Origin of the sequence: Aeromonas sp. R5-3, from assembly GCF_040908225.1 — a bacterium.
GTDB lineage: Bacteria > Pseudomonadota > Gammaproteobacteria > Enterobacterales > Aeromonadaceae > Aeromonas > Aeromonas dhakensis.
The window spans coordinates 1-49,453 of sequence record NZ_JBFODH010000028.1 but is presented as its reverse complement, the minus strand read 5'-3'; the positions used below and the strand labels follow the sequence as shown (position 1 = coordinate 49,453).

The window sequence follows — 49,453 nt, the reverse complement described above, 5'->3', positions numbered from 1 at the left end:
GTCACTTCATCAGACATTGAAAATCAAAAATTGTTTTTGATGCTCGATGCTGTGAGTGCCCACACAGATTGCTTGATTCAAATTGTTAAAGAGCGACGCAGCTTTTGGCTGCTGCGGGAGTGGCATTCTACTCAACCGCCTTCTCGAGTCAAGCCTTATTTTCAAAGGCTTTTCGAGGCTACCGACTCGGCTGTTTGCGTTGCCGCTTGCCGTGTCGATGGAGGCGCATTATAGGGAGCCGCACCGCGATGACAAGGGGAATTTTGCAAAAACTGGCATTTTTCGTGTTTTGGTCGGTCAAGCGTCTATTTATCAAACAAAAAGCCCTGCATCCGCAGGGCTCAAGCCGCGTTCACACTGCCACGGCTATTTTTTTGACCAGAAATCGCGGGCAAAACTGCGCACTTTGTCCCAGTCGGTAAACTCGAGGTCCTTGCTGGTATCCGTGCTACCGCCGGTGATCTTCATGATCAGCTGAATGATGCGGGTCTGCCACCAGTTATAGCGGGAGTACTGCAGCGCACCGGCAAACACCCCCAGGGTTTTTGGCTTCCAGGGGGAGAGACGCAAAAACTTCTTCATGTAAGCATTCGTCTGCGGGGTCTGCTTCTCGGGCTTGCGGGCCGTCAGGTTGACGCAGAAGAAGGCAGCGTTGGCCACTTCCAGCTGTTCGTGATGAGCATGAATGAAGCTGAACAGGCTGGGGTGGAAGTTACCATAGCGAATGGAAGCGCCGATAAGCACCTTCTTGAACTTGCTGAGGTTGCACATGGGCAGGCTGTGCAGATCCTGCATCACCACCTCGCATCCCTCGATCTCAGCCAGCATGGCATCGACGATTTTTCGCGTTTGCCCGTCACGGGAAGAATAAAGCACCAGAATCTTGTCCATACCAACCTCAACTACGCCAGAATGCAGGGGTAAACAGTACCAGAAGCGTAAAGATTTCCAATCGACCAAACAACATGGCGACCACCAGTATCCATTGGGCCGTTGCCGAGATATTGCCAAAGTTGGCCGACACCTCCCCCAGCCCCGGCCCCACGTTGGTAAACGCGGCCGCCACGGCAGAGAAGGCGGTCACCTCATTCAAGCCGGTCATCAGCAACAACAGCATAAAGATGAAGAACAGAATGATATAGGTGGCAAAGTAGCCCCAGACGGCCTCCACAATCCGCTCTGGTACGGCGCGACGGCCCAGCTTGAGGGTATAGATGGCGCGTGGATGCACCAGTCGCTTCAGCTCGCGCATCCCCTGCAGGAACAGGATCATGAAGCGCATCACCTTGATGCCGCCCCCGGTGCTGCCGGCGCAGCAGCCGATGAAGGCGGAAAACATCAGCAACATGGGTAGAAAAGAGGGCCAATCCGCATAACTGGTGGTGCTGTAACCGGTAGTCGTGCCCAGCGACACCGCCTGGAACAGGCCGTGGTTGAGCGCATCCTGCCAGGTATCGTAGTGGCCGTGGAACAACAGGGAGACGAAGCAGATCAGTACCAGTACACACTGGATGCTCAGGAACACCTTGAGTTCGGAGTCCCGCAGATAACTGCTCAGGCGCACCGGCTTGTGGGCGAACACCATGAAGTGCAGGGCAAAGTTGACGCTCGCCAGCAGCAGAAACAGCACTGTGATCAGGTTGATGGCCGGGCTGTTGAAGAAACCTATGCTGGCATCGTGAGTCGAGAAGCCCCCCACTGACATGGTGGAGAAGGAGTGACAGATGGCATCGAACAGGGTCATGCCCGCCATCCAGTACGCCAGGGCGCAGAGGGAGGTGAGCAGCAGATAGATGAACCAGAGCGCCTTGGCCGTCTCGGCGATACGCGGGGTGACCTTGTTGTCCTTGACCGGCCCCGGAATTTCGGCGCGATAGAGCTGCATGCCCCCGATGCCGAGCAGCGGCAGTATGGCTACCGCCAGCACTATGATCCCCATGCCCCCCAACCACTGCAGCAGCTGGCGATAGAACAGAAACGCCTTGGGCAGGTTGTCCAGCCCGGTGAGCACGGTCGCCCCCGTGGTGGTCAGGCCGGAAAACGACTCGAAAAAGGCCTCGGACACCGTCATGCCGGGCACCTCTCCCAGCAGGAACGGCAAGGCCCCGACGCTGCCCAGTACCACCCAGAACAGCACGACGATGAGGAAGCCCTCCTTGGACCTGAGGTCCTTCTTCTGATGACGGTTGGGAAACCAGAGTGCGGCGCCGAGCAGCAGAGCGATGAAGAAGGAGTTGACGAACTCGGCACCACCACCATCACGATAGCCAAATGCAACCATCGCAGGCAGCAGCATGGTCGAACTGAACAGTGCGACCAGCAGGCCAACGATACGAATGATGCTCAGAATCTGCATTCCGGCTCCCTCTTCAGACCAAAAGAGCGATGGATTCTAGCCATCTAAGGGACGAAGGGATACCCGACCCTGGGTTCGGTCGGTCAATTCCTGTGCGATTCGGGCCCAGAGCGCAGACTCCCACGCCACCTGCAGGGTGACGCTGGCGCCATAGTCGGCCGTCAACAACTGGCCCTGATGAGCCTGGATCAGGGCCTCTACGGCCCCCATGTCGGCATAGTCGCACTGGATGAGAGAGGCCGTCTGCTGGCGCTTGATGCGGGTCTCGAGCTGCTTGAGTGCCGCCCCCACGCCACCGCCGTAGGCCTTGACCAGGCCGCCGGTGCCCAGCAGCACACCACCGTAATAACGCACCACCACGGCGGCGACTTCACCCAGGCCCGCTCCCATCAGCTGGGCCAGCATGGGTTTGCCGGCAGTGCCAGAGGGCTCACCGTCATCGCTGAAGCCATAGACCTGACTGTCCTGCGGGGCACCTGCGACGAAGGCCCAGCAGTGATGCCGGGCCCCGGGATGTTGTTGCTTTATCTCGCCAATCCAGGCCTTGGCGGCCTCGACGGTCGGTGTGTGGGCAAGATAAGTGATGAAACGGCTCTTCTTGATCTCTTCACTCACCTCCAGCGGTGCGGCCGGTATGGAATAGTCCGCCGCCATCAGAGCCCTGCTTGTCTGGTCAGGTTCTCCACCCCGTTGGCATGCAGCACCACGTTGTCTTCGATGCGGATGCCGCCATAGGGGCGCAGCGCCTCGACCTTGTTCCAGTTGACCCGCTTGCCCTGCTCACCCTGGCGCAGCGGCTCCAGCAGGCTGTCGATGAAGTAGAGGCCCGGCTCTATGGTGAACACCTGGCCCACCTCCATCACCCGGGTGCAGCGCAGATAGGGGAACTGTTCGGGAGCCGACAGGTGGGTACCGCGCTCATCCTGCATGAAGCCGCCGGCATCGTGTACCTGCAGACCGAGGAAGTGGCCGAGACCGTGGGGGAAGAAGACGTTGGTCACCCCGGTGTGGATCATCTCGTCCACCGACATGTCCACCAGCTCGGTGGCTTGCAGCAGGCGCGCCAGTCGGTGGTGCATCTGCAGATGCAGCTCGCTGTAACGGCGGCCCGGCTTGATCTCCTCAATGATCTCCTGCTGCTGGGCATCCAGCGCCGCGATCAGATCGGCAAACTCGCCGCGCCGCCAGGCCCAGGTCCGGGTGATGTCGGAGGCATAGCCGTGCACATCCACGCCGGCGTCGATGAGGAAGGAGTAGCGCTCCGCATCGGGCACCCGCAGGGTGGATAGGTGGGTGTAGTGCAGAATGGCCGCATTGCGATTGATGGCGACGATATTGCTGTAGGGCGCCTCATTGGCCCCCTGCCCGACCGCCTTCATGTAGGCCAGGTTGATCTCGAACTCGCTCGCCCCCGCCATGAAGGAGTCCTTGGCCGCAATGTGCCCGCGTACCCCGATGCGGTTGGCATCGCGCAGACACTCCAGCTCGTATGCCGTCTTGTAGGCGCGATGATAATGCAGATAGTTGAGGACCGCCTCCGGGTTGGGCTGGCCCAGCCCCAGCAGCTCGGCCACCTCCAGATGGCCACCCAGATAGGCCCACTCCTGCCTGTTGGCCGGCAGATGATCGGCAACCTGCTCCGGGCGGGTCAGGAAGCGGATATCGAAGAAGTCGACCCAGAAGGCGTTGGGCAGGTCCGCTACCTTGTGCCAGAAATCCACCGGCCGGTAGAACAGCAGCACCGGCTTGTTCACCCCATCCACCAGCAACCAGCAGTGGGGATTGTCCAGCACCGGCAACCAGGCCTTGAACTGGGGGTTCACCTTGAAGGGGTAATCCTGATCATCGAGGAAGATGCGGTGGGTCTGGCCGGAGTGGATGGCCAGACCGCCCAGTCCCTGCTGTTGCAGTATGTCGCGGGTGCGCTGCTGCAAGGTGTCGAGGTGCTGGGCAAAAAGTTGGCTGTAGCTGCTCATGGCGTCCTGCTCCGGGAGAAATGTGGTTTCAGCATAACATCAAGCGAATCAAGGCTCGAACCGTCAAGCAATCGCTTCGTGAGGTAACGCATACGTTACAAGGCTTTTGTTATGAAACAAAAACCAACCATTAACAAATAAAAAACAATTCAATACACTGCCGGTAGATACATGCAGTCAGGGACTACTCATGCACAACCTTTGCCTGTGGCAACCGGATCAGGAGCGGATGCAGCAATCCAACCTCCAGCACTTCATGGCCGAGGTCAACCGCTTCCACGGCCTGCAGCTGCACAGCTACGCCCAGCTCTACCAGTGGTCGGTGGAGAAGACAACCCGTTTCTGGCCGCTGGTGTGGCAGCACTGCGGCGTCAAGGGCGAGCTCGGCAACATAGTGGCGGAGAACCGCCAGGAGATGCAGCACACCCGCTGGTTCCCCGACAGCCGGCTCAACTTCGCCGAAAACCTGCTGCGCCGCCAGGATGACACGCCGGCCATCATCTCCCGCATCGAGGGTAGCCCCAGCCAGACCCTAAGCTGGCGCGAGCTGGCGGATCAAGTCGCAAGGCTAGCCCAGTGGCTGCGTGGCCAAGGAATCGGCCGGGGCGACGTAGTGGCAGCCTATCTGCCCAATATCCCGGAAACCGTGGTAGCCATGCTGGCGACCACCAGTCTGGGAGCAATCTGGACCTCCACCAGCCCGGATTTTGGCGAAGCCAGCGTGGTGGAGCGCTTCGGCCAGACCCGGCCGCGGGTGCTGTTTGCGGTGGATGGCTATCGCTACAACGGCAAGGCCATCGACATTCAGGACAAGGTGGCGGGGGTCGTCGGCCAGATCGACAGCATAGAGCAGACGGTCATGATCCCTCTGCTCGGCCACTCCCTGCAGCTGGGTCACGACTGGCGTCAGATCCTGGCCGACCAGCCGGATGCCAGCCTGCAGTTCGAGCCGATGGCCTTCAATGACCCGCTCTACATCCTCTACTCGTCCGGCACCACCGGCAAGCCCAAGTGCATCGTGCACGGCATCGGCGGCACCCTGCTGCAGCATCTCAAAGAGCACCAGCTGCACTGCGACATCAAGCCGGGGGAGCGTATCTTCTACTTCACCACCTGCGGCTGGATGATGTGGAACTGGCTGGTGAGCGCGCTCGCCTCCGGCGCCACCCTGGTGCTCTACGACGGCTCCCCCTTCTACCCGGACGGCAACGTACTGTGGGATCTCGCCCGCGACGAAGAGGTCGCCCTGTTTGGCACCTCGGCCAAATACCTGGATGCGCTGCACAAGCAGAGTTATGCCCCGATCAAGACCCACAGCCTGCCGCACCTGCGGCTGATCTGCAGCACCGGCTCCGTGCTCTCTCCCGAAGGGTTCGACTACGTCTATCAGCAGATCAAGCAGGATGTGCAGCTCAGCTCCATCTCAGGTGGCACCGACATCTGCTCCTGTTTTGTCATCGGCAACCCGCTCAGCCCCGTTTACCGCGGCGAGAGTCAGGGGCGCGGCCTCGGCCTCGCGGTGCAGGTATTCAACGAAGCGGGCCAGCCGGTACAGGGTGAAAAGGGCGAGCTGGTCTGCACCAAGCCGTTCCCGGCCCAGCCCATCGGTTTCTGGGGAGACGACAGCGGCGACAAGTACCACGCCGCCTATTTCGAGCGGTTCGACAACATCTGGTGCCACGGCGACTGGATCGAGCTGACCCCGACCGGTGGCATCCTGTTCTACGGCCGCTCCGACGCCACCCTCAACCCGGGGGGCGTGCGCATCGGCACCAGCGAGATTTACCGCTACGTCGAGCAACTGGAGGAAGTAGAAGAGAGCATCGTCATCGGCCAGCAGTGGCAGCAAGACGAGCGGGTTGTGCTGTTCGTCAAGCTCAAGCCTGGTCTCAAGCTGGACGAAGCACTGCGCGAGCGCATCCGCCAGCAGGTGCGCCAGCACTGCACCGCCCGCCACGTGCCGGCCCGCATCCTGCAGGTGGACGCCATTCCGCGCACCAAGTCCGGCAAGATCGTGGAGCTGGCGGTGCGGGAAGTGGTGCACAACCGGCCCGTCAACAACACTCATGCCCTCGCCGATCCCGAGGTGCTGAGCCAGTATCGCGACAGGCCCGAACTGGCCAGCTGAGGCCACACAAGGTTAATAAAGGCGTCATCAGACGCCTTTATTTTGGTTGTTAATCTGAGGCGAGCTTTTACTCGAGATCTGTTAAACGAATGTTTTAAATAGGTGTTGAAATTGTCTTCTTTTGGATCAATAGTGAGCCTCGCCCCCTGCTGGGGATAAAGGAGCACCACCCCCCACCATGTGGGAACAAGGAGACACTCTCATGATCTACCAAGGCGAAACCCTGACGGTCAGCTACCTCGAAGACGGCATTGCCGAGCTGAGGTTCGATGCTCCGGGTTCAGTCAACAAGCTGGATCGCGCTACCCTGCTCTCCCTGAGCGAAGCGATCGCCGCATTACAACAAGAACGTGAACTAAAAGGTCTGATCCTCACCTCCGGCAAAGACGCCTTTATCGTCGGCGCCGACATCACCGAATTCCTGGAACTGTTCGATCTGCCGCAGGAAGATCTGCTCGGCTGGCTGAAAAAGGCCAACGACATCTTCAACGCCATCGAAGATCTGCCGGTGCCGACCCTCAGCGCCATCAAGGGCCACGCCCTGGGCGGCGGCTGCGAGACCATTCTCTCCACCGACTTCCGGCTGGCCGACACCACGGCCAAGATCGGCCTGCCCGAGACCAAACTCGGCATCATGCCGGGCTTTGGCGGCACCGTCCGTCTGCCGCGAGTGATCGGCGCCGACAACGCGCTGGAGTGGATCACCACCGGCAAGGATTACCGTGCCGATGACGCTCTCAAAGTGGGTGCCATCGATGCCGTGGTCGCCCCGGATGCGCTGCAGGGCGCCGCCGTGCAGATGATCAAGGACGCGATCAAGGGCAAGCTGGACTGGCAGAGCCGCCGCGCCGCCAAGAAGGCCCCGCTGCGCCTCTCCAAACTGGAAGCCATGATGAGCTTCACCACCGCCGCCGGCATGGTCGCCGCCGTGGCGGGCAAACACTATCCGGCCCCCATGGCCGCCGTGAAGACGGTGGAAGCCGCCGCCGGCATGGGTCGTGACGAAGCGCTGGCCGCCGAAGCCGCCACCTTCATCAAGCTGGCGAAAACCGACGTGGCCAAGGCGCTGGTCGGCATCTTCCTCAACGATCAGCACATCAAGGCGCTGGCCAAGAAGGCCGCCAAGCAGGCAAACAAGGCCACCGGCCATGCCGCCGTACTGGGTGCCGGCATCATGGGGGGCGGCATCGCCTACCAGTCCGCCAGCAAGGGCATCCCGGCGGTGATGAAGGACATCAACGAGAAGGCGCTGGCACTTGGCATGGGCGAAGCCACCAAGCTGCTCAACGGCCAGCTCGAGCGCGGTCGCATCGACGGCATCAAGATGGGTCAGGTGCTCTCCGCCATCACCCCGACCCTCAGCTATGACAACGTCAAGCATGTGGACGTGGTGGTCGAGGCCGTGGTCGAGAACCCGAAAGTGAAGGCGGCCGTGCTGAGTGAAGTGGAAGGCGTGATCGGCGAAGACGCCGTGCTCGCCAGCAACACCTCCACCATCCCCATCTCCCTGCTGGCCAAGAGCCTGAAGCGCCCCGAGAACTTCTGCGGCATGCACTTCTTCAACCCGGTGCACCGCATGCCGCTGGTGGAGATCATCCGCGGCGAGCAAACCTCGGACGACACCATCAACCGCGTGGTGGCCTACGCCGCCGCCATGGGCAAGTCCCCGGTGGTGGTCAACGACTGCCCTGGCTTCTTCGTCAACCGCGTGCTGTTCCCCTACTTCTTCGGCTTCAACAAGCTGGTTGCCGATGGTGCCGACTTCGCCGCCGTCGACAAGGTGATGGAGAAGGAGTTCGGCTGGCCCATGGGCCCCGCCTACCTGCTGGACGTGGTCGGCATCGACACCGGCCACCATGCCGGTGATGTGATGGCGCAGGGCTTCCCGGCGCGCATGAGCAAGGAAGGCCGTACCGCCATCGACGTGATGTACGAGGCGAGCCGCTTCGGTCAGAAGAATGGCAAGGGCTTCTACGCCTACGAGGCCGACAAGAAGGGTAAACCGAAGAAGGTGGCCGACGCCGCCAGCTACGAGCTGCTGACCCCGATTGCCAAGCCGAAACAGGATTTCGACAAGGACGCCATCATCGCCCGCATGATGATCCCCATGATCAACGAGGTGGTGCTCTGTCTGGAAGAGGGCATAGTCGCCACCCCAGCCGAAGCCGATATCGCGCTGGTCTACGGTCTGGGCTTCCCTCCCTTCCGCGGCGGCGTGTTCCGCTATCTGGACACTATCGGTCTGGATCGCTATGTCGCCATGGCCGACCAGTATGCCGACCTAGGCCCGCTCTACCGCGTCAGCGACAAGCTGCGTGAGATGGCCGCCCAGGGCAAAACCTTCTACTGATTGCGGAAAGGAGATCCATTCATGAAAGACGTAGTCATTGTCGACTGTATCCGGACCCCGATGGGCCGGTCCAAGGGCGGCGCCTTCCGCAACGTGCGTGCAGAAGACTTGTCCGCGCACCTGATGAAATCCATCCTGCTGCGCAACCCCAACCTCGACCCGAACGAGATCGAGGACATCTACTGGGGCTGCGTGCAGCAGACCCTGGAGCAGGGCTTCAACATCGCCCGCAACGCCGCCCTGCTGGCTGGCATCCCGAAACAGGTGGGGGCGGTCACCGTCAACCGCCTGTGCGGTTCCTCCATGCAGGCGCTGCACGACGCCTCCCGCGCCATCCAGGTGGGTGACGGCGACATCTTCATCATCGGCGGCGTCGAGCACATGGGTCACGTGCCCATGAGCCATGGGGTGGACTTCCACCCCGGCATGGCCAAGTCGGTGGCCAAAGCCTCCGGCATGATGGGGCTGACCGCCGAGATGCTCGGCAAGCTGCACGGCATCAGCCGTCAGCAGCAGGACGAGTTTGCCGCCCGCTCCCATCGCCGCGCTCACGCCGCCACCGTGGAAGGGCGTTTTGCCAAGGAGATCGTCGGGCTGGAAGGCCATGACGCCAACGGCGCCCGCTTCTTCTACGACTACGACGAGGTGATCCGCCCCGAGACCACGGTCGACACCCTGAGCCAGCTGCGCCCGGTGTTCGACCCGGTCAACGGCACCGTCACCGCCGGCACCTCTTCGGCCCTGTCCGATGGCGCTGCCGCCATGCTGGTGATGAGTGCGGATCGCGCCAAGGCGCTCGGCCTCACCCCGCGCGCCAAGGTACGTGCCATGGCCATCGCCGGTTGCGACGCCGCCATCATGGGTTACGGCCCGGTGCCGGCCACCCAGAAGGCGCTCAAGCGGGCCGGTCTGACCGTCGGTGACATCGATCTGTTCGAGTTGAACGAGGCGTTTGCCGCCCAGTCCCTCCCCTGCGTGAAGGATCTGGGTCTGCAAGACGTGGTGGACGAGAAGGTGAACCTGAACGGCGGCGCCATCGCCCTGGGTCACCCGCTCGGCTGCTCCGGCGCCCGCATCTCCACCACCCTGATCAATCTGATGGAAGAGAAGGACGCGACCCTGGGCGTGGCCACCATGTGCATCGGCCTGGGTCAGGGCATCGCCACCGTGTTCGAGCGAGTGTAACTGTATCTCCCGGACCGGTACGCCGGTCCGGGAAGTGCCCCGCCAGGGGCTGAATTTTACAATATGGGCCCGCTTCTGCTTCTCGGCGAGGCGGCCCGTATCGCAGGTTTTGGGGCCGGTCAGACTGCCCCGTCATCGAGTCTGTGGAGTGCGCCACACGGGGTGCACTTCTGTCGTCAGCATCTGCGTCTTGGCCGGCCCGTTTGGGTCGGCCTTTTTTATTTGCACGGCAGGATATGGGAGGATATTGCCCATAACCTCACATTAGATGGGGGGCTTGCTTGCTTTTTGCTCCCCCGACAGGTTCAATCTGCACAAAAAAATGGGTGGATGCACATACATATGTCAACGAGCAAACAACTGCTGATCGTCGACGACGACCAAGAGATCCGCGAGCTGCTCAATGAATACCTGACCAGGGCTGGTTTCGAGGTATTGACCGCAGCGGAGGGCAACGAGATGCGCCAGCAGCTCGCCCAGCACAGCCCGGACCTCATCATTCTCGATATCATGATGCCTGGCGACGACGGTTTTACCCTCTGCCAGCAGATCCGTCGCGACTCTCAGGTTCCCATCATCATGCTGACCGCGGCCTCCGACGAAGCGGATCGAGTGATCGGGCTGGAACTCGGCGCCGACGACTACATCGCCAAGCCGTTCAGCCCGCGCGAGCTGCAGGCCCGCATCAAGGCGCTGCTGCGCCGCGCCGAATTTCGCCAGCCGGAGAAAGAGAAGGAGCCGAGCCGTCGGCTGCGCTTCGCCGAATGGACCCTGGATACCCTGAGCCACCAGCTGACTCACGAGGATGGCAGCCTGCTGGATCTCTCCGGCAGCGATGCCATGCTGCTCGGCATGTTCCTGCAGCAGCCCGGCGTGGTGCTGGACCGGGATACCATCTCGGACGCCACTCGCGGTCGCGAGAGCCTGCCGATGGAGCGCGGCATCGACGTACAGATCAGCCGACTGCGCCAGAAGCTGGGTGACAACGGCAAGAGCCCGCGCATCATCAAGACCATTCGCGGCAGTGGCTACATGCTGATTGCCGAGGTGCACGAGATCCCATGATGGCCCGGCAAGGTAGCGACGGCATGCTGATCGACACAAGGCGAGAGATCCCATGAATAGCAGGTGGTTCTGGCGGGTTCTGGTACCCCGCTCCCTGCTGTCGCGGATGCTGCTGCTGTTGCTGCTGGCGATCCTGCTCTCCCAGACCATCCTCACCGGCATCTGGATGCAGCAGATCCAGAAGCGGGAGCTGGAGGGCATGCTCAGCACCACCCGCAACCTGGCGCTGTCGGCCGCCTCCACCGTCAACTTCTTCAAATCCTTGCCGCTGCAGTATCGCCACATCGCGCTGGACCAGCTGCGCAACATGGGCGGCAGCCGCTTCTTCGTCTCCCTGAACGAGGAGGAGATCCACATCAGCGCCATCCCCGACAGCGAGCGCAAGACGCTGGTGCTCAAGGAGGTGCAGGGGGTGCTGACCCGCAAGCTCTCCGACGCCATGGCGATCAAGGTGGACTTCTCGCGGCCAGAGGATCTGCACGTCTTCAACAACGACACCCTGCTGGCGGATCTGCCCTCCTCCTGGGCCCGCTACACCCTGTCGCTGGAGCCGCTCAACCCGCCGGTACTGGTGACCCAGATCGAGATAGAGCCGGGGGAGTGGCTCTATCTGGCGGCCCTGTTGCCCGCCCCCTACATGACGCTGGATGATACCGTCATGCCCAGCAACCAGGTGCGCTTCATCGCCCTGATGACGGTGTTCCTCTGCTTCTTCACCTTCCTGCTGGTGCGCTGGCAGACCCGGCCGCTGCGCCGGCTGGCCAAGGCGGCAGTCAACCTCGGCAAGGACATCGACCAGCCCTCGCTCAAGGAGGAGGGGGCCTCCGAGATAGTGGCGGCCACCCGCGCCTTCAACATCATGCAGCACCGCATCCGCCGCTATATCGACGATAGAGAGCGGTTGTTCAGCTCCATTTCCCACGACCTCAAGACCCCCATCACCCGGCTGCGGCTGCGGGTCGAGCTGCTCGACGACGAGCAGCAGATCGCCAAGTTCAACAAGGATCTGGACGAGCTGGAGCTGATGGTGAAGGGGGCGCTGCAGACGGTGAAGGATACCGACATCCACGAGAACATCGAGCAGCTCGACATCGACGCCATGCTGGAACAGATGGCGGAGGCCATGAACCTGCACGACGAGCGGCTGACCATCGAAGGCCACTGCAAGCAGCCCTACCGCGGCAAACCGCTGGCCCTCAAGCGCTGCATCGGCAACCTGGTGGACAACGGCATCAAATACGGCCAGAAAGTGCGCATCATCATCATGGACGACGAAGAGATGCTGATCCTGTTCATCATGGACGAGGGCCCCGGCCTGCCGGAAGATCAGTTCGAACGCATCTTCGAGCCCTACTACCGGCTCAGCACGGATCTGGCCGGCACCGGCCTGGGTCTGGGCATTGCCCGCAACATAGCCCACGCCCACGGCGGCGACCTGGTGCTGGAAAATCGTCCGCAGGGCGGCCTGCAGGCCACCCTCTCCCTACCAAGGCAGTAACCTTATGAAGTGGTTGTCTTTTTCTGTCATCACCCTGCTCTCCCTGCCTGTAAGCGCCTCCCAGGTGGAGGTGCTGCACTGGTGGACGTCCGGCGGCGAGGCCAAGGCGGTGGAGGTGCTCAAGTCAGAATGGACCGAGCAGGGCAATCAGTGGAACGACTTCGCGGTGCAAGGGGGCGGCGGCAAGAGCGCCATGACGGTGCTGAAAAGCCGGGCGCTGGCGGCCAACCCGCCGGAGGCAGCCCACCTCAAGGGGTTCGAGTTGCGGGAGTGGGCCGGACTCGGCTTCCTGCGCGATCTCAGCCCCATGGCCGAACACCTCGGCTGGTACCCCCAGCTGCCGCCCATGGTGCGGGAGACCCTCAGCCAGAACGGCGCCCTGATGGCGGTACCCACCGGTATCCACAGGGTCAACTGGCTGTGGCTCAACCGCAAGATCTTCGAGCGCAACAAGCTGACCCCCCCCACCAGCTGGGCCCAGTTCGTGACCGTGGCCGACCGGCTCAAGGAGAAAGGGATCACCCCGCTCGCTATCGGCAACGAACCCTGGCAGCTGGCAGTGCTGTTCGAAACGGTGGCGCTCGGCGAGGGCGGCAAAGCGTTCTACCGCAAGGCGTTCGTGGAACAGGACAGCGCCACCCTGACCGGTCCCGACATGGTGCGGGTGCTGACCCGCTTCCAGCAGCTGCGCGGCTATGTGCCGGAGAAATACGCCGGCCTGAAGTGGCACCAGGCCACCAACCTGCTGGAGAGCGGCGGCGCAGCCATGCAGGTGATGGGGGACTGGGTAAAGGGCGAGCTGAGCGCCGGCAACTATCGGCCAGGCGAGGATATCGAGTGCCTGCCGAGCCCCGGCAGCCAGGGGCTGTTCAGCTACAACCTCGACTCCATCGCCATGTTCAAGCAGCGGGATCCCGCCCAGCTGCAGGCCCAGGGCGAACTGGCCCAGCTGCTGATGACGCCGCGCTTCCAGCAGGAGTTCAACCGGGTGAAGGGTTCTATCCCGGCGCTGGTCAAACCGGACATGAGCAAGTTCGACCGCTGCGCCGTGCGCTCCTACCAGGATTTCCTGCAGGCGGAGCGAGAGGGCAACCTGCTGCCCAGCATGGCGGAGGGGATGGCGACGCCGACCAACATGCGCCAGGCGATCATGGATGTGTTGAGCAACTTCTTCAACGACCCCAGAGCCAACCCGCAACAGACCGCCCTGCATCTGGAGCGGGCCATGCGCTCGACCCGCTGACGCTTTTCACTGCGGCCAGAAACGACAAAGGCGGATGAGATATCCGCCTTTGTCATCGTGAGAGTCTTGGGGTCAGGATTGATCGTTTTCGTCCTCATCCTCGTCGTAGTAATCGCTGAGCTCGATCCAGAGCCCCAGTCCGATCATCACCATGGAACCGAACCAGGTGCCGGTGTTACCGATCGGGCTGCCCATCACTATCATGGCGAAAGACAAGAACCCCATGCCTGCGTAGGCTTGTAATCTGCCGTAGGAGACCTGCATATTCACACCTCCTTGTTGAATATGGTTCAATTTTTATATTACTCATACGGCGGGGTGTGGGTAGGGCCGGATAACACTTTGGTTACATATGCTGTTGACAGCCCAGGTCGTTTGATTATTTTTTCGCCGTGAGTATCATTGGCAGCTGATTTGGTTGAAGGTTGATTATTGATGAGTGCTTTATTCTGCGACGCGACTCACGAGTTGGACGCAATCGGGCTTCGTTGTCCCGAACCTGTCATGATGGTGCGTAAAAAAGTGCGGCTGATGGCTGATGGGGAGACCCTGCTGGTCAGTGCCGACGATCCCTCAACCACCCGCGACATTCCCAGTTTCTGCCGCTTCATGGATCACACCCTGGTCGCCAGCGAGACAGAGCAGGCCCCTTACCGCTATCTGATCCGCAAGGGCCAGTAAGCCACACTACCGGAGCAATCCATGCCAGCTATTACCCGAATCGGCACCACCCAGCGTTGGTCTGACGTGGTCATTCACAACGGTACCCTCTACGTGGTGGAAGTGCCCGCCACCGACACCGCCGATATTCACCAGCAGACCCGCGAAGTGTTGACCAGCCTGCAGCGCCTGCTGGAAGCCAATGGCTCCGGCGTCGACAAGATCCTGATGGCCAACATCTATCTCAAGGACATTGCAGACATCGCCGCCTTCAACGAGCAGTGGGATGCCTGGATTCCGGCGGGCACCGCACCGGTGAGAGCCTGCGTTCAGGCCCGTCTCGCCCACGAAGGCTACAAGGTGGAAGTGCAGCTGACAGCAGCCCTCTAAGCCGGGTGGGATGCCTGGCTCCCCTGACGCCAACACCGCCCCCGTGTGCGCCTGTGTACAAGCCCGTCTCGCCCACGAAGGCTACAAGGTAGAAGTGCAGCTGACTGCCGCCGTCTAAGCCGGGCGGGATGCCTGGCTCCCCTGATGCCGACACAGCCCCCGTGCGCGCCTGTGTTCAGGCCCGTCTGGCCCACGAAGGCTACAAGGTAGAAGTGCAGCTGACTGCCGCCGTCTAAGCCGGGTGGGATGCCTGGCTCCCCTGACGCCAACACCGTCCCTTCTCCCGCAAGGGGAGAAGAGGGCAAAAAACAAGGCGCCATTGCTCGCAACGGCCCCAATAAAAAGGCCCCGCCATCGCTGGCGGGGCCTTTTTCATGGCTGCGAACCGGGCCGCTTAGGCGGTCGGGGTCAGGGTGATGGTCACCCGACGGTTCTGGGCCTTGCCTTCGGCTGTGCTGTTGGTGGCGACCGGCTGATCCGGGCCCACGCCACTGGTGGCGATGCGGCTGCCGGTCACACCCTGGCCGATCAGCTGGGCGGCGACGGCATCGGCGCGCTGGGCGGAGAGCTTCATGTTCAGCTCGCGGGAGCCGGTGCTGTCGGTGTGACCAACCACGTTCAGGCGGGTCTTGTCGAACTCGGCGACCACCATGGCCACGCCGGACAGGGTGTTGGCACCGGCGGCCTTCAGCTGGGCGCTGGAGCTGTCGAAGGTGACGTTGTTCGGCATGTTGAGGATCAGCTGATCACCGTTGCGGGTCACGCTGACGCCGGTGCCTTGCAGCTTCTCGCGCAGCTTGGCTTCCTGCACGTCCATGTAGTAGCCGATACCACCACCCAACGCGGCACCGGCGGCCACGCCGGTCAGGATCCCTTTCTTGCGGTCACCCTTGCTGGAGGAGAGCGCACCCACGGCGGCACCCGCAGCGGCGCCCGCCAGTGCGCCCCAGGCGCCCTTGGAGGTTTGGGACTCGCCGGTATAGGGGTTGGTGGTACAGCCGCTCAGGGCGACGGCCAGAGCAACGGCGGGAACGATTGTCTTGAAATGCATGAAAAACCTCTAAAAAAACCGACTCAAATCCAAAGAGGGCGCATTCTACCCCAGAGGTGTGCCAAGGTGTGACGTTATCAGCGTCACGCCCCTCTCTGCCCACGTCCCAGTATCCGCACGCTGGCTGGATGCCGACTGAACCGGCAGCCGGAACCAGGCCACCACCTTGACCTATCCCCTTGTTCAACGGACCAAATACGTCTCTATTGGCTACTATTGAATGCACCATCAATAGTGCTCAGGGGTCTCTCATGTCCGCACTGCTTCGCAACGTATCGATCCGGCACCTGCTGTTGAGTGCCAGCCTCATCATTCTGCTCACCATGGCGCTGGGCGGGCTCTGGCGCAGCAGCCTGACTGCCCGCCTCGGTGAGCTTCCCAACCAGCTCATCCTCAGCGCCAACGAGCAGATCACCCTGCAGGAGCTGCGGTATCACACCACCCAGGTTCAGCAGTTCCTGACCGATGCCGCCGTCTCCGGCGAGATGGACTCCATCGGCGAGGCCGAGCAGCACGCCCAGGCGGCTCGCCAGCTGCTGGAGCGGCTGCCACAATTGCAGGCGCCACTCACCCCGCTGCTGACCCGTCAGCTGGAGATCGGCAAGCGGATGGTGGACATCTATCTGAAAGAGGGGCGCGAGGCTGGCAACCAGCTGATGAAGCAGCCGAACGAAGGCTTCGATGCCCTCACCGACAACATCGCCAGCCAGGTCGCGGCCGTGCTGGAACAGCAACAGCAAGGGTTCAAGCAGCGGGAACAGGATATCCATGCCCAGAGCCAGACCCTGCAGCGTCAGGACATGCTGCAGCTGGCCGTCAGCCTGACCGTCATCCTGCTGATGTTGCTGCTCATCTACCGCAAGACCGTCGGCCCGCTGCAGCATCTGATGGGCCAGCTGGTCGAGCTGGCCAACCACAGCCACAACCTCACCTTCCGGCTGCACAGCCAGGGCAAGGACGAGTTCGCCTATCTGGCGGAAGTGTTCAACCGCTTCCTCGGCAATATCGACAACCTGATCGGCACGGTACAACTGGTGTCGCGCAAGACCCACGACAAGATGGCGCTGCTGATGGCCCACTCCGGCAGCACCCTCAGCAGCATGCAGCAGGCCCAGCAGAATACCGACATGCTGGCGACCGCCATCAACGAGATGACAGCCACCGTCCACAACATCGAGCACAACACCGAGCAGGCCAGCCAGGATACCCTGCTGACCCAGCAGCAGGCCCACGACGGCCAGCGTCAGGTAAGCCAGACCATCACCCTGATCCGGCAGGTGGCCGACCACATCGAGCAATCCGCCGGGGAAGTGACCCAGCTGGATCAGGAGAGCACCCAGATCGGCAACATACTTCAGGTGATCCGCACCATCTCGGAGCAGACCAACCTGCTGGCCCTCAACGCCGCCATCGAAGCGGCCCGGGCCGGCGAGCAGGGGCGCGGCTTCGCGGTGGTGGCCGACGAGGTGCGCCAGCTGGCGACCCGCACCCAGGCCGCCACCGTCGACATCCAGCAGCGCATCGAGGCGCTGCAGCACAACACCCGCCATGCGGTGACCACCATGCACACCACCCGCAACGTGAGCGAACAGGCGGTCAGCCAGGCGGCGGGCACCGGCGAGACCCTGACCGCCATCGTCGAAGCCATCACCCGGGTCAACGACATGAACGGCCACATCGCCACCGCCGCCGGCCAGCAGGCCCAGGTCACCGAAGAGACCAACCGCAATGTGATGGAGGTCGCCAGCATTGCCCGCGAATGCCTGGAGCTGGCGCGCCAGAGCCGCAGCCACACCCGGGACATGAACCAGGCCAACGAGGAGATCGGCCTCATCAGCGATCAGTTCGACGTCAGCAAGGCTGGCTCAGCCACCCAGGATCAGGAGCTCTTGCACTGGAACGAGGCCTTCATGGTGCAGGTGCCCAGCATGGACAACCAGCATCTGGGCTTGTTCGAGGCGATGAACCGGCTCTACCAGGCAGTCATCGACAAGAGTCCGGCTCAGCTTCGCAAGCAGCGGCTCGACGAGCTGCTCAAGCTCGCCACCCGGCACTTCGCCGACGAGGAGCAGGTGATGGAGCAGGCGGGCTACCCCGAGCTGCGCCGCCACAAAGAGGAACACGCCCGGCTGCTGGCGGAGCTCGATACCCTGATGCAGCGCAACGGCACGGACGACGAGGAGTTCAACATGGAGCTGCTGGTGTTTCTCAAGAATTGGCTGCTCAACCACATCTCCAAGGTCGACAAACAGTACTCAGGCACGCTCCGTCAGGCCGGGATCGCCTGACGGCCCATGGCTGGCGCCATGCCGATATGCAGAAGGGAGGCATCAGCCTCCCTTCTCTTTTACCTTGCACCCGGTTTATTGGCGCGCAGGCCCCTGCTGGCATTCGGCGTGGCAGGGGCAGGTGACGAGATGATCGTTCACCATCCCCACCGCCTGCATGAAGGCGTAGCAGATGGTGCTGCCGACGAAGGTGAAGCCGCGCTTCTTGAGCGCCTTGGACATGGCATCCGACTCCGCTGAGGTCGCCGGAATGTCGCCGTTGCCCTGGCGCTGGTTGACGATGGGGGCGCCACCCACGAAGCCCCACAGATAATCGACAAAGTCGATGCCTTCCGCTTCCAGCGCCAGATAGGCGCGGGCGTTTTTGATGATCGACTGCACCTTGAGCCGGTTGCGGATGATGCCGGTATCCTGCATCAGCCGCTCCACGTCCTGCTCGTCGAACTGCGCGATGCGCACCGGATCAAAATCCACATAGGCACGATGGTAGCTCTCGGTGCGCTTCAGGATGGTGATCCAAGACAGCCCCGCCTGCTGACCGTCGAGGCAGAGCTTGGCAAACAGCTCGCGCGAGTCATGAACCGGCCTCCCCCACTGTTTGTCATGGTATTCGATGTATTCCGGGTCCTTGGTCACCCAGGCGCAACGCAACTCCATTCCCTCTCTCCTGTCATTTCATCCAATCCCCGGGGTCGATGCCAACCTGGGCGTGGGAGTGCCGACAACCCCTCCCGCCCAGGCCCCGCGCAGCGCCATCACATTAATCCGCTGTAATTTCGCCTATTATCCGACCATGCCAGACGGTATACTCCTTCGGTTCACATTCAGCAAATCTTGCTCTGATTTCATTTCGCGCGAAAAAAATTATGCAAAAATTCGATGTCAAAACCTTTCAGGGCCTGATCCTGCAGCTGCAGGACTATTGGTCCCGCCAGGGCTGTACCATCATTCAGCCGCTGGATATGGAAGTGGGTGCCGGTACTTCTCACCCCATGACCTGCCTGCGCGCCCTGGGCCCCGAGCCCATCGCCTGCGCCTACGTGCAACCGTCCCGCCGTCCGACTGACGGCCGCTACGGTGAAAACCCGAACCGCCTGCAGCACTACTACCAGTTCCAGGTGATCATCAAGCCTTCCCCCGACAACATTCAGGAACTCTATCTGGGCTCCCTGAAAGAGCTGGGCATGGATCCCGAGATCCACGACATCCGTTTCGTGGAAGACAACTGGGAAAACCCGACCTTAGGGGCCTGGGGTCTGGGTTGGGAAGTGTGGCTGAACGGCATGGAAGTGACCCAGTTCACCTACTTCCAGCAGGTTGGCGGCCTCGAGTGCAAGCCGGTGACCGGCGAGATCACCTACGGTCTCGAGCGTCTGGCCATGTACATCCAGGGCGTCGACAGCGTCTACGACCTGGTCTGGTCTGACGGCCCGCTGGGCAAGACCACCTACGGCGACGTGTTCCACCAGAACGAAGTGGAGCAATCCACCTACAACTTCGAACACGCCGATGTGGAGTTCCTGTTCCACTGCTTCGAGCAGTACGAGAAGGAAGCCCAGAATCTGCTGGCACTGGAAAAACCGCTGCCGCTGCCTGCCTACGAGCGCATCCTCAAAGCCGCTCACTCCTTCAACCTGCTGGATGCCCGCAAGGCCATCTCGGTCACCGAGCGTCAGCGCTACATCCTGCGCATTCGCACCCTGACCAAGGCCGTGGCGGAAGCCTACTACGCCTCCCGCGAAGCGCTGGGCTTCCCGATGTGTCAGCGCAGTGAGAACAAGCAAGGTTAAGGAACGGACATGGCACAACATACATTTCTGGTAGAGATCGGTACTGCTGAGCTGCCGCCCAAAGCCCTGCGCTCCCTGGCCGAAGCCTTTGCCGACAACTTCAAAGCCGAACTGACCAAGGCCGATCTGGCCTTTGGCGACGTCGAGTGGTTTGCCTCCCCGCGCCGTCTGGCGCTGAAGGTGCACGCACTGGCTGGCGAACAGCCGAGCAAGAGCGTCGAGAAGCGCGGCCCGGCCGTAGCTCAGGCGTTCGATGCGGACGGTAAGCCGACCAAGGCCGCCGAAGGCTGGGCCCGTGGCAACGGCATCACCGTTGAGCAGGCCGAGCGTCTGGTCACCGACAAGGGCGAGTGGCTGGTTCACACCGCCAAGGTCGAAGGCCGTCCGGCCAAAGAGTTGTTGGGCGAACTGGTCGCCTCCGCGCTGGCCAAGCTGCCGATCCCGAAAATGATGCGCTGGGGCGACAAGACCATCCAGTTCGTGCGTCCGGTCTTCACCGTGACCCTGCTGCTGGATGGGGATCTGGTGCCCGCCCACATTCTGGGTACCGACTCTGCCCGCACCATCCGCGGCCACCGCTTTATGGGCGAGAGCGAATTCACCATCGACAACGCCAGCCAGTACCCGCAGATCCTGCAGGAGCGCGGCATGGTGATTGCCGACTTCATGGCGCGCAAGGCCAAGATCAAGGCTGACGCCGAAGCGGCCGCTGCCGCCTTCGGTGGCGTGGCCGATCTGGACGACGACCTGCTGGAAGAAGTGACCGCCCTGGTCGAGTGGCCTGTGGTGCTGACCGCCAACTTCGAAGAGAAGTTCCTGGCTGTGCCGGCCGAGGCACTGGTGCACACCATGAAGGGTGACCAGAAGTACTTCCCGGTATACGACAAGAACGGCAAGCTGCTGCCGAAGTTCATCTTCGTCACCAACATCGAGTCCAAAGACCCGAGCCAGATCATCAGCGGCAACGAGAAGGTGGTTCGCCCTCGTCTCTCAGACGCCGAGTTCTTCTTCAAGACCGACCTCAAGCAGACTCTGGCCTCCCGCCTGCCGCGCCTCGAGACCGTGCTGTTCCAGCAACAGCTGGGCACCGTCAAGGCCAAGGTCGAGCGTATCGAGACCGTCGCCGGCTTTATCGCCGAGCGTATCGGCGCCGACGTGGCTCAGGCCAAGCGTGCCGGTCTGCTCTCCAAGTGTGATCTGATGACCAACATGGTCGGCGAGTTCACCGACACCCAGGGTGTCATGGGGATGCACTACGCCCGTCACGATGGCGAAGACGAAGCGGTTGCCGTGGCCCTCAACGAGCAGTACATGCCGCGCTTTGCCGGCGATGCCCTGCCGTCCGGTCTGGTTGCCTGCGCCGTCGCGCTGGCCGACAAGTTCGACACCCTGGCCGGTATCTTCGGCATCGGCATGCTGCCGAAGGGTGACAAGGATCCGTTCGCCCTGCGTCGCGCCGCCATCGGTGCCCTGCGCATCATGACCGAGAAGCAGCTGGATCTGGATCTGGTTGAACTGGTTGAAGAAGCGGTACGCGTCTACGGCGACAAGCTGACCAACAAAACCGTCGTCACCGACGTGGTCGACTTTATGCTAGGCCGCTTCCGTGCCGCCTATCAGGACGAAGGCATCGGTGCCGATGTGGTGCTGGCCGTGCTGGCCCGCCGCCCGACCCGTCCGCTCGACTTCGATCGTCGCGTCAAGGCCGTCAGCCACTTCCGCACTCTGGATGCCGCACTGGCACTGGCCGCCGCCAACAAGCGCGTGAGCAACATTCTGGCCAAGGTCGAAGGCGAGTTGCCGACTGCCGTCAAACCGGAACTGCTGGTCGATGCCGCCGAGAAGGCGCTGGCCACCCAGGTTGCCGCACTGCAGGCCGAACTGGCCCCGCTGTTCGCCGCCGGTGACTACCAGGCTGCCCTCACCCGTCTGGCCGCCCTGCGCGAGCCGGTCGATACCTTCTTCAACGAGGTGATGGTGATGGCCGACGACGAGGCCCTCAAGGCCAACCGTCTGGCGCTGCTGAACAACCTGCGCAACCTGTTCCTGCAAGTGGCGGATATCTCCCTGCTACAGTGATTGAGGTTTGTTGGCTAGATCAAAAAACGGCGCCTTTCGGCGCCGTTTTTATTAAAAATAGATTAATCTATTACCTTCGTTTGCACACGATAGGTAACACTAAAATGTTCTTTCATGTGGATGAATCAGGTAATACAGGCAATCAACTTTTTGATAAAAATCAACCTATATTAACTTATGGTGTTCTATCCAGCACATTGAACGTAGATGCATTAGGAAAACAGTGGTTCAAAGATATAACAAAGAAGCTCGACATTGATTGCCTTCACGCAAATCATCTCGGAGTCAATAAACTAACTGAGATATCACGAGAGCTTTATCTATTACAGGATAAATTCAAATTTTCATTCGATTATTATTTCATTGAAAAAAGAGCCCTAGCTGTTGTTTGTCTTTTTGACGCTATATTTGATGCTGGTATCAACCCTGCTGTTAGATGGGATACATATTGGACCCCTATGCGCTATCTTATAATACTTAAGTTGGCTGCTATTTTAGATGATGACATTTTAAAGAAAACATGGGCACTATGCACATGTAAATACATAGAAAATAAAGAATCAGACATCATTCAGACCTTAGAAGAAATAAGAAGCATTACAAACAAATCATGCTTGGATGCTCGTTCAAAAGAAATAATAATTAATGCGCTTGGGTTCGCAATAAAAAACCCTCTAGCAATGGACTTTGGTCAACCTGATGAAAAAGCAATATCACCAAATGCAGTTGGATTTCAATTCGTTGCTTCAAGTATTTCTAGACGATTAAAATTAAAAAACAGAAAAAAAGCTCTATCAATAACAGTTGATATGCAAACACAATTTAATAAAGCACAAATTGAGACCTATCGAAATGCTAGTTTGATTTCTGATGGAATGAAAAGGGCAACACAGGAAGATAGAAATAAATACCTTAATCATCCATTGTTTGCATCAATAGGAAAAGCAGACCTGATAAATAAAAACTTAATTAACAGTAATATTGAGATATCAAAAAGCCAAGAGTCTATTGGTTTACAAATTGTGGATATATACCTTTGGATAACAAACCGGATTTTATTAAAGAAAGAACTATCAACTGAGTTACATGTTATAGGGTCTCTTTTTTTAAAACAGTCTTTTGTAGATGGAATTTCCTTTTCTGGTATGGAAGGAAGATTTAAACGATTTGAATCAATACTTCCAGACTTGGAAAATATCACAAAAGAACAGGCAGATATGGCCAGGAAATTCATGGATGCACATCGTTCCACACTGAACGATTTGGGGTTGTAACTCGTAGGTTCGATTAGCCGTCAGGCGTAATCGGACATTCGCGTAAATAGATTCTCCCGCCATCAAGGCCAGCCGAATTTTCCCCTCCTGCGGGCCGCCGCAGACTCACAGGAACAACCGAAACAAAAGCATCTCGATCGTCCGATTACGCAGCGCTAATCGAACCTACATGAGGCGGTGAGATATGGTGCATGCCGGTCGGTGCCGAACATCGAGAAGCCCAACATTGACCTTGGGCTGGCATAATTCCCCCTCATCCCCAACCCTTCTCCCGCAAGGGGAGAAGGGGGCAATTTCATCCCCGACACCTGCCAGATCGCCCGTAGGTTCGATTAGCCGTCAGGCGTAATCGGACGTTCGCGTAAATCAACTCTCCCGCCATAACCACCACCCGAATTCCCCCCTCCGGCTGGCCGATCCTGTTTCACGGCAACAACTGCGGCAAAAGCATCTCGTTCGTCCGATGACGCTGCGCTAATCGAACCTACGATTCCTGTGCCAACGCAGCGACAATCTTCTCCACGCTCTGGGTAACCGACAGGGTGGCGCTATCCAGTACCAGGCGCTCACTGTCCCAGGGTTGATAGTCGCGATCGATCACCGCCTGCCAATCCGGCAATGCCAACCCCTCGATATCCACCGTCCGGTTCTCGACCCGTTCGCGGTGCAGGCTTGGGTTGGAGCAGACCACCTCGACATCGAGACAGGGCACCCCGACCGCGCGGGCGATATCGTGGTAAGCATCCCGGGTGAGCTGGATGGGGTTAACGGAATCCGTGATGACGGTCGAGCCAAGTGCCAGGTTCTCTCTGGCCAGCCCATAGGCAACGAAATAACCGGCGGGCCCCATCTCGTGATCCGCCTGCTCGGCGGCACGAATGGCCTGCTCTATGGTATCGATGCGCAGGTAGACGGCCCCCAGTCGCCGGGCCAGGGCCCGTGCTATGGTGCTTTTCCCGCTGCCCGGCAAACCACTGAAGATGATCAGCATGTCCCATTCCCGTGATAAAAGAAGAACCCGAGCCATAGGGTACCGGATTGTCATCGCACCCACAGCGTCTTGTTCAAGGCTGCATGGGATATGCCCGTCAGCGGACTACCTTGAGCGATAGCCGTCATCGAATACGCGCGCATATAAGCCAGCCTCTCTACCGATCATCCAAATGCATATGCAGGCTGGCTGATGGATAGCAATAACCACAAAAGATATTTTGTACGCCCCATTTCTTCTTGTTGTGCCTCATCAATCAAGCTGTAATCTTTGCCAATACATACCTAAAAATAAACAACGCAGCATTAAAAATGCTTTGTTTTATATATCCAACCATCTTTCATATCACCGTAACGATGAAAAATGGTGACATCCACATTCGAAAACAAACCGTTTAAAATCAATGATTTATTTTCAAGTAAAAATAGAAAGTCCAAACAATGCACTTGCAAAGCAATATATAAAATCAATATCAGACTTATCTAAATTAAATAGCCATGGCCTTTTCCATCTCTCCATTTTAATTTCCGCCATTCACCTGAAACACACAGATGGAGATGTGTAGAATGATCATAAAAAAGAAGTTCGTGATGTTGGCAGCCTTGTCCGCCCTGATGTGCTCTACCAGTGCCTTGGCCACTTACCGGGTCGATGTGCAGTGTCTTGACCAGGTCATGTTGACCGATGTGCATGCCGGTTATATCAAATCGGCCAGTGGCGGCCCCGACGCGGGCAATGCGGTGGTCATTTCATGGGAAAAGAATTATGAGCAGGGCAGCACGAGCTTCCATGTCTTCAAGAACCTGAATGATTATCCCGGCAGGGGCATGTTCGAGATGGCCTTGCTGGCGCTGGAGCGCGGCCTGCCTGTCAGCGCCTGGGGCAATGATGCCCAGTGCTCCGGCGGGATTCATCAGCTGAAGATCACCCGCAGCTTCAACCCCTAATCCTGCCCGCGCACTGATTCGTGCGATAAAGGGAGTGAACACCAAGCCGGGCCAATCAGCTGTGCCCGGCTTTAACAACCCGCGCGACCGTCGCTTGCCTTGCGCTGCAACATGCGAGGATAGGGTCGCCAGGTATCTCCCCCGTTCGCACCACATCTGCCCCATCGACACATCTGACCCGACCACCACCCGGATAGCCAGTCCACCGATTTAGTCATATCTTGTCAGGGCGGCTCTGCCAAGGTGACAGGGCCCCTTCACGAGGTGCAACGATGAAACGAGCAATTCAGGCCGCCCTGCTGGCCGTCACCATGGCCGCCGCCGGTGCGCAGGCCGCCGACAAGATCACCACGGTCCCGGTGCAGTTTGCCAAGGGGGCCCACAGCGCCCAGCTCAAGGGCAGCTTCGCGGGTTACGACACCATCCACTACACACTGGTGGCCAAGGCGGGCCAGACCATGACGGTCAAGATCGGCGGCAGCAGCAACGCCAACTTCAACGTCTTCGCCCCCGGTGCCCAACCCGGTCAGGCCGAGGCGCTGGGCCGCAACGATGGCGATGGCCAGTGGCAAGGTGCCCTGCCCGCCTCCGGCAAGTACCTGATCCAGGTCTATCAGATGCGCGCCTCCGCCCGCCGTGGCGAGCAGGTGCCCCACACCCTCTCGGTCAGCATCCAGTAAGCCCCGCCAACGCGATGCCCGAGCAACCACCGTCATGCCCCCCTCCCGGGCTGGGCATGACGGCGGCCTGCTGGTAGGGTGGAGCCATCAATTAATCAACGACCGAGACACTATGCAACGCAAGACCCTGACCCTGCTGCTGGCCAGCCATCTGCTGGTGGGCGCCGCCGGCTTTGCGGCCGGCATCTATGCCCTGCCGATCCTGATCGCCCCGCCCGCCCCCGCCAACGAGCAGGTTGCCGCCCGGCAGGCTCAGGCCAGCTTTCACGGCACCTTTCGCCGGGATCTGCAAGACAGCGACCGGCTGCACTGGGGTGAGGGGCAGGTCAGCATAGGGCCCGATGCCATCAGCCTGATGGGCAGGCTGGCGCCGGGCCCCGACTACCAGCTCTACCTGTCGCCCACCTTCGTCGAGACCGAGGCCGACTTTGCCCGCCTGAAGGAGAAGATGGTGAAGATCGGGCCGGTGAAGACTTTCGACAACTTTATCGTCCCCCTGCCTGCCGATGTAAACCCGGCCGACTACGACAGCGTGATCATCTGGTGCGAGACCTTCGGCCAGTTCATCACTGCCGCCCGCTACCGGCCGTAACTTTACAACCGGCTCATTCTCCATAAAAAAACGGACACCAGAAGGTGTCCGTTTTAACGCCATGACTCTTGCCTTACGGGTAACGAGCAAGCTTGTTACAGATAGTCGGCCCCGACACCGATATGGGCCAGAGCCGCCAGCTCCAGCGGAGTCAGCTGGCTGACGGAGTCGATCATGGTCGGCTCACCGCGTGCTGACTCGGGCAGCTGAAGGCGTGCCTTGAGTTCGTCGGTCAGACTGCCCACCAGATTGCCCATACGGGTCAAGCGGGAGACCAATACGGCTTCCGGGCTGCTCTCGCTGTCGGCAAAGGTAGAGACCTGTGCCACCGCGAAATCACAGACAGCCTTGGCTCGATCACCAAAATCCCCCTCCAGCTGTTGCAGTACCTGCCGAGCCGCACTGTCATCAAGGCGGGCCAGTTCAGCCTTCATGTGGCCGGTGTCAAAGCGCAGTCGCGCCCCTGCATCGAGTCGATCTTCCGGCTTGCCGGCGGTCTGGTCTGCCCATGCCTGGTCGGTCTGACCTGCAAACTGCATCAGACCGCCCAGCACCAACCGCTGGTTGGGACGCGCCGAGGCGAGACTCTCGAGTGCATTGCCCAGAGAAGCGCCATTGGCATCGCTGCCGCTCGCAAGAGAGAGCGCCAATGTACGCAGGATCTGCAGATCACCTCGGGTTTGCAGCTTGGCCATATGGGAGCCATTGATGGAGCCATCGGCAATGTGTTGGTGCAAGGCGTTGAGGTCATCACTGCTCAGGGTAACTTCGGTCGAAGCCTGATCCCGCAGCAGATAGCTGGCCTGGTAGCTGATGAGCTCCAGCGCCTGCTTGTAACCGGTGACCTCGGTCTGGCGCGCCATGGCGACGGTTTCACGGGCGGCAGGCTTGGCCTCACCATGTGGGGCCGCCACAACCTCGGCACTGGAGGCAGCTGGCAATGGTTCACCGGCAACCTCGGCCTTGACCGCGCGTTGCAGGTCGGCCACTTCCGCCATCACTGCGTGCAGCTGGCTCATTGCCTCTTGTAACTGCTCCGGAGTCGCGTTGGCGATCAACTCCGTCACCTTGCCACCCACAGTCCCCCATTGCTGGAGCGGGATGCCAGCGATGGGACGTTCAAGCAACCCGGCCGCCAAGGTTTGGCTCTCCTGCCGCATGGAACCATCCTTGATCCCGTTCAGTGAGGTTGCCAGCGAGCGCAGGGCGCCATTGCCGGTCGCCAGCCGGGCATGTTCCTGCCCCAACTGCTGTGCATCTATGTTATTGAGCTCGTTCGCCTTATCGAGGCCGCCCAGGGTAAAGGGCAATGCCTTTTGCAGAAGCAGACGCTTTTGATCGGCCAGGGAGAGGCTGTCTGCCGGTGGGGCTGAGTGGGCGGGTGCCTCGGTACGGGCCCCCAGCAGATTGCCGATCCACTCTTTCAGCGCCACAAACGGACGGGCCAACTGGGCTCCCAAACGGGACAGCAGCCCCTGTCCTTTTTGCGGTTCACTGCGGTTGCCCAGCTGAAGGGCATCATGACTGGTAGCAACCTGATGAGCCTCCAGCTGGCCCAGTCGGCCAACCTCCGCTGTAACGTCATTGTGCTGGGCCACGGCCTGCAAGCCGCTGGTATGTGTTTGAATCTGCATGGCGTTTATCTTCTCGTGATGTGTCGTGGCCAGTCTAGGAGAGGCGGTGGGTGCGGACTATCGCGAGTGGTCGGGATTTTTGCACTGAACGCGGCACACCACCCCGCCAGCCGGAAAGCTAAAAAAACAGAGCCACCATTAACAGTGTCGTCACCGGTGAGCTGCTCTAATTGCCCCATCACCAACTTGGAGCCCTCGATGAACCCTCTTTATCACGCAGCCCTCCATCAGCTGTTTCTTTCCCTCTCTCTCCCCATGCCAGCACAGGAAGAGAGCGTCACCAGCCTGCAGATCGGCGAGCATACCTACCACCTGACCGAACACCCGGCCAACTACCTGCTGATGTTTACCCGCCTGGAAGCCGCCACCAGCGCACAAGCCGCAGCCCAGAACCTGTTTAGCCAGGACCCCTGCAAACCGGTTCTGGCATTCGATCCGGATAGCCTGACCCCGGTACTCTGGAGTCGTCAGCCACTACAACAACTCGATCGCGGCCAGATCCATCATCAGCTGGAGCAGTTGGTACATGCCGCCCGCGAGATTGGCCAGATCTGACTCGCCCACAGCAATGCCGCATGACCCACTGCTGACCACGCCACCCACAGCCCGGCTGTGCGGCGGCTGAAAGCCAATAAAAAAGGCGCCATCGGGCGCCTTTTTGCACTCAACCAGACCACTCAGCCCGGCGGAAAATGGCCGCCAATGCTGATTACGCTGACCTGCTGCAGGGTGCTGTTGATGGTAAAGGCGACCCTGTGCTCCTGACTGAGGCGGATCGTGTAGATCCCCTTGTGCTTGCCGCCCAGTTGTTCGTAGTGCATGTCGCCCACCTTGTCGGCGGCGTTCTTGGGGTCCGTGCCTCGCACTATCTCCCGCCGCCACTCGTGGTACTTGCTCATGGCCGACGCCGTTACGGCTACGTGCTTGTCCTTGTTGTAGAGGATGCGGGGTTGCGAATCATCGATAGTCCATGCCATAGCCAGCTCCTATTTTTGGCTCCAAAAAGAACCAAACTATAGTGCACACCAGCCAGCCGGCCAGCCCGCCCAACCCCAACCTGTCTGTCTGAGTCACAATCTGGCATGCAAAACGGCGCCATCAGGCGCCGTTTTTTGTCGCAGCCTGCCGCAGCAGACCGGAGGGATTCAGCCACTTCAGCCGGTATAGACCGGCAGCAGGCCCGCCATATTGAGCAGGTGGAAGGCGGCGGTCAGCACCCCGAACAGGAAGACGCCGACGATCATCGGCATGCCACCCGGTGCGCGGAACCCCTCGTCCTTGCCCTCCTGCTTGCCGGCGCGCACCTTCCAGGCCAGCAGGGCCGGGATGATGCAGGTCCACAGGGTGGCCACGGCGCCCGCGTAGCCGATGGCCATCAGGAAGCCGAACGGGAACAGCAGGGAGAGCAGCAGCGGCGGCAGGAAGGTGGCGGCCCACGACTTGGCGCGGCCCTGGCGGCTGTTGTCGAACTTGAACAGATCCGCCAGATAGTCGAACACCCCCAGCCCCACTCCGATGAAGGAGGAGAGGATGGCGGCCATGGAGAAGGCATTGAGGGCGCTGGCGACCGCCTCGGATTCGATCACCGAGGCCAGCGCCTTGAGCAGCACGTCGACGTTGCCGCCCTGCGCCACCACGGGCCCGAACTCGCTGCGCGGCAGGTTGCCGAACACGCTCACCAGCCAGATGAGGTAGAACAGCAGCGCGATGGCAGTGCCGCCGAGGATGGCGTAGCGGGCGCGGCGCTCTTCACCGTAGTAGGCGCGCATGGAAGAGACTGAGTGGTGATAGCCGAACGAGGTGAGCGCCACCGGCAACATGGCCAGCGCATAGGGAGCATAACTGGCGTGCTGGCTCAGGGTGTCGAACAGCAGGGTCGGCTTGATGTTGATGGAGAGCCCGGAGATGCCAAACACGAAGCTGAGCCCCATGGCGATGACCAGCACCACGGAGATGCGATCCACCGCCCGGGTGGAGTGCCACACCAGGCCGGAGAAGCCCAGGGTAAACAGGATGGAAGCCCACTGGCTGCCGATGCCGGTCATGCCGTCTATGATGAGGCCGGCCGAGGTGATGTAGGCGTAGAGCAGGATGCCGCCGACGAAATAGACGGTGAGGTTGTTGAAGGCGTTGACCTTCTCCCCCAGCAGCTCACGGGTGACGGTATCGAACGACACGCGCAGCGGATAACCCTGATAGGACTCCAGCAGCATCCAGCCGGAGACTGTCATCACTATCATGGTCAGGGTGATGGCCAGTACCGACCAGAGGGTCCAGGCACCCGCCCCCGCACTCGGCAAACCCAGCATGCCAGCCCCGACACAGACGCCGGCAATGATGCATGCCCCGCCCACCAACGATGGTTTCTGTCCCATTTACTTCTCCAAAGACGATTGTGGATCTGATCGCGACCGCGGACCGTTGCATTTGCTACGCCGGTTGTCATGGTAGATCGCGCTCATCTAGGTGCCGGCGCCCGGCGCTGGCTGCTTCGAAGGGGAAGCGAGGTGCGCTCAGGGCTGACTGCCGGTCCGGCACGGCTGCAGAGCCGCCATGTCGGGGAAGGGACTTTACCCTGCTCCCCCTCAGGTATCAAATTCGGGTGCATTTTTCAGGCAGCCCAGCCCCCCTGGGTAGGCCGCCTTTGACCGGCGTGTCGGTATTCAATGGGTCAACTGCGGCAGCAGTTGCAGCAACTGGGCCCGCACCTCGAGCGGTGTCTGGCTGACCCAGATCCCCAGCAGGCCATAACAAAGTAGTGGCAACACCAGCAGCAACAGGCAGAGCAGCCCCAGCAAACGTGGAGGGCTGAGCCGACGCCGTGGCGTGCCAAGATGCAGCGCATCGGCCCGCTTGGGGCAGGCGGCCACGCAGCTCAGGCAACTGGTGCACTCGAGGCTGCGCACCGCGATCAGCTGGTGCACCTGGATGCGCGACGGGCAGGCCCGGCTGCACTTGTCGCAATCGTGGCCCGCGCTGCGCAGGCAGCGAGCCGGGTCGCGGCGGATGCGCAGTGGGGTCAGCAGGCCGAGCAGGGCGAGCCAGGCGCCATAGGGGCAGAGGTAGCGGCAGAACCCTTGCCGGAAGGTGGCGGTGAGCAGCAGCACCCAGCCAAGGCAGAGGCCCGAGATCAGGGTCAGGTTGAAGAAGAAGGCCCCCATCTTCATGTCCGCCGCCTGATGGTAGGGGCTGGTGAAGTAGCCGGGCAGGGCGGCGCCTGGCACCGCGATCAGCACGATAAACAGCAAAAAGGCGAGCACCAGAAACGTCTGGCCGCGCAGCACGACATCGAGCCAGCGTGGCGGCGTCCACTCCCCCACCAGCCATCGGCTGCGCAAGCCGTGCAGCCACTCCCCCACCAGCCCGAGCGGGCAGAACCAGGCACAGAACGCCCGCCCCAGCAGCAGAGCCGACAGCGAGAGCACCAGCACGGTGACGGTGGCCGCCGGATGGTGCGGATCCACCAGCCCCTGCCCGAGCCAGGCCCGCAGCCCGAGCCCGCCGGCTATGGGCAGGAAACCGTCCACCACGTCAGGGCGCACCAGCCAGGGGCTAATCCCCTGCCCCAGCTGCCAGACATGCAGTCCGTACTGCAGCGTCACCAGCCCCCAGCAGATCAACAGCAACTGGCGTGTGCGTGCCCGCAGCCACTGGCCGTCGAGCGCCTCGAGGGCGGGCAGCGGCTGCCGTTGGTGCCAGAGGGCAAGCGCGGCGGCCACCAGCCCCAGGCCGAGCCAGAGCAGGCTGTCAGCCGCCAGCAACCAGAGCATGAGCAACAGGCCGAGGGCAAGACGCCACTGCCAGCCCGATCGCGCCTGCCACGCCAGCAGCACCAGATAGGCCAGGCCGGCGGCCATGGTCACGGCTTCGATCACGCTCATGTTTCCCTCACTGCCTCATCCACCACTGGCGGCAAGGATAACAGACATCTGAGTTGACTGTTTTGATCTGCGTGGGTAGAGAGGGACATTTGCGCCCAATGCCCCTCCCCATGGTTGAACCTTATGCCTTGCGGCTGTTGAACAGCGGCTGGTCGGACTCGAACTGATGTGCCAACCCCAGACCCATCAAACAAAAACCCCCTCGCTGGCGAGGGGGTTTGCATACGCAACAAGATGGGGGCAGGCTAGCCGCGGGCACGGCGCAGGTGGTAGTCGACGTGATAGTCGTTGGCATTGCGGAACATGATGGAGTAGTTGAGAAACTCGCCGTTCTCACCATATGAGAGCGAGGTGAGCCGCAGAATGGGCGCCCCCTGCTCGATGTGCAGCAGCTCGGCCATGCGCCGGTCGGCCAGCACGGCGCTGAAGCTCTCGTAGTTGCCGGCGATGGGGAGCTGGCACTCGTTCTCGATGTAGGCGAACTTGGATCCCTCCAGATGGGCCACCGAGAGGGTGCGAAACAGCCGCACCGGCATGTAGCTCTCCTCCACCAGCAGGGCCCGGCCGTCCACCGAGCGCACCCGGTTGGAGAAGTAGACCGGCTCGTTCACCTTGATCCTGAGCTGGCTGGCGATGGCGGGCGGGGCCGGCATGGTGCGAAACTCCAGCACCTCGCTGGTCAGGGTACGGCCCTGTTCACGCATCAACTCGGTGAAACCGCTCAGCCCCTTGGTCTCGTGCTGCACGTCCTTCTTGGTCACGTAGGTGCCGCTGCCGTGGCGCCGCTCCACCAGCCCCCACTCGATCAGCATGTCCACCGCCTTGCGCACCGTCATCCGCGATACCCCGAACTGACTTGCCAGGGTTGTCTCGCTCGGCAGGACATCCCCCACTCGGCAATCTGCCCCGTTGACCCGGATACGCAATCGATCCGCCACCGATTTGTAGATCACTGCTAGACCTCTCTTTACCCAGCCGGGGTGGCGGCCCATTCGCTCGCCTTTATTTCAACCAGCTGAAAATAAACAATTTTAAATTCAAATAACTCGATAAAAACGTCACAAAAACAAGACGTACAACAATATCGCAAAATTTAGATCTCTTTGTCTAAATAAGTGCATGCGCCGGATCACATAACCACCACATATTTCATGAGGGCCTGATCGCTTGTTGTTAGGTTCAATTCAGCAACACGACAACAGCAGTCAGACAATTCTCTAATAAAAAGGGACGCTATATGCTCAGTCAAATTCAACGTTTTGGCGGGGCAATGTTTACGCCTGTATTACTGTTTCCATTCGCAGGTATGGTGGTAGGCATTGCAATCATGCTGAAAAATCCCATGTTCGTGGGAGAGACACTGGCCGATCCTCAGGGACTGTTTTTTCAAATAGTTCATATTATTGAAGAGGGTGGCTGGACGGTATTTCGAAATATGCCGCTGATATTTGCCATCGGCCTGCCGATCGGTCTGGCAAACAAGGCTCAGGCCCGCGCCTGCCTCTCCGTGCTGGTCAGCTTCATGACCTGGAACTACTTCATCAATGCCATGGGGATGACCTGGGGCGACTATTTCGGGGTCGACTTCAACCAGGCGGTCGGTGGCGAGAGCGGGCTGGCCATGGTGGCCGGCATCAAGACTCTGGACACCAGCATCATAGGTGCCATCGCCATCTCCGGCATCGTCACCGCCCTGCACAACCGGCTGTTCGACCGGCAACTGCCGGTCTTTCTCGGCATCTTCCAGGGCAGCTCGTTCGTCACCATAGTCGCCTTCTTCGTGATGATCCCCTGCGCCTGGTTGACCCTGCTGGGCTGGCCCAAGGTGCAGATGGGCATCGCCTCCCTGCAGGAGTTCATGCTGGTCTCCGGCCCGCTCGGCGTCTGGGTTTACACCTTCCTCGAGCGGATCCTGATCCCGACCGGCCTGCACCACTTCATCTACGGCCCCTTCATCTTCGGCCCGGCCGCGGTGGAAGGCGGCATCCAGCTCTACTGGGCCCAGCATATGCTGGAGTTCAGCCAGAGCACCCGGCCGCTGATCGAGCAGTTCCCCCAGGGCGGCTTCGCCCTGCACGGCAACTCCAAGATCTTCGGGGCCATGGGGATTGCACTCGCCATCTACGCCACCGCCGCCAGGGAGAACAAGGCCAAGGTGGCCGGCCTGCTGATCCCGGCCACCCTGACCGCCATGCTGGTGGGGATCACCGAGCCGCTCGAGTTCACCTTCCTCTTCATCTCGCCCCTGCTGTTCGCCATCCATGCCCTGCTGGCTGCCACCATGGCGACCGTGATGTACCTGTTCGGGGTCGTCGGCAACATGGGCGGCGGTCTGCTCGACCAGTTCCTGCCGCAGAACTGGATCCCCATGTTCCACAATCACGCCGGCATGATGTTTACCCAGATTGCCATCGGGCTGACCTTTACCGGGATCTGGTTCCTGATATTCCGCACGCTCATTCTGAAATTCAATTTGAAAACCCCGGGGCGGGATGAAAGCGAAATAAAACTGTATTCCAAGGCCGATTATCAGGCCGCCAAAAAACAGCGTGGCCATGATATTGCCGGCCATATTCTGGCGGCGCTCGGTGGCGCTGAAAATATCAACAGTCTGAACAACTGCGCCACCCGGCTGCGCATATCGCTGCGCGATGCGGGTCTGGCGGCAGCGGATGGTGCTTTCAAACAATTGGGTGCCCACGGCGTGGTCCGCCACGGTGACAGCATCCAGATCATTATCGGTCTGCATGTCCCCCAGCTGAGGGAAAACATGGAGAGCCTGATGAACAACCCCTCCTCCTCTTCTTTCGTAACGGAGTCATGATCATGAAAAAATTCTCTGTCGTCATTGCCGGCGGTGGCAGCACCTTTACCCCGGGCATCGTTCTCATGCTGCTGGAGAACCAGCACCGCTTCCCGCTGCACGAGATCAAGTTCTACGACAACGATGGTGCCCGCCAGGAGGTGATCGCCGAGGCCTGCCGCGTCCTGCTCAAAGAGAGGGCCCCGGACATTGCCTTCAGCTACGGCACCGACCCCAAGGCGGCCTTCAGCGGGGTGGACTTCGTGATGGCCCACATTCGGGTCGGCAAATACCCCATGCGCGAGCTGGACGAGAAGATCCCGCTGCGCTATGGCGTGGTCGGCCAGGAGACCTGCGGCCCGGGCGGCATCGCCTACGGCATGCGCTCCATCGGCGGCGTGCTGGAGCTGGTCGACTACATGGAGCAGTACTCGCCGGATGCCTGGATGCTGAACTACTCCAACCCGGCCGCCATCGTGGCCGAGGCGACCCGTCGCCTGCGTCCCCACGCCAGGATCCTCAACATCTGCGACATGCCCATCGGCATCGAGGGACGGATGGCCCAGATCGCCGGCCTGCCGTCACGCAAGGAGATGCGGGTGCGCTACTACGGCCTCAACCACTTCGGCTGGTGGACCCGCATCGAGGATCTGGCAGGCAACGACCTGATGCCGGCCATCAAGGCCCACGTGGCCAAACACGGCTATGTGCCCAAGCAGGCCGGCCACGCCGAGGCCAGCTGGAACGACACCTTCGCCAAGGCCAGGGACGTGTGGGCCCTTGATCCGGACACCCTGCCCAACACCTATCTGAAGTACTACCTCTACCCGGACTATGTGGTGGCCCACTCCAATCCTGAGCACACCCGCGCCAACGAGGTGATGGAGCACCGCGAGAAGCAGGTGTTCAGCGCCTGCCGCGCCATCGTGGCAGCCGGCAATGCCGCAGCCGGCGAGCTGGAGATCGACGAGCACGCCTCCTACATAGTGGATCTGGCCACCGCCATCGCCTTCAACACCCAGGAGCGGATGCTGCTGATCGTGCCGAACCGGGGGGCCATCCCCAACTTCGACCCGGAGGCCATGGTCGAGATCCCCTGCCTGGTGGGCAGCAGCGGCCCCGAACCGCTGCAGGTGGGCAACATCCCGCTGTTCCAGAAGGGCATGATGGGTCAGCAGGTGGCCGTCGAGAAGCTGGTGGTGGAGGCGTGGATCGAACGCTCCTATCAGAAGCTGTGGCAGGCGATCACCCTCTCCAAGACGGTGCCGAGCGCCTCGGTGGCCAAAGCCATCCTGGACGACCTGATCGCCGCCAACCAGGAGTACTGGCCGCCGCTGCAATAAACGCGGGCCAAACAAAAACCCCCTCGCTGGCGAGGGGGTTTTCTTGTTGCTGGCGCTGCCGTGGCGCGATCAGCGCAGGGACTTGACCGAGCGGCGGACGATGAGCTCGGGCTGCACCGTCATCGACTCGACTTCCAGCTCCTTGTTGCGGATCCGGCTCACCAGCTGCTGCACCGCCAGCAGGCCGAGCTCGGCCTTGGGGTGGCGGATGGTGGTGAGCGGCGGGCTGGAGAAGCGCGCCATCTCCACGTCGTCATAACCGATCATGGAGATATCGTCCGGCACCTTGACTCCGGCTTCCCAGGCGGCGCAGATGGCGCCGATGGCCATGGGATCGTCGAAGGCGAACACCGCGGTCGGCCGCGGCTTGAGGGCCAGGATCCGCTGCATGGCATCGAAGCCGCTCTGGCTCTCGTAATCCCCTTCGAAGATCTGCTCGTCTTTCAGGGTCAGACCCTGCTCGGCCAGGGCATCGCGCACCCCGTCCAGCCGCTGCTGGGTGGTCGGCTTGGCCAGCTGACCCGTGATGCAGACGATGTCGCGGTGACCCTGCTCCAGCAAATGACGCACCGCCAGGCGTGCCCCGATGCGGGCGTTGTCATTGATGACGTTGGCAAAATCGCACTCGGTACCCCAGTCCAGCACCACTTGCGGCACGTTCTTGTGGATGCGCAGCATGTCGCGCAGCGGGGTATCGATGTCGGTTCCCAACACCAGCAGACCGTCGACCCGCTTCTCCATCAGCATGCGCAGGTAGTGCTGCTGACGGGGCGGCTGGTTCTCGGTGTTGCAGAGGATCAGGCTGTAGCCCTGCTCGAAGCAGTACGCCTCCACCCCTTGCACCACTTCCGCAAAGAAGGGGTTGGCACTGGTGGTCACCAGCATGCCGATGGTCTTGGTCGAGTTTATCTTGAGGCTGCGCGCTACCGAGTTGGGCGCGTAGTTGAGTTCTGCCACCGCCTCAAGCACTTTTTGGGTTGCGTCTTCGCTGACCCGACGGGTGTGATTGAGTACATGTGAGACGGTGGAGATGGATACGCCTGCGCGGGAGGCGACATCCTTGATAGTGGCCATCTCTGTCTCCTGAAGATCAAAGGCGGAACATTAGCAGATTTCCCGAATAAAGGCTTGGTTTTAACGAGTGCTGCCAATGAATTGTCAATGCTGGCTAATCTAGGCGGTCATTTCTATTTGCGCAAACGGATTTTGGTCAAAATGGGAGCAGCGTCAGAGTAAAATATCGTCAGTTTTTTCATCTATCATTTATCAAAAGCGCGCCTTGTTGAGAAGATGTTAATTGCCATCATCAGCATCAACTTCTAAGTAGACAACTGTAATTAGATATTTGTTTCAAAAAAGCACTATTACCCCCTCTCTGGTTAGTATCTTTAACAGCTTGTTATTGCCCAGCGAGGAATGATAGAACCATACCTATTGCCGGACTGGCGGGATCACGGTTCGGAATGGCACACGGAAAATGAAACAATCCACTGATTAAGGGACGAATCGATGAATAAGTTGAGCAAAATGGCAGTCAGGGCAGCGGTTTCTATGGCCCTGTTCGGATCGGTCTCACTGGTCCACGCGGCGGATACCATCAAGATCGGCATCGCCGGTCCGGTCACTGGCCCGGTCGCCCAGTACGGCGACATGCAGTTCACCGGCGGCAAGATGGCGGTCGAGCAGATCAACAAGGCCGGCGGCATCAAGGGCAAGCAGATCGAAGCCGTCATCTATGACGATGCCTGTGACCCGAAACAGGCCGTGGCGGTCGCCAACAAGGTGATCAACGACGGCGTCAAGTTCGTGGTCGGCCATCTCTGCTCCGACAACACCCTGCCCGCCTCCGACATCTATGAAGATGAAGGCGTGCTGATGGTCACCCCGGCCTCCACCAACCCCAAGATCACCGAGCGTGGCTATCAGCTGGTGCTGCGTACCATCGGCCTGGACAGCGACCAGGGCCCGACTGCCGCCAAATACATCATCGAGCAGGTCAAACCCCAGCGCGTGGCCGTCATCCACGACAAGAAACAGTACGGTGAAGGCATCGCCTCCAGCGTGAAAGCGGCGCTGGACAAGGCCGGCGTCAAGGTGGTGGCGTTTGAAGGCATCACCGCCGGCGACAAGGACTTCTCCGCCCTGATCGCCAAGCTGCAGAAAGAGAACGTCGATTTCGTCTACTACGGCGGCTACCACCCGGAGCTGGGTCTGATCCTGCGTCAGGCCGGCGAGAAGGGCCTCAAGGCCAAGTTCATGGGTCCGGAAGGGGTGGGTAACAAGGACATCTCCGCCATCGGCGGCCCGGCTTCCGAAGGCCTGCTGGTCACCCTGCCGAACAAATACGACCTGGTGCCGGCCAACGCCCCGCTGGTTGCCGCGTTCAAGGCCAAGGGTCAGGACTCCTCCGGTCCGTTCGTGTGGACCACCTATGCCGCGGTGCAAACCCTGGCTGCCGGTATCGCCAAGGCGGGTGAGGATGACCCGGCTGCCGTTGCCGCCGCCATCAAGGCCGCGCCGGTCGATACCGTGATGGGCCCCCTCAGCTGGGCTCCCAACGGCGACCTGAAAGGGTTTGAATTCGGTGTGTTCCAGTGGCACGCCGACGGTACCTCTACCCAACTCAAGTAATCTGCCGGTCGGGGTGACGTGAGTCACCCCTCCTTTCTTTGCGGGCAAGTACAGGGAACGCAGTATGTCCGAACACTTCCTTTACCTGGTTCAGCAGTTGCTGAACGGGTTAACCATAGGCAGCACCTATGCGTTGATCGCCATCGGCTACACCATGGTCTATGGCATCATCGGCATGATCAACTTTGCCCACGGCGAGGTCTACATGATCGGCTCCTATGTCGCTTTCATGGTGATGGCGGGGCTCATGATGATGGGCATCGACAGCACCTTTCTGCTGCTGGGGGGCGCCTTCCTGGTCAGCATCATCATCACCGGCAGCTATGGCTGGACCATAGAGCGGGTCGCCTATCGCCCGCTGCGGGGCGGCAACCGGCTGATCCCCCTCATCTCCGCCATCGGCATGTCGATCTTCCTGCAGAACATGATGCGGATGGCCCAGGGCTCGCGCGACATCGCCATGCCCACCCTGATCTCCGGCGGCTGGACCCTGGGTGAGGCCGACGGCTTCCAGGCCAGCCTCTCCTGGATGCAGCTCATCATCTTCGTGGTGACCTTCATCACCATGCTGGCGCTGACCCAGTTCATCGGCCGCTCCCGCATGGGCCGCGCCTGTCGCGCCTGCTCGGAAGACATCAAGATGGCCAACCTGCTGGGGATCGACACCCACGTGGTCATCTCCATCACCTTCGTGCTGGGGGCCACCCTGGCCGCCGTCGCCGGCGTGCTGCTCGGCATGTATTACGGCGTCATCAACCCCTACCTCGGCTTTATGGCCGGTTTGAAGGCCTTTACGGCAGCAGTGCTTGGCGGCATCGGCAGCATTCCCGGTGCCGTGCTGGGCGGCCTGCTGCTCGGTGTGGTGGAGGCGCTCACCGCCGGCTACCTCAGCACCGAGTACAAGGATGTGATGGCGTTCGCCCTGCTCATCTTCGTACTGCTCTTTATGCCCACTGGCATCCTGGGCCGCCCGGAAGTGGAGAAAGTATGATGAAACGCCAATTCATTCATGCCTGCATCGCCAGCCTGGTACTGCTGGTGCTCTCCTTCTGGCTGCTCGGCTTCAAGCTGGAGACCGACGGCACCCGCCTGCTGGTGGTGAGCCGGCTCGACGTGTCGCTGGCCTGGCTGTTGGGCGGCGCCACCCTGGTGTTCTGGTTCCAGATGCTGCGCGGCCAGATAAGCCGCCTGTTCCAGGCCTCCATCAGCGGCTTCTCGGTCGGCTTCACCAAGCTGGTGCTGCCAAGCCCGGAAGAGGCGCCCAAGCTCTATAACCTGACCGCCGTGCTGGTGCTGCTGTTTGCGGTGAGCTGGCCCTTCATGGCCTCCCGCGGCGCCATCGATCTGGCCACCCTCACCCTGATTTACATCATGCTGGGACTGGGCCTGAACGTGGTGGTGGGCCTCGCCGGCCTGCTCGATCTCGGCTACGTCGGCTTCTACGCGGTCGGCGCCTACAGCTATGCCCTGCTCAACAGCTACTTCGGGCTCAGTTTCTGGGAGTGCCTGCCCATCGCCGGCCTGATGGCGGCCACCTTCGGCTTCCTGCTCGGCTTCCCGGTACTGCGGCTGCGGGGGGATTACCTGGCCATCGTCACCCTGGGCTTTGGCGAGATCATCCGCATCCTGCTCAACAACATGACCAGCCTGACCGGCGGCCCGAACGGCATCTCCGGCATTCCCAAACCGACCCTGGGGGGGCTGGAGTTCAACCGCACCGTCAAGGACGGCGGCTTCGAGACCTTCCACGAATTCTTCGGCATCGCCTACAACGCCAACCACAAGGTGATCTTCCTCTACCTGATGGCGCTGGTGCTGGTGGTGGCGACCCTGTTCGTCATCAACCGCCTGCTGCGCATGCCGCTCGGCCGCGCCTGGGAGGCGCTGCGGGAAGACGAGATCGCCTGCAAGTCGCTGGGGCTCAACCCCACCATCATCAAGCTGACCGCCTTCACCATAGGCGCCTGCTTCGCGGGGTTTGCCGGCAGCTTCTTCGCCTCGCGCCAGGGCTTCATCAGCCCGGAGTCCTTCGTCTTCATCGAGTCGGCCATCGTGCTCGCCATAGTGGTGCTGGGCGGCATGGGCTCCCAGATCGGGGTGGTGCTGGCCGCCATCGTGATGACGGTGCTGCCGGAGCTGGCGCGCGAGTTCAACGAGTACCGCATGCTGATGTTCGGCCTCTTGATGGTGTTCATGATGATCTGGCGGCCACAGGGATTGCTGCCGATGACCCGCCCGCATCTGGAGTTGAAAAAATGAGTGCAAATCAGAAGTTAATGGAAGTCTCTGATCTGTCGATGCGCTTCGGCGGCCTGCTGGCCGTCAACGGGGTCAAGCTGGATGTGGAAAAGGGGGAGGTGATCTCCATCATAGGTCCCAACGGGGCCGGCAAAACCACCATCTTCAACTGCCTGACCGGCTTCTACCGCCCGAGCGGCGGCATCATTCGCTACAAGGGCGAGGAGATCCAGGGGCTGCCCGGCCACCTCATCGCCCGCAAGGGAATCGTGCGCACCTTTCAGCACGTGCGGCTGTTCAAGGACATGACGGCGGTGGAAAACCTGCTGGTGGCCCAGCACAGGCACCTCAACACCGGTTTTCTGGCCGGGCTGTTCAAGACCCCGGCCTTTCGCCGCGCCGAACGGGAGGGGCTGGAGCAGTCCGCCTTCTGGCTGGAGAAGGTGGGGCTCAAGGATCTCGCCAACCGCGCCGCCGGCAACCTGGCCTATGGCCAGCAGCGCCGGCTCGAGATCGCCCGCTGCATGGCGACCCGGCCTGAGCTGCTGATGCTGGACGAGCCGGCCGCCGGCCTCAACCCCCACGAGACCGACGAGCTGAACGAGCTTATCTCCAACCTGCGGGACGAGTTCGAGGTCTCGGTGCTGCTGATCGAGCACGACATGAAGCTGGTGATGGAGATCTCCAACCGCATCTTCGTGGTCAACCAGGGCACCCCGCTGGCCCACGGCAAGCCGGATGAAATCCGCAGCAATCCGGCAGTGATCAAGGCCTATCTGGGCGAGTCGTAAGGATAAAAAGATGTTAGAACTTCGCAACGTATCGACCCACTACGGCAAGATTCAGGCGCTGCACGACGTCAGCGTCGAGGTGAAAGAGGGGGAAATCGTCACTCTGATCGGCGCCAACGGCGCCGGCAAGACCACCCTGCTGATGACCCTGTGCGGCGAGCCCAAGCCCAGCAGCGGCTCCATCTGGTTCGAGGGGGAGCAGATAGACTCGCTCTCCACCGCCCGCATCATGCGCAAGGACATCGCCGTGGTGCCGGAGGGGCGCCGCATCTTCGCTCGCCTGACGGTGGAGGAGAACCTGCTGATGGGGGCCTTCTTCGTCGACAAGGCCGAGCAGCGCGGCCTGCTGGATCAGATTTTCACCCTGTTCCCGCGCCTGCACGAGCGACTGGAGCAGCGGGCCGGCACCATGTCCGGCGGTGAGCAGCAGATGCTGGCCATCGGCCGCGCCCTGATGAGCAAGCCGCGCCTGCTGCTGCTGGATGAACCATCGCTGGGGCTGGCCCCCATCGTCATCCAGCAGATCTTCGACACCATAGAGCAGCTGCGCCGCGACGGCATGACCATCTTCCTGGTGGAGCAGAACGCCAACCAGGCGCTCAAGCTGGCCGATCGCGGCTATGTGCTGGAGAACGGCCACGTGGTACTGCAGGACACGGGGGCTGCCCTGTTGGCCAACCCGGCCGTCCGCCAGGCCTATCTCGGCGGCTGACCCATGAGCAGGGCCGACACGGCGCCGGATCACCACAGCTTCTGGCACGATCCGGCCCTGCCTTTCATCGAGGCGCGGGCGGTGCAGGATGGCCGCCGTGTCTGCTACGACAAGCACAGCCACCCCCACTTCTCCATCGGCGCCATCACCGGCGGCCACAGCCACTATCTCAACCAGCGCAGCCGGCAGGAGGTCGGCCGCGGCCACCTGGTGCTGATGAACCCGGAAGAGGTGCACGCCTGCAACCCGGTAGCCGATGAACCCTGGTCCTATCTGATGTTCTACCTCGATACCGGCTGGCTGCAACGCCAGCAGGAAGAGGCTGGGCTGGGCGATGCCTTTCGTCCCTTCGACATGACCGCCAGCCGGGATCCCCTGCTCTATCAGGGGCTGTGCCGGCTCCACCGGCAGCTGTGGCAGGAGCCGGAGCCGCTGGCGCGCGAGGTGGCCTGCCACCAATTCAGCCGTCAGCTGCTGGCCAGACTCACCCCGGCCAGCTGGGACGATCGGCCGCCGCAGCACCTGCAGCGGGCCGCCGAGCTGATGCAGGACGACTGCAGCAGCGCCCTCACCCTCGCGCAATTGAGCGCGGTGGCCGGGCTCACCCCCTCCCACTTCGTGCGCAGCTTCAGCCGCCACTACGGCATGACGCCCCACGCCTACCTGCTCGATCAGCGCATCCGCCACGCCCGCACCCTGCTCAGGCGGGGAGAGCCGCTGGCAGAGGTGGCGCTGGCCAGCGGTTTTGCCGATCAGGCCCACTTCCAGCGCCAGTTCAAACGGCGGGTGGCCGCCACCCCGGGCCACTACCGCAACCAGCTGACCCGGCCGAGCTAGCGCACCAGATAGGCGGCGCAGAGCAGCAACAACAGCGCCATCGCCCGGTTGAACCAGCGCAGCCGCTGCGGTACCAGCAGCAACCCCTGCAGGCGACTGCCGGCATAGGCCCAGCAAGCGATGGAGCACAGACAGATGACCAGATAGAGGCCGCTGAACAGGGCCACCTGCCCCACCCCGCCCGCACTGCCATAGGCCCCCATCCCCATGCTGGCGGCGAGCCAGGCCTTGGGATTGAGCCACTGCATCAGCGCCCCGTACCAGAAGGAGGGCGCCACCCCGTCGACCCCTTCCACCCGGCCGCTGTCCACCAGCAATTGCCAGGCCATCCAGCCGAGGAAGATTACCCCGCTCCAGCGCAGCAGCTCGGCCGCCGCCGGCCATTGCAGCAGGGTGGCGTCCAGCCCCAATCCCATCAGCAACAACAGCAGGATAAACCCCAGGGTGGCCCCGACCACGTGGCGCAGGCTGGCCGCAAAGCCGTGCCTGGCACCGCTGCCGAGGGCGACCAGATTGACCGGCCCCGGGGTGATGGACATGGCCAGGGCAAACCCGGCCATGGATAACAGCAGACTCGTCTCCATGAATAACGCTCGTAGCAGCAAAAGGAGCCCCCAGCCTAGCCGGCGCCCCGCCCCGGGTATTGAAGGAAATTGCGATCGGTCACGGCAATAACCGGACACATTGCGGGCTTAGCGCCGGCCTCCGCTTGCGGTAAACTGGCCCTCAATCACCTATTCGCAGGACATGTTAATGGACCAGTTTGCCCATATCAGTGCCCATGATGCCCACCAGAAGCTCAGCGCCGGTGAAGCCCGCCTCGTGGATATTCGCGACCCCCAGTCGTTCGAGACAGCCCACGCGGTCGGCGCCTTCCACCTCACCAACGGCACTCTGGTGCGTTTCATGAACGAGGTGGACTTCGACACCCCGGTGATCGTGATGTGCTACCACGGCAACAGCAGCCAGGGCGCCGCCCAGTACCTGCTGCAACAGGGGTACGATGAGGTCTACAGCCTGGACGGCGGCTTCGAGGCGTGGCGCAGGGAGTTCCCGATCCAGGCGGGCGACGCATGATCCAGCTGCTGGTGCTCGACAACGCCCGCATGGCCCAGGCACTGGTGGACTACCTCTCCACCCTCGGCATCTCGTGCGAGCTGACCCAGTCGGAGTTGGGGGTCACCATCTGGCTGGCGGACGAGCAGCGCCTCGCCCAGGCCCAGCAGGAGGTGAAGCGCTTCCTGGCCGAGCCGAGCCACCCCCGCTACATGGAGGCCTCCTGGCAGTCCGGCCGGGCCGATGCCCGCATCGACTACAGCAAGGGGATGAGCGACCCGGTCACCGACTTCCTGCATCAGGCGGGGCCGCTGACCCTGGTGGTGATCATCGCCTGTCTGGCCATCTACGGACTCGATGCCATCGGCCTGCCGATCTTCGACGAGCTGGCCTTTCACCCGACCCTGGCCCAGTTCACCGACTGGCAGGCATGGCGCTACTTCACCCCTGCCTTCATCCACTTCTCGGTGCTGCATCTGGTGTTCAACCTGCTGTGGTGGTGGTATCTGGGGGGCCAGATTGAACAGCGACTCGGCAGCGGCAAGCTGCTGATCCTGCTGCTGGTAGGCGCCGCCCTGCCCAACCTGGCCGAGTTTTTCGCCAGCGGCCCGCTGTTTGGCGGCCTCTCCGGGGTGGTCTATGCCCTGCTCGGCTACTGCTGGCTGCGCAGCAAGTTGCAGCCGGCCTGTGGCCTCACCCTGCCACCGGCACTGATGGGCTTCATGCTGTTCTGGCTGGCACTCGGTTTCTTCGATCTGCTCGGCACCCGCACTGCCAACATGGCCCACCTGGTCGGCCTGCTGGTCGGCCTGCTGCAGGGCTGGCTGGACAGACAGCACCAGCCTGCCTGAGTTGCTGCGATCGGCTCGGCAGCCAACACGTCTGCTGATCTGACCCACCCGGCTACGAGTGCTATACACGAAAAAAAACGCCGCCCCGAGGGGCGGCGTTTTTATTGGCCGACTGGCTTACTGCTTGAGCAGGGTGGGATCGGTCACCTTGACCGCAGTGCCGCCGCTCATGAAGAAGCTGGCGAACTCTGACTGCATCTCGGTGGTCACGTCGCCGCTCGGATCGAAGTTCTCGTCCGGTGCCAGCAGCGAGCTGTGGCCACCGGCCACGAAGCGGGCCGCGTTGTGGCTGGCCGCACCGGTGGCGGTCAGCGGTTGCAGCGCCAGCACCTTGAACAGCGGCTCGGTGCCGCCCAGCGGGGCGGAGGCGATGCTGTTCGGGATCACCTGATCCGACAGGCTCAACGCGCCATCGCCAACGATCTCGGTGGCGAACAGCGGGAAGTCGCTCTTGATGCCGCTGCCGAGGTTGATCGGGTCAGCCGAATCCAGCACCGACTGGGCCGCGAAGCTGTAGCTCTGCAGCGTGCTGGCCGCAGCGGCCTGCTGGGTGGCACTCAGGCTCGGCAGGAACTCGTTGACGAAGCAGGTCGGCACCTCGGTCTTGCAGCTGGGGGCGTAGGCGGTGAAGCCCGCTTTCAGCTCGGCACTGCCGCTGGTCAGCACGCCCATCTTGATGGTCGGGCCGAAGGTCGGCGAGTTCAGCAGCAGCGGTGCTATGCCGCCACCCGGCATGGCCAGGCCACCGGTATCGAACTTGAACAGGGCATCCGCCTGGGCATTGCCGATGGACTGGTTGGCGACCGCCAGCAAGTTGGTGCCGGAGATGGCGCCCAGGGAGTGGCCCAGGAAGTGCACCTTGAGGCTGCCGGCGCTGCCGATGGCACCCTTGGCATTGGCCAGACCGACCGCCAGACGCAGGCCCAGCAGATCCGCCACGCTCTGTTTCAGGTTGTCGCGGGCCACGGTCAGATAGCTCAGGTTCAGGTAGGGGGTCGGATTGTCGGAGGTGGTGACGGTGTCCATGCTGCCGCTCAGGGCGAAGCCGCGCTCACCGTGCAGCGGGTGATCGATCACCACCAGCGCCACCTTCTTGCCTGCCTGCATGCCGGCATAGATCTGACCCAATGCCAGCGCATAGGCGTTCTCTTTCACCGAGGTGACGCCGTGCTGATAGATGATCACGTCGGTGATGGTGTTGAGGTCATCCTTGGCAAAGATGCGCATCGGCACCGACTGCACCTCTTCCAGCTTGGGCAGCGGGTTGAAACGGCCGATGTTCTGCTCGGCATCCAGCGGCTTGCCGCCGGAGGTGAGGGTCACCCCGATCAGCTTGCTCGCCTCGGCCAGCAACTCGGCCTGACGGGTCGGATCGGCAATCAGCGTCGCCAGCAGGGCCGGGTCTACGCCCGCGCCCACCAGCCCGGCGATCACTTCGCTGTCAGAGGCTTTCAGGGCATTGGCGATGGCGTAAAGGCTGGGGATGGCGCCGTGCCAGGACTGGGTCTTGGCCTTGTCCCAGGAGCCGGCGGTGGCCGGCGAGGAGAGGAAGTAAGGCAGCTTGACGGTACCGGTATAGACAGTGGTCAGCTGGGCCAGCCCGTTGAGCTGGGCGCCGGGGCCGAAGGCGGTGGCCAGCGCATCTTTCTGCTCCTGCGGCAGGAACTGTTCGGCATCCAGCTGGGTCAGGAAGGGGTTGCTGCCGGCCACGGCCAGGGTATAGGTACCCGGCAGGCTGGTGTTGCCCTTGGCATCCTGCTTCCACAGGGCGGCCGCGTCCAGGGTCGGGCTCTTCAGCACGGATGCCGCAGCCCCTTTCACCGCCACCAGCACGTCGGCACCGGACTGGGTACCGAACCAGTCGGAGAAGATGACGTGATCGGTGGAGACGCCGGTGGCGGCCTTGAACAGGCCCTCCTGCAGGGCGATCAGACCGTTGATGGTCTGCTCCTGAGCATTGCTGCCGACGTTGTTCTTGTAGTTGCCGTAGTCGCTGCCGGCCTTGACCGCGTTGCCGTTGCTGTCCTTGAGGGAGTCGGTGGCCACGATCATGTAGTAGGAGGAGGGGTTCAGCGGTTTCATCGGCACCAGGTTCAGCTTGCCAGCCGAGGCGGCCACCACGAAGTCCGTCCCGTAGGTCAGCACCTTCTTCACGCCGCTCGGGCGCAGGGCTGTGCTGTCAAAACTCAGTTCCAGCAGGTAGAGCGGGGCCACCGAAGCGGCAAACTCGGCAGCAGCCGGTGCCTGCACAGTGATGCCGGACGAGGTGACGGGCACGATCTGGATGGCCTGGGTCGTGGACCAGCCATCCAGGGTCGACATGGCCGACACCGGGTTGGAGAGATCCGCCGTTTCGGTGGAGAATTTCAGGGTGCCATCGCTGGCGCGGGCCGCCAGGGCACTGGGGCGCACGGCGTTGGAACCGGTCAACAGATAGTCGAGATAGCTGGAGGTGTCGCCTTTGTTATCGTCACTGCCACCACAGCCGGCCAGCATAGCACTGACGACTGCGGCATAAATTAGCTTCTTTTTCATATCCTTATCTCTTTTTAGTTGTTATCCATGAAATGCTGACGGCGTTGGGTAAAAACCCGACCGGTACATCTTAACAGCAACGCAACAATTATTAAGTAGCTGGTCGGTCATCTGATCTGCTTTTTTTGTGTACAGCATCAAGGAATTGGAATAGAAACGGGACTCGATAGGTTAACAGCTTCATCACGGATACCAGACCCGACCAGCGGTCACTTGTACGCCAGATGGCAAAAAGCGACCCCCGATCTCGGCAAAGCGGATCAATTGCCGGTAGAATGGCGCATTGCTTAAGGAGAACCACATGATCGACCCGAAGAAACTGGAAGAGATCGCCAAACAGGTGCACAACTCCCTGCCGCCCGGCATTCGCAGCATGGGTGAAGAGGTAGAGAAGAAGATCCGTCAGGTGCTGCAGTCCCAGCTCGGCAAGCTGGATCTGGTCAGTCGCGAAGAGTTTGACGTGCAGACCAAGGTGCTGCTGCGCACCCGCGAGAAGCTGACCGCCCTCGAGGCCAAGCTGGCCCAGCTCGAGCAGCAGCTCGGCGCCAAGGGCGAATAACGCAGGTCGCCCATAAAGCAAACCCCAGCCAGGCTGGGGTTTGTTGTTTCTGGCCTGCCGCAAAGCAAGCTGCGGCAGGCAGATCTAGCGAGGCACTCCCGGCCAACCCATGGGGGCCCGGCCTCATGCCGAACTCAGATAAACTCGTAGGCGTCGCCGAAGATGCGCTCCGGCTCGGCACCCAGGATCTTGAACTCTTCCCGCGCCGCACCCGCCATCTCGAAGCGGCCTGCCACATAGATGTCGTAGTCATGCAGGCTGACGAAGTCATCCATGATGGCCTTGTGCACCAGCCCGGTCTTGCCGGTCCAGTCGCTCTCCGGCTCCTGCACCACAGGGATGTAGGTGAGCGGGGCGTAGTCGCGCTCCCACTGCTGCATCTGCTCCTGCTCGTAGAGCCAGTGCGCCTGGCGCACGCCCCAGTAGAAGAACACCGGGCGCTTGCTGCCGCTGTCGATCAGGTATTCCAGAATGGCGCGGGCGTAGGAGAAACCGGTGCCGCCTGCCATCAGGATCAGCGGCCGGGGTGACTCTTCCCGCAGGAAGGCCTTGCCCGCCGCCAGTTCAATCTCGATCTCCCCCTGCTCGCGCATGCGGGCCAGCACCTGGCCGGCATAGGCGTTCTCCGGGGTGGCGCCGATCTGCAGCTCCAGCACGCCGGGGCGGGTCGGCGAGTTGGCGATGGAGAAGGGACGCTTGTCCGAATCACTCATCACCACCAGCAGATACTGGCCCGGCTTGAAGCTGACCTCTTGCAGCGGCGTCAGGGCCACGTGCCAGATGGTGTCGACATATTCGCGCAGTTCCTCTACGCGGCACTTGATACGTTGCATTCTTATCCTTGTGACGGGCTCGTTCGGCCCGCTTTCGCTCTTGATTCACTGTGGACTGGCGACCAGCAAAGTGGTCAGGTCAGTCGAGCATACCCAATTCAGCTCAAATGGTCGTTCTGCTTGAGCTGGGCCTGCTTGATCTTGAGCTGGGCGCGGCGGCTGGCGAGATCCGCCTCGGCGGTCTTGAGGTTGTTCTGGGCGATCAG

The 49,453-nt window shown here is 61.3% G+C and carries 45 protein-coding genes and 2 pseudogenes; 30 read left to right on the top strand and 17 right to left on the bottom strand.

Annotated features, from left to right (window positions below; genetic code table 11):
* A partial coding sequence (locus tag AB5Y95_RS19305; RefSeq protein WP_368161844.1) for a hypothetical protein occupies positions 1–234 on the top strand: 234 nt, incomplete at its 5' end.
* Between the two features lie 132 nt (positions 235–366).
* On the opposite strand, the gene hemG is transcribed toward AB5Y95_RS19305, so the two are convergent.
* The 4 genes from hemG to pepQ are packed head-to-tail and all read right to left on the bottom strand — an operon-like array spanning position 367 to position 4,332.
* Positions 367–891, bottom strand: coding sequence for a menaquinone-dependent protoporphyrinogen IX dehydrogenase (gene hemG, locus AB5Y95_RS19300; RefSeq protein WP_005307448.1), 525 nt, complete (start codon positions 889–891; stop codon positions 367–369).
* Between the two features lie 7 nt (positions 892–898).
* Positions 899–2,356, bottom strand: coding sequence for a TrkH family potassium uptake protein (locus AB5Y95_RS19295; RefSeq protein WP_010635534.1), 1,458 nt, complete (start codon positions 2,354–2,356; stop codon positions 899–901).
* Positions 2,357–2,392: 36 nt separating this feature from the next.
* Complete coding sequence (locus tag AB5Y95_RS19290; RefSeq protein ID WP_042051286.1) at positions 2,393–3,010, bottom strand: YigZ family protein; 618 nt, start codon at positions 3,008–3,010, stop codon at positions 2,393–2,395.
* Positions 3,010–4,332, bottom strand: a complete 1,323-nt coding sequence (pepQ, locus tag AB5Y95_RS19285; protein ID WP_139753620.1) for a Xaa-Pro dipeptidase — start codon at positions 4,330–4,332, stop codon at positions 3,010–3,012. The genes AB5Y95_RS19290 and pepQ overlap by 1 nt, the downstream gene beginning before the upstream one ends.
* Before the next feature lie 190 nt (positions 4,333–4,522).
* Between pepQ and AB5Y95_RS19280 the strand changes: the two genes are divergently transcribed.
* From AB5Y95_RS19280 to AB5Y95_RS19255, 6 genes are all read left to right on the top strand, one after another.
* Complete coding sequence (locus tag AB5Y95_RS19280; RefSeq protein ID WP_368161843.1) at positions 4,523–6,460, top strand: acetoacetate--CoA ligase; 1,938 nt, start codon at positions 4,523–4,525, stop codon at positions 6,458–6,460.
* 202 nt (positions 6,461–6,662) lie between these two features.
* Positions 6,663–8,810, top strand: a complete 2,148-nt coding sequence (fadB, locus tag AB5Y95_RS19275) for a fatty acid oxidation complex subunit alpha FadB (protein ID WP_124250766.1) — start codon at positions 6,663–6,665, stop codon at positions 8,808–8,810.
* Positions 8,811–9,995 carry an acetyl-CoA C-acyltransferase FadA gene (fadA, locus tag AB5Y95_RS19270; RefSeq protein WP_319870930.1) on the top strand — a complete coding sequence of 395 codons (1,185 nt, stop codon included), beginning with the start codon at positions 8,811–8,813 and terminating at the stop codon, positions 9,993–9,995.
* Positions 9,996–10,337: 342 nt separating this feature from the next.
* A complete protein-coding gene (locus AB5Y95_RS19265) occupies positions 10,338–11,060 on the top strand; it encodes a response regulator (protein ID WP_010635539.1) in 723 nt (240 codons plus the stop codon).
* Between the two features lie 52 nt (positions 11,061–11,112).
* Entirely contained in the window at positions 11,113–12,558 is a 1,446-nt protein-coding gene (locus tag AB5Y95_RS19260) for an ATP-binding protein (protein ID WP_005307426.1), read from the top strand.
* Between the two features lie 4 nt (positions 12,559–12,562).
* The gene (locus AB5Y95_RS19255; protein ID WP_368161842.1) at positions 12,563–13,801 is read left to right on the top strand and encodes an ABC transporter substrate-binding protein; all 1,239 of its coding nucleotides are present in this window, start codon (positions 12,563–12,565) and stop codon (positions 13,799–13,801) included.
* Between the two features lie 72 nt (positions 13,802–13,873).
* Here the strand turns inward: AB5Y95_RS19255 and AB5Y95_RS19250 are convergent, their stop codons facing one another.
* Positions 13,874–14,065, bottom strand: coding sequence for a hypothetical protein (locus AB5Y95_RS19250; RefSeq protein WP_005307420.1), 192 nt, complete (start codon positions 14,063–14,065; stop codon positions 13,874–13,876).
* A 171-nt stretch (positions 14,066–14,236) separates the two neighbouring features.
* Between AB5Y95_RS19250 and tusA the strand changes: the two genes are divergently transcribed.
* The 4 genes and pseudogenes from tusA to AB5Y95_RS19230 form a co-directional block, all read left to right on the top strand.
* Entirely contained in the window at positions 14,237–14,482 is a 246-nt protein-coding gene (gene tusA / locus AB5Y95_RS19245) for a sulfurtransferase TusA (protein ID WP_005307416.1), read from the top strand.
* Positions 14,483–14,503: 21 nt separating this feature from the next.
* The gene (locus AB5Y95_RS19240; protein WP_270832293.1) at positions 14,504–14,851 is read left to right on the top strand and encodes a RidA family protein; all 348 of its coding nucleotides are present in this window, start codon (positions 14,504–14,506) and stop codon (positions 14,849–14,851) included.
* A 28-nt stretch (positions 14,852–14,879) separates the two neighbouring features.
* A pseudogene (locus AB5Y95_RS19235) lies at positions 14,880–14,969 on the top strand (endoribonuclease L-PSP); the annotation flags it as partial.
* A 28-nt stretch (positions 14,970–14,997) separates the two neighbouring features.
* Positions 14,998–15,087 (top strand): annotated as a pseudogene (locus AB5Y95_RS19230) (endoribonuclease L-PSP); the annotation flags it as partial.
* A gap of 158 nt (positions 15,088–15,245) precedes the next feature.
* Here AB5Y95_RS19230 and AB5Y95_RS19225 read toward each other — a convergent pair.
* Positions 15,246–15,902, bottom strand: a complete 657-nt coding sequence (locus tag AB5Y95_RS19225; RefSeq protein WP_005307410.1) for an OmpA family lipoprotein — start codon at positions 15,900–15,902, stop codon at positions 15,246–15,248.
* A 251-nt stretch (positions 15,903–16,153) separates the two neighbouring features.
* Between AB5Y95_RS19225 and AB5Y95_RS19220 the strand changes: the two genes are divergently transcribed.
* Entirely contained in the window at positions 16,154–18,190 is a 2,037-nt protein-coding gene (locus tag AB5Y95_RS19220; protein ID WP_368161841.1) for a bacteriohemerythrin, read from the top strand.
* A gap of 75 nt (positions 18,191–18,265) precedes the next feature.
* On the opposite strand, the gene AB5Y95_RS19215 is transcribed toward AB5Y95_RS19220, so the two are convergent.
* Positions 18,266–18,847: a DNA-3-methyladenine glycosylase I gene (locus AB5Y95_RS19215; protein ID WP_368161840.1), complete on the bottom strand. Its 582-nt coding sequence runs from the start codon at positions 18,845–18,847 to the stop codon at positions 18,266–18,268.
* Between the two features lie 209 nt (positions 18,848–19,056).
* On the opposite strand from AB5Y95_RS19215, the gene glyQ reads away from it, so the two are divergent.
* The 3 genes from glyQ (at position 19,057) to AB5Y95_RS19200 (ending at position 23,333) form a co-directional block, all read left to right on the top strand.
* Positions 19,057–19,980: a glycine--tRNA ligase subunit alpha gene (gene glyQ / locus AB5Y95_RS19210; RefSeq protein ID WP_005339464.1), complete on the top strand. Its 924-nt coding sequence runs from the start codon at positions 19,057–19,059 to the stop codon at positions 19,978–19,980.
* A gap of 9 nt (positions 19,981–19,989) precedes the next feature.
* Entirely contained in the window at positions 19,990–22,059 is a 2,070-nt protein-coding gene (gene glyS, locus AB5Y95_RS19205) for a glycine--tRNA ligase subunit beta (RefSeq protein ID WP_368161839.1), read from the top strand.
* 116 nt (positions 22,060–22,175) lie between these two features.
* The gene (locus AB5Y95_RS19200; RefSeq protein ID WP_368161838.1) at positions 22,176–23,333 is read left to right on the top strand and encodes a DUF3800 domain-containing protein; all 1,158 of its coding nucleotides are present in this window, start codon (positions 22,176–22,178) and stop codon (positions 23,331–23,333) included.
* A gap of 484 nt (positions 23,334–23,817) precedes the next feature.
* Here AB5Y95_RS19200 and AB5Y95_RS19195 read toward each other — a convergent pair whose 3' ends face one another.
* Entirely contained in the window at positions 23,818–24,324 is a 507-nt protein-coding gene (locus tag AB5Y95_RS19195; protein ID WP_368161837.1) for an AAA family ATPase, read from the bottom strand.
* A gap of 566 nt (positions 24,325–24,890) precedes the next feature.
* Here AB5Y95_RS19195 and AB5Y95_RS19190 point away from each other — a divergent pair.
* From AB5Y95_RS19190 to AB5Y95_RS19180, 3 genes are all read left to right on the top strand, one after another.
* The gene (locus tag AB5Y95_RS19190) at positions 24,891–25,271 is read left to right on the top strand and encodes a hypothetical protein (protein WP_017784672.1); all 381 of its coding nucleotides are present in this window, start codon (positions 24,891–24,893) and stop codon (positions 25,269–25,271) included.
* A gap of 272 nt (positions 25,272–25,543) precedes the next feature.
* Complete coding sequence (locus AB5Y95_RS19185; RefSeq protein ID WP_005307387.1) at positions 25,544–25,951, top strand: hypothetical protein; 408 nt, start codon at positions 25,544–25,546, stop codon at positions 25,949–25,951.
* Positions 25,952–26,063: 112 nt separating this feature from the next.
* Positions 26,064–26,543 (top strand): DM13 domain-containing protein, encoded by a 480-nt coding sequence (locus tag AB5Y95_RS19180; RefSeq protein WP_368161836.1) that lies wholly within the window; start codon positions 26,064–26,066, stop codon positions 26,541–26,543.
* Between the two features lie 95 nt (positions 26,544–26,638).
* On the opposite strand, the gene AB5Y95_RS19175 is transcribed toward AB5Y95_RS19180, so the two are convergent.
* On the bottom strand, positions 26,639–28,177 hold the full coding sequence (locus AB5Y95_RS19175) for an AexT-like T3SS ADP-ribosyltransferase toxin (protein WP_368161835.1): 1,539 nt from the start codon (positions 28,175–28,177) through the stop codon (positions 26,639–26,641).
* Positions 28,178–28,375: 198 nt separating this feature from the next.
* Here AB5Y95_RS19175 and AB5Y95_RS19170 point away from each other — a divergent pair, with 198 nt between their 5' ends.
* Positions 28,376–28,732 carry a CesT family type III secretion system chaperone gene (locus tag AB5Y95_RS19170; protein WP_005307376.1) on the top strand — a complete coding sequence of 119 codons (357 nt, stop codon included), beginning with the start codon at positions 28,376–28,378 and terminating at the stop codon, positions 28,730–28,732.
* Positions 28,733–28,854: 122 nt separating this feature from the next.
* On the opposite strand, the gene AB5Y95_RS19165 is transcribed toward AB5Y95_RS19170, so the two are convergent.
* The 4 genes from AB5Y95_RS19165 to AB5Y95_RS19150 all read right to left on the bottom strand — a co-directional run bounded on the left by AB5Y95_RS19165 (position 28,855) and on the right by AB5Y95_RS19150 (position 33,011).
* Positions 28,855–29,154, bottom strand: a complete 300-nt coding sequence (locus AB5Y95_RS19165; protein ID WP_005307369.1) for a hypothetical protein — start codon at positions 29,152–29,154, stop codon at positions 28,855–28,857.
* Positions 29,155–29,331: 177 nt separating this feature from the next.
* Complete coding sequence (locus AB5Y95_RS19160; protein WP_005307366.1) at positions 29,332–30,552, bottom strand: aromatic amino acid transporter; 1,221 nt, start codon at positions 30,550–30,552, stop codon at positions 29,332–29,334.
* 288 nt (positions 30,553–30,840) lie between these two features.
* Positions 30,841–32,058, bottom strand: a complete 1,218-nt coding sequence (locus AB5Y95_RS19155) for a 4Fe-4S binding protein (RefSeq protein WP_368161834.1) — start codon at positions 32,056–32,058, stop codon at positions 30,841–30,843.
* A 245-nt stretch (positions 32,059–32,303) separates the two neighbouring features.
* Positions 32,304–33,011, bottom strand: a complete 708-nt coding sequence (locus tag AB5Y95_RS19150; RefSeq protein ID WP_368161833.1) for a GntR family transcriptional regulator — start codon at positions 33,009–33,011, stop codon at positions 32,304–32,306.
* Positions 33,012–33,295: 284 nt separating this feature from the next.
* On the opposite strand from AB5Y95_RS19150, the gene AB5Y95_RS19145 reads away from it, so the two are divergent.
* Both AB5Y95_RS19145 and AB5Y95_RS19140 read left to right on the top strand, forming a co-directional pair.
* Positions 33,296–34,882, top strand: a complete 1,587-nt coding sequence (locus tag AB5Y95_RS19145; RefSeq protein WP_268027790.1) for an alpha-glucoside-specific PTS transporter subunit IIBC — start codon at positions 33,296–33,298, stop codon at positions 34,880–34,882.
* Between the two features lie 2 nt (positions 34,883–34,884).
* Positions 34,885–36,204, top strand: coding sequence for a 6-phospho-alpha-glucosidase (locus tag AB5Y95_RS19140; protein WP_326492435.1), 1,320 nt, complete (start codon positions 34,885–34,887; stop codon positions 36,202–36,204).
* Positions 36,205–36,273: 69 nt separating this feature from the next.
* On the opposite strand, the gene AB5Y95_RS19135 is transcribed toward AB5Y95_RS19140, so the two are convergent.
* Positions 36,274–37,278 carry a substrate-binding domain-containing protein gene (locus tag AB5Y95_RS19135; protein ID WP_024942236.1) on the bottom strand — a complete coding sequence of 335 codons (1,005 nt, stop codon included), beginning with the start codon at positions 37,276–37,278 and terminating at the stop codon, positions 36,274–36,276.
* A gap of 435 nt (positions 37,279–37,713) precedes the next feature.
* Here AB5Y95_RS19135 and AB5Y95_RS19130 point away from each other — a divergent pair, with 435 nt between their 5' ends.
* From AB5Y95_RS19130 to AB5Y95_RS19105, 6 genes are all read left to right on the top strand, one after another.
* Positions 37,714–38,835, top strand: coding sequence for a branched-chain amino acid ABC transporter substrate-binding protein (locus AB5Y95_RS19130; protein ID WP_005307334.1), 1,122 nt, complete (start codon positions 37,714–37,716; stop codon positions 38,833–38,835).
* 64 nt (positions 38,836–38,899) lie between these two features.
* A complete protein-coding gene (gene livH / locus AB5Y95_RS19125) occupies positions 38,900–39,826 on the top strand; it encodes a high-affinity branched-chain amino acid ABC transporter permease LivH (RefSeq protein ID WP_005307331.1) in 927 nt (308 codons plus the stop codon).
* Complete coding sequence (locus tag AB5Y95_RS19120) at positions 39,826–41,094, top strand: high-affinity branched-chain amino acid ABC transporter permease LivM (protein ID WP_019841062.1); 1,269 nt, start codon at positions 39,826–39,828, stop codon at positions 41,092–41,094. Before livH ends, AB5Y95_RS19120 begins: the two co-directional genes overlap by 1 nt.
* Positions 41,091–41,864, top strand: coding sequence for a high-affinity branched-chain amino acid ABC transporter ATP-binding protein LivG (livG, locus tag AB5Y95_RS19115; protein WP_368161832.1), 774 nt, complete (start codon positions 41,091–41,093; stop codon positions 41,862–41,864). The genes AB5Y95_RS19120 and livG overlap by 4 nt, the downstream gene beginning before the upstream one ends.
* A 10-nt stretch (positions 41,865–41,874) precedes the next feature.
* The gene (locus tag AB5Y95_RS19110; RefSeq protein WP_005307325.1) at positions 41,875–42,576 is read left to right on the top strand and encodes an ABC transporter ATP-binding protein; all 702 of its coding nucleotides are present in this window, start codon (positions 41,875–41,877) and stop codon (positions 42,574–42,576) included.
* A gap of 3 nt (positions 42,577–42,579) precedes the next feature.
* Positions 42,580–43,413 carry a helix-turn-helix domain-containing protein gene (locus AB5Y95_RS19105; RefSeq protein WP_368161831.1) on the top strand — a complete coding sequence of 278 codons (834 nt, stop codon included), beginning with the start codon at positions 42,580–42,582 and terminating at the stop codon, positions 43,411–43,413.
* Here the strand turns inward: AB5Y95_RS19105 and AB5Y95_RS19100 are convergent.
* The gene (locus AB5Y95_RS19100) at positions 43,410–44,096 is read right to left on the bottom strand and encodes a LysE family translocator (protein ID WP_368161830.1); all 687 of its coding nucleotides are present in this window, start codon (positions 44,094–44,096) and stop codon (positions 43,410–43,412) included. The genes AB5Y95_RS19105 and AB5Y95_RS19100 overlap by 4 nt on opposite strands.
* Before the next feature lie 70 nt (positions 44,097–44,166).
* Here AB5Y95_RS19100 and glpE point away from each other — a divergent pair, with 70 nt between their 5' ends.
* Positions 44,167–44,490 (top strand): thiosulfate sulfurtransferase GlpE, encoded by a 324-nt coding sequence (glpE, locus tag AB5Y95_RS19095; RefSeq protein WP_005307320.1) that lies wholly within the window; start codon positions 44,167–44,169, stop codon positions 44,488–44,490.
* On the top strand, positions 44,487–45,320 hold the full coding sequence (glpG, locus tag AB5Y95_RS19090; RefSeq protein WP_368161829.1) for a rhomboid family intramembrane serine protease GlpG: 834 nt from the start codon (positions 44,487–44,489) through the stop codon (positions 45,318–45,320). Before glpE ends, glpG begins: the two co-directional genes overlap by 4 nt.
* A 117-nt stretch (positions 45,321–45,437) precedes the next feature.
* Here glpG and AB5Y95_RS19085 read toward each other — a convergent pair whose 3' ends face one another.
* Entirely contained in the window at positions 45,438–47,855 is a 2,418-nt protein-coding gene (locus AB5Y95_RS19085) for a VolA/Pla-1 family phospholipase (RefSeq protein ID WP_368161828.1), read from the bottom strand.
* Between the two features lie 301 nt (positions 47,856–48,156).
* Here AB5Y95_RS19085 and AB5Y95_RS19080 point away from each other — a divergent pair, with 301 nt between their 5' ends.
* The gene (locus AB5Y95_RS19080; protein WP_005307315.1) at positions 48,157–48,414 is read left to right on the top strand and encodes an accessory factor UbiK family protein; all 258 of its coding nucleotides are present in this window, start codon (positions 48,157–48,159) and stop codon (positions 48,412–48,414) included.
* A gap of 134 nt (positions 48,415–48,548) precedes the next feature.
* On the opposite strand, the gene fre is transcribed toward AB5Y95_RS19080, so the two are convergent.
* On the bottom strand, positions 48,549–49,247 hold the full coding sequence (gene fre, locus AB5Y95_RS19075) for an NAD(P)H-flavin reductase (RefSeq protein WP_017780576.1): 699 nt from the start codon (positions 49,245–49,247) through the stop codon (positions 48,549–48,551).
* Between the last annotated feature and the right edge of the window lie 206 nt (positions 49,248–49,453).

Bases quoted from the DNA above. Each gene is read 5' to 3' on its own strand.
- hemG (WP_005307448.1), bottom strand. From the start codon at position 891: ATGGACAAGATTCTGGTGCTTTATTCTTCCCGTGACGGGCAAACGCGA.
- AB5Y95_RS19295 (WP_010635534.1), bottom strand. From the start codon at position 2,356: ATGCAGATTCTGAGCATCATTCGTATCGTTGGCCTGCTGGTCGCACTG.
- AB5Y95_RS19290 (WP_042051286.1), bottom strand. From the start codon at position 3,010: ATGGCGGCGGACTATTCCATACCGGCCGCACCGCTGGAGGTGAGTGAA.
- pepQ (WP_139753620.1), bottom strand. From the start codon at position 4,332: ATGAGCAGCTACAGCCAACTTTTTGCCCAGCACCTCGACACCTTGCAG.
- AB5Y95_RS19280 (WP_368161843.1), top strand. From the start codon at position 4,523: ATGCACAACCTTTGCCTGTGGCAACCGGATCAGGAGCGGATGCAGCAA.
- fadB (WP_124250766.1), top strand. From the start codon at position 6,663: ATGATCTACCAAGGCGAAACCCTGACGGTCAGCTACCTCGAAGACGGC.
- AB5Y95_RS19265 (WP_010635539.1), top strand. From the start codon at position 10,338: ATGTCAACGAGCAAACAACTGCTGATCGTCGACGACGACCAAGAGATC.
- AB5Y95_RS19260 (WP_005307426.1), top strand. From the start codon at position 11,113: ATGAATAGCAGGTGGTTCTGGCGGGTTCTGGTACCCCGCTCCCTGCTG.
- AB5Y95_RS19255 (WP_368161842.1), top strand. From the start codon at position 12,563: ATGAAGTGGTTGTCTTTTTCTGTCATCACCCTGCTCTCCCTGCCTGTA.
- AB5Y95_RS19250 (WP_005307420.1), bottom strand. From the start codon at position 14,065: ATGCAGGTCTCCTACGGCAGATTACAAGCCTACGCAGGCATGGGGTTC.
- tusA (WP_005307416.1), top strand. From the start codon at position 14,237: ATGAGTGCTTTATTCTGCGACGCGACTCACGAGTTGGACGCAATCGGG.
- AB5Y95_RS19240 (WP_270832293.1), top strand. From the start codon at position 14,504: ATGCCAGCTATTACCCGAATCGGCACCACCCAGCGTTGGTCTGACGTG.
- AB5Y95_RS19225 (WP_005307410.1), bottom strand. From the start codon at position 15,902: ATGCATTTCAAGACAATCGTTCCCGCCGTTGCTCTGGCCGTCGCCCTG.
- AB5Y95_RS19220 (WP_368161841.1), top strand. From the start codon at position 16,154: ATGTCCGCACTGCTTCGCAACGTATCGATCCGGCACCTGCTGTTGAGT.
- AB5Y95_RS19215 (WP_368161840.1), bottom strand. From the start codon at position 18,847: ATGGAGTTGCGTTGCGCCTGGGTGACCAAGGACCCGGAATACATCGAA.
- glyQ (WP_005339464.1), top strand. From the start codon at position 19,057: ATGCAAAAATTCGATGTCAAAACCTTTCAGGGCCTGATCCTGCAGCTG.
- glyS (WP_368161839.1), top strand. From the start codon at position 19,990: ATGGCACAACATACATTTCTGGTAGAGATCGGTACTGCTGAGCTGCCG.
- AB5Y95_RS19195 (WP_368161837.1), bottom strand. From the start codon at position 24,324: ATGCTGATCATCTTCAGTGGTTTGCCGGGCAGCGGGAAAAGCACCATA.
- AB5Y95_RS19190 (WP_017784672.1), top strand. From the start codon at position 24,891: ATGATCATAAAAAAGAAGTTCGTGATGTTGGCAGCCTTGTCCGCCCTG.
- AB5Y95_RS19185 (WP_005307387.1), top strand. From the start codon at position 25,544: ATGAAACGAGCAATTCAGGCCGCCCTGCTGGCCGTCACCATGGCCGCC.
- AB5Y95_RS19180 (WP_368161836.1), top strand. From the start codon at position 26,064: ATGCAACGCAAGACCCTGACCCTGCTGCTGGCCAGCCATCTGCTGGTG.
- AB5Y95_RS19175 (WP_368161835.1), bottom strand. From the start codon at position 28,177: ATGCAGATTCAAACACATACCAGCGGCTTGCAGGCCGTGGCCCAGCAC.
- AB5Y95_RS19170 (WP_005307376.1), top strand. From the start codon at position 28,376: ATGAACCCTCTTTATCACGCAGCCCTCCATCAGCTGTTTCTTTCCCTC.
- AB5Y95_RS19165 (WP_005307369.1), bottom strand. From the start codon at position 29,154: ATGGCATGGACTATCGATGATTCGCAACCCCGCATCCTCTACAACAAG.
- AB5Y95_RS19160 (WP_005307366.1), bottom strand. From the start codon at position 30,552: ATGGGACAGAAACCATCGTTGGTGGGCGGGGCATGCATCATTGCCGGC.
- AB5Y95_RS19155 (WP_368161834.1), bottom strand. From the start codon at position 32,058: ATGAGCGTGATCGAAGCCGTGACCATGGCCGCCGGCCTGGCCTATCTG.
- AB5Y95_RS19145 (WP_268027790.1), top strand. From the start codon at position 33,296: ATGCTCAGTCAAATTCAACGTTTTGGCGGGGCAATGTTTACGCCTGTA.
- AB5Y95_RS19140 (WP_326492435.1), top strand. From the start codon at position 34,885: ATGAAAAAATTCTCTGTCGTCATTGCCGGCGGTGGCAGCACCTTTACC.
- AB5Y95_RS19135 (WP_024942236.1), bottom strand. From the start codon at position 37,278: ATGGCCACTATCAAGGATGTCGCCTCCCGCGCAGGCGTATCCATCTCC.
- AB5Y95_RS19130 (WP_005307334.1), top strand. From the start codon at position 37,714: ATGAATAAGTTGAGCAAAATGGCAGTCAGGGCAGCGGTTTCTATGGCC.
- livH (WP_005307331.1), top strand. From the start codon at position 38,900: ATGTCCGAACACTTCCTTTACCTGGTTCAGCAGTTGCTGAACGGGTTA.
- AB5Y95_RS19120 (WP_019841062.1), top strand. From the start codon at position 39,826: ATGAAACGCCAATTCATTCATGCCTGCATCGCCAGCCTGGTACTGCTG.
- livG (WP_368161832.1), top strand. From the start codon at position 41,091: ATGAGTGCAAATCAGAAGTTAATGGAAGTCTCTGATCTGTCGATGCGC.
- AB5Y95_RS19110 (WP_005307325.1), top strand. From the start codon at position 41,875: ATGTTAGAACTTCGCAACGTATCGACCCACTACGGCAAGATTCAGGCG.
- AB5Y95_RS19105 (WP_368161831.1), top strand. From the start codon at position 42,580: ATGAGCAGGGCCGACACGGCGCCGGATCACCACAGCTTCTGGCACGAT.
- glpE (WP_005307320.1), top strand. From the start codon at position 44,167: ATGGACCAGTTTGCCCATATCAGTGCCCATGATGCCCACCAGAAGCTC.
- glpG (WP_368161829.1), top strand. From the start codon at position 44,487: ATGATCCAGCTGCTGGTGCTCGACAACGCCCGCATGGCCCAGGCACTG.
- AB5Y95_RS19085 (WP_368161828.1), bottom strand. From the start codon at position 47,855: ATGAAAAAGAAGCTAATTTATGCCGCAGTCGTCAGTGCTATGCTGGCC.
- AB5Y95_RS19080 (WP_005307315.1), top strand. From the start codon at position 48,157: ATGATCGACCCGAAGAAACTGGAAGAGATCGCCAAACAGGTGCACAAC.
- fre (WP_017780576.1), bottom strand. From the start codon at position 49,247: ATGCAACGTATCAAGTGCCGCGTAGAGGAACTGCGCGAATATGTCGAC.